This is a genomic window from Candidatus Eremiobacteraceae bacterium (assembly GCA_035710745.1).
Classification (GTDB): domain Bacteria; phylum Vulcanimicrobiota; class Vulcanimicrobiia; order Eremiobacterales; family Eremiobacteraceae; genus JANWLL01.
Window position 1 is genome coordinate 1 of record DASTCX010000019.1, and the last position, 57,345, is coordinate 57,345.

At 63.3% G+C, this 57,345-nt stretch carries 55 protein-coding genes, 3 tRNA genes and 1 other RNA gene; 12 read left to right on the forward strand and 47 right to left on the reverse strand.

Annotation, left to right across the window (positions count from 1 at the left end):
• Window positions 1-321: 321 nt before the first annotated feature.
• The 4 genes from VFO25_08530 to VFO25_08545 form a co-directional block, all read right to left on the reverse strand.
• Window positions 322-1,329, reverse strand: a complete 1,008-nt coding sequence (locus tag VFO25_08530) for a hypothetical protein (protein HET9342945.1) — start codon at window positions 1,327-1,329, stop codon at window positions 322-324.
• Between the two features lie 275 nt (window positions 1,330-1,604).
• On the reverse strand, window positions 1,605-2,018 hold the full coding sequence (locus tag VFO25_08535) for a hypothetical protein (GenBank protein ID HET9342946.1): 414 nt from the start codon (window positions 2,016-2,018) through the stop codon (window positions 1,605-1,607).
• Between the two features lie 100 nt (window positions 2,019-2,118).
• Window positions 2,119-2,194, reverse strand: a tRNA-Glu gene (locus VFO25_08540).
• Window positions 2,195-2,215: 21 nt separating this feature from the next.
• A tRNA-Gln gene (locus VFO25_08545) sits at window positions 2,216-2,289 on the reverse strand.
• Window positions 2,290-2,388: 99 nt separating this feature from the next.
• On the opposite strand from VFO25_08545, the gene VFO25_08550 reads away from it, so the two are divergent.
• The 3 genes from VFO25_08550 to VFO25_08560 are packed head-to-tail and all read left to right on the forward strand — an operon-like array spanning window position 2,389 to window position 4,730.
• Complete coding sequence (locus VFO25_08550) at window positions 2,389-3,216, forward strand: 2,3,4,5-tetrahydropyridine-2,6-dicarboxylate N-succinyltransferase (GenBank protein HET9342947.1); 828 nt, start codon at window positions 2,389-2,391, stop codon at window positions 3,214-3,216.
• Entirely contained in the window at window positions 3,217-4,359 is a 1,143-nt protein-coding gene (locus tag VFO25_08555) for a pyridoxal phosphate-dependent aminotransferase (protein ID HET9342948.1), read from the forward strand.
• Window positions 4,356-4,730, forward strand: a complete 375-nt coding sequence (locus VFO25_08560; GenBank protein ID HET9342949.1) for a vitamin K epoxide reductase family protein — start codon at window positions 4,356-4,358, stop codon at window positions 4,728-4,730. Before VFO25_08555 ends, VFO25_08560 begins: the two co-directional genes overlap by 4 nt.
• A gap of 67 nt (window positions 4,731-4,797) precedes the next feature.
• Here VFO25_08560 and VFO25_08565 read toward each other — a convergent pair whose 3' ends face one another.
• Window positions 4,798-5,877: a hypothetical protein gene (locus VFO25_08565; GenBank protein ID HET9342950.1), complete on the reverse strand. Its 1,080-nt coding sequence runs from the start codon at window positions 5,875-5,877 to the stop codon at window positions 4,798-4,800.
• Between the two features lie 220 nt (window positions 5,878-6,097).
• On the opposite strand from VFO25_08565, the gene VFO25_08570 reads away from it, so the two are divergent.
• From VFO25_08570 to VFO25_08580, 3 genes are all read left to right on the forward strand, one after another.
• Window positions 6,098-6,805 carry a response regulator transcription factor gene (locus VFO25_08570; protein ID HET9342951.1) on the forward strand — a complete coding sequence of 236 codons (708 nt, stop codon included), beginning with the start codon at window positions 6,098-6,100 and terminating at the stop codon, window positions 6,803-6,805.
• Entirely contained in the window at window positions 6,802-8,109 is a 1,308-nt protein-coding gene (locus VFO25_08575; GenBank protein HET9342952.1) for a HAMP domain-containing sensor histidine kinase, read from the forward strand. The genes VFO25_08570 and VFO25_08575 overlap by 4 nt, the downstream gene beginning before the upstream one ends.
• Before the next feature lie 71 nt (window positions 8,110-8,180).
• A complete protein-coding gene (locus tag VFO25_08580) occupies window positions 8,181-8,876 on the forward strand; it encodes a TMEM175 family protein (protein HET9342953.1) in 696 nt (231 codons plus the stop codon).
• Here the strand turns inward: VFO25_08580 and VFO25_08585 are convergent.
• The 12 genes from VFO25_08585 to VFO25_08640 form a co-directional block, all read right to left on the reverse strand.
• On the reverse strand, window positions 8,810-9,742 hold the full coding sequence (locus VFO25_08585) for a hypothetical protein (GenBank protein ID HET9342954.1): 933 nt from the start codon (window positions 9,740-9,742) through the stop codon (window positions 8,810-8,812). The genes VFO25_08580 and VFO25_08585 overlap by 67 nt on opposite strands.
• Window positions 9,743-9,852: 110 nt before the next feature.
• Window positions 9,853-10,767, reverse strand: a complete 915-nt coding sequence (locus VFO25_08590) for a divergent polysaccharide deacetylase family protein (protein ID HET9342955.1) — start codon at window positions 10,765-10,767, stop codon at window positions 9,853-9,855.
• Between the two features lie 223 nt (window positions 10,768-10,990).
• Complete coding sequence (locus tag VFO25_08595) at window positions 10,991-11,476, reverse strand: hypothetical protein (GenBank protein HET9342956.1); 486 nt, start codon at window positions 11,474-11,476, stop codon at window positions 10,991-10,993.
• Window positions 11,477-11,494: 18 nt separating this feature from the next.
• On the reverse strand, window positions 11,495-13,144 hold the full coding sequence (locus tag VFO25_08600) for a secretin N-terminal domain-containing protein (GenBank protein HET9342957.1): 1,650 nt from the start codon (window positions 13,142-13,144) through the stop codon (window positions 11,495-11,497).
• A gap of 22 nt (window positions 13,145-13,166) precedes the next feature.
• A complete protein-coding gene (locus VFO25_08605; protein HET9342958.1) occupies window positions 13,167-14,459 on the reverse strand; it encodes an FtsW/RodA/SpoVE family cell cycle protein in 1,293 nt (430 codons plus the stop codon).
• On the reverse strand, window positions 14,435-15,553 hold the full coding sequence (locus VFO25_08610; protein HET9342959.1) for a protein phosphatase 2C domain-containing protein: 1,119 nt from the start codon (window positions 15,551-15,553) through the stop codon (window positions 14,435-14,437). The genes VFO25_08605 and VFO25_08610 overlap by 25 nt, the downstream gene beginning before the upstream one ends.
• A gap of 8 nt (window positions 15,554-15,561) precedes the next feature.
• Window positions 15,562-16,005 (reverse strand): FHA domain-containing protein, encoded by a 444-nt coding sequence (locus tag VFO25_08615; protein ID HET9342960.1) that lies wholly within the window; start codon window positions 16,003-16,005, stop codon window positions 15,562-15,564.
• Window positions 16,006-16,141: 136 nt separating this feature from the next.
• Entirely contained in the window at window positions 16,142-17,575 is a 1,434-nt protein-coding gene (locus VFO25_08620) for a transcription antitermination factor NusB (protein HET9342961.1), read from the reverse strand.
• Entirely contained in the window at window positions 17,572-18,483 is a 912-nt protein-coding gene (gene fmt / locus VFO25_08625; protein ID HET9342962.1) for a methionyl-tRNA formyltransferase, read from the reverse strand. Before fmt ends, VFO25_08620 begins: the two co-directional genes overlap by 4 nt.
• Complete coding sequence (gene def, locus VFO25_08630; protein HET9342963.1) at window positions 18,473-18,994, reverse strand: peptide deformylase; 522 nt, start codon at window positions 18,992-18,994, stop codon at window positions 18,473-18,475. Before def ends, fmt begins: the two co-directional genes overlap by 11 nt.
• 27 nt (window positions 18,995-19,021) lie before the next feature.
• Window positions 19,022-20,443, reverse strand: coding sequence for an ATP-dependent protease ATPase subunit HslU (hslU, locus tag VFO25_08635; GenBank protein ID HET9342964.1), 1,422 nt, complete (start codon window positions 20,441-20,443; stop codon window positions 19,022-19,024).
• Between the two features lie 40 nt (window positions 20,444-20,483).
• Window positions 20,484-21,299, reverse strand: coding sequence for a hypothetical protein (locus tag VFO25_08640; GenBank protein ID HET9342965.1), 816 nt, complete (start codon window positions 21,297-21,299; stop codon window positions 20,484-20,486).
• 205 nt (window positions 21,300-21,504) lie between these two features.
• Between VFO25_08640 and VFO25_08645 the strand changes: the two genes are divergently transcribed.
• The 4 genes from VFO25_08645 to VFO25_08660 all read left to right on the forward strand — a co-directional run bounded on the left by VFO25_08645 (window position 21,505) and on the right by VFO25_08660 (window position 24,921).
• Window positions 21,505-22,638 (forward strand): Re/Si-specific NAD(P)(+) transhydrogenase subunit alpha, encoded by a 1,134-nt coding sequence (locus tag VFO25_08645; GenBank protein HET9342966.1) that lies wholly within the window; start codon window positions 21,505-21,507, stop codon window positions 22,636-22,638.
• Window positions 22,635-22,934 carry an NAD(P) transhydrogenase subunit alpha gene (locus tag VFO25_08650; GenBank protein ID HET9342967.1) on the forward strand — a complete coding sequence of 100 codons (300 nt, stop codon included), beginning with the start codon at window positions 22,635-22,637 and terminating at the stop codon, window positions 22,932-22,934. The genes VFO25_08645 and VFO25_08650 overlap by 4 nt, the downstream gene beginning before the upstream one ends.
• Entirely contained in the window at window positions 22,931-24,331 is a 1,401-nt protein-coding gene (locus tag VFO25_08655) for an NAD(P)(+) transhydrogenase (Re/Si-specific) subunit beta (protein ID HET9342968.1), read from the forward strand. Before VFO25_08650 ends, VFO25_08655 begins: the two co-directional genes overlap by 4 nt.
• Window positions 24,332-24,420: 89 nt before the next feature.
• Window positions 24,421-24,921 (forward strand): hypothetical protein, encoded by a 501-nt coding sequence (locus VFO25_08660; protein ID HET9342969.1) that lies wholly within the window; start codon window positions 24,421-24,423, stop codon window positions 24,919-24,921.
• Here the strand turns inward: VFO25_08660 and VFO25_08665 are convergent.
• The 14 genes from VFO25_08665 to dxs form a co-directional block, all read right to left on the reverse strand.
• Window positions 24,918-25,424, reverse strand: a complete 507-nt coding sequence (locus VFO25_08665) for a GNAT family N-acetyltransferase (protein HET9342970.1) — start codon at window positions 25,422-25,424, stop codon at window positions 24,918-24,920. The two genes, VFO25_08660 and VFO25_08665, sit on opposite strands and share 4 nt — an antisense overlap.
• 19 nt (window positions 25,425-25,443) lie before the next feature.
• Window positions 25,444-25,974: an ATP-dependent protease subunit HslV gene (hslV, locus tag VFO25_08670; protein ID HET9342971.1), complete on the reverse strand. Its 531-nt coding sequence runs from the start codon at window positions 25,972-25,974 to the stop codon at window positions 25,444-25,446.
• Complete coding sequence (gene trmFO, locus VFO25_08675; protein ID HET9342972.1) at window positions 25,971-27,335, reverse strand: methylenetetrahydrofolate--tRNA-(uracil(54)-C(5))-methyltransferase (FADH(2)-oxidizing) TrmFO; 1,365 nt, start codon at window positions 27,333-27,335, stop codon at window positions 25,971-25,973. The genes hslV and trmFO overlap by 4 nt, the downstream gene beginning before the upstream one ends.
• Window positions 27,336-27,511: 176 nt before the next feature.
• Window positions 27,512-29,713, reverse strand: a complete 2,202-nt coding sequence (gene topA / locus VFO25_08680) for a type I DNA topoisomerase (GenBank protein ID HET9342973.1) — start codon at window positions 29,711-29,713, stop codon at window positions 27,512-27,514.
• A 197-nt stretch (window positions 29,714-29,910) separates the two neighbouring features.
• Window positions 29,911-31,140, reverse strand: coding sequence for a hypothetical protein (locus VFO25_08685; protein ID HET9342974.1), 1,230 nt, complete (start codon window positions 31,138-31,140; stop codon window positions 29,911-29,913).
• Window positions 31,141-31,308: 168 nt separating this feature from the next.
• Window positions 31,309-31,725, reverse strand: coding sequence for a hypothetical protein (locus tag VFO25_08690; GenBank protein HET9342975.1), 417 nt, complete (start codon window positions 31,723-31,725; stop codon window positions 31,309-31,311).
• A 21-nt stretch (window positions 31,726-31,746) separates the two neighbouring features.
• Entirely contained in the window at window positions 31,747-32,808 is a 1,062-nt protein-coding gene (locus VFO25_08695) for a dipeptide ABC transporter ATP-binding protein (protein ID HET9342976.1), read from the reverse strand.
• Window positions 32,798-33,871, reverse strand: a complete 1,074-nt coding sequence (locus VFO25_08700) for an ABC transporter ATP-binding protein (GenBank protein ID HET9342977.1) — start codon at window positions 33,869-33,871, stop codon at window positions 32,798-32,800. The genes VFO25_08695 and VFO25_08700 overlap by 11 nt, the downstream gene beginning before the upstream one ends.
• A 72-nt stretch (window positions 33,872-33,943) precedes the next feature.
• Complete coding sequence (gene opp4C, locus VFO25_08705) at window positions 33,944-34,855, reverse strand: oligopeptide ABC transporter permease (protein HET9342978.1); 912 nt, start codon at window positions 34,853-34,855, stop codon at window positions 33,944-33,946.
• Window positions 34,848-35,807, reverse strand: a complete 960-nt coding sequence (locus VFO25_08710; protein ID HET9342979.1) for an ABC transporter permease — start codon at window positions 35,805-35,807, stop codon at window positions 34,848-34,850. Before VFO25_08710 ends, opp4C begins: the two co-directional genes overlap by 8 nt.
• Before the next feature lie 22 nt (window positions 35,808-35,829).
• Window positions 35,830-37,479 (reverse strand): ABC transporter substrate-binding protein, encoded by a 1,650-nt coding sequence (locus VFO25_08715; protein HET9342980.1) that lies wholly within the window; start codon window positions 37,477-37,479, stop codon window positions 35,830-35,832.
• A 23-nt stretch (window positions 37,480-37,502) separates the two neighbouring features.
• Window positions 37,503-37,730 carry a preprotein translocase subunit SecG gene (secG, locus tag VFO25_08720; protein ID HET9342981.1) on the reverse strand — a complete coding sequence of 76 codons (228 nt, stop codon included), beginning with the start codon at window positions 37,728-37,730 and terminating at the stop codon, window positions 37,503-37,505.
• A 212-nt stretch (window positions 37,731-37,942) separates the two neighbouring features.
• Window positions 37,943-38,704 (reverse strand): alpha/beta fold hydrolase, encoded by a 762-nt coding sequence (locus tag VFO25_08725; GenBank protein ID HET9342982.1) that lies wholly within the window; start codon window positions 38,702-38,704, stop codon window positions 37,943-37,945.
• Window positions 38,705-38,750: 46 nt separating this feature from the next.
• The gene (gene dxs, locus VFO25_08730; GenBank protein HET9342983.1) at window positions 38,751-40,691 is read right to left on the reverse strand and encodes a 1-deoxy-D-xylulose-5-phosphate synthase; all 1,941 of its coding nucleotides are present in this window, start codon (window positions 40,689-40,691) and stop codon (window positions 38,751-38,753) included.
• 133 nt (window positions 40,692-40,824) lie between these two features.
• Between dxs and VFO25_08735 the strand changes: the two genes are divergently transcribed.
• On the forward strand, window positions 40,825-41,484 hold the full coding sequence (locus VFO25_08735) for a hypothetical protein (protein HET9342984.1): 660 nt from the start codon (window positions 40,825-40,827) through the stop codon (window positions 41,482-41,484).
• A gap of 194 nt (window positions 41,485-41,678) precedes the next feature.
• Here the strand turns inward: VFO25_08735 and murI are convergent, their stop codons facing one another.
• From murI to VFO25_08765, 6 genes are all read right to left on the reverse strand, one after another.
• Window positions 41,679-42,467, reverse strand: coding sequence for a glutamate racemase (gene murI / locus VFO25_08740; protein HET9342985.1), 789 nt, complete (start codon window positions 42,465-42,467; stop codon window positions 41,679-41,681).
• Between the two features lie 5 nt (window positions 42,468-42,472).
• The gene (locus VFO25_08745) at window positions 42,473-44,599 is read right to left on the reverse strand and encodes an N-acetylmuramoyl-L-alanine amidase (GenBank protein HET9342986.1); all 2,127 of its coding nucleotides are present in this window, start codon (window positions 44,597-44,599) and stop codon (window positions 42,473-42,475) included.
• Window positions 44,596-45,054: a GerMN domain-containing protein gene (locus tag VFO25_08750; protein ID HET9342987.1), complete on the reverse strand. Its 459-nt coding sequence runs from the start codon at window positions 45,052-45,054 to the stop codon at window positions 44,596-44,598. Before VFO25_08750 ends, VFO25_08745 begins: the two co-directional genes overlap by 4 nt.
• Window positions 45,055-45,215: 161 nt before the next feature.
• Entirely contained in the window at window positions 45,216-45,941 is a 726-nt protein-coding gene (locus VFO25_08755; protein HET9342988.1) for a hypothetical protein, read from the reverse strand.
• Window positions 45,942-45,980: 39 nt separating this feature from the next.
• Window positions 45,981-46,553 carry a GNAT family N-acetyltransferase gene (locus VFO25_08760; GenBank protein HET9342989.1) on the reverse strand — a complete coding sequence of 191 codons (573 nt, stop codon included), beginning with the start codon at window positions 46,551-46,553 and terminating at the stop codon, window positions 45,981-45,983.
• 22 nt (window positions 46,554-46,575) lie between these two features.
• Window positions 46,576-46,977 (reverse strand): hypothetical protein, encoded by a 402-nt coding sequence (locus VFO25_08765; protein HET9342990.1) that lies wholly within the window; start codon window positions 46,975-46,977, stop codon window positions 46,576-46,578.
• A gap of 125 nt (window positions 46,978-47,102) precedes the next feature.
• Here VFO25_08765 and VFO25_08770 point away from each other — a divergent pair, with 125 nt between their 5' ends.
• Entirely contained in the window at window positions 47,103-47,687 is a 585-nt protein-coding gene (locus tag VFO25_08770; GenBank protein ID HET9342991.1) for a dihydrofolate reductase family protein, read from the forward strand.
• Window positions 47,688-47,692: 5 nt separating this feature from the next.
• On the opposite strand, the gene ssrA is transcribed toward VFO25_08770, so the two are convergent.
• The 10 genes from ssrA to VFO25_08820 form a co-directional block, all read right to left on the reverse strand.
• Window positions 47,693-48,045, reverse strand: a transfer-messenger RNA (tmRNA) gene (ssrA, locus tag VFO25_08775).
• 89 nt (window positions 48,046-48,134) lie between these two features.
• On the reverse strand, window positions 48,135-49,802 hold the full coding sequence (locus VFO25_08780) for a pepsin/retropepsin-like aspartic protease family protein (protein ID HET9342992.1): 1,668 nt from the start codon (window positions 49,800-49,802) through the stop codon (window positions 48,135-48,137).
• Window positions 49,799-51,478 (reverse strand): retroviral-like aspartic protease family protein, encoded by a 1,680-nt coding sequence (locus VFO25_08785; protein ID HET9342993.1) that lies wholly within the window; start codon window positions 51,476-51,478, stop codon window positions 49,799-49,801. The genes VFO25_08780 and VFO25_08785 overlap by 4 nt, the downstream gene beginning before the upstream one ends.
• Window positions 51,479-51,484: 6 nt before the next feature.
• Window positions 51,485-53,224: a retropepsin-like aspartic protease gene (locus VFO25_08790; protein HET9342994.1), complete on the reverse strand. Its 1,740-nt coding sequence runs from the start codon at window positions 53,222-53,224 to the stop codon at window positions 51,485-51,487.
• A gap of 133 nt (window positions 53,225-53,357) precedes the next feature.
• Window positions 53,358-53,834, reverse strand: coding sequence for a cupin domain-containing protein (locus VFO25_08795; GenBank protein HET9342995.1), 477 nt, complete (start codon window positions 53,832-53,834; stop codon window positions 53,358-53,360).
• Complete coding sequence (locus tag VFO25_08800) at window positions 53,831-54,211, reverse strand: phage holin family protein (GenBank protein HET9342996.1); 381 nt, start codon at window positions 54,209-54,211, stop codon at window positions 53,831-53,833. Before VFO25_08800 ends, VFO25_08795 begins: the two co-directional genes overlap by 4 nt.
• Window positions 54,212-54,222: 11 nt before the next feature.
• Window positions 54,223-56,112: an excinuclease ABC subunit UvrC gene (gene uvrC / locus VFO25_08805; protein HET9342997.1), complete on the reverse strand. Its 1,890-nt coding sequence runs from the start codon at window positions 56,110-56,112 to the stop codon at window positions 54,223-54,225.
• Between the two features lie 9 nt (window positions 56,113-56,121).
• The gene (locus VFO25_08810; GenBank protein HET9342998.1) at window positions 56,122-56,742 is read right to left on the reverse strand and encodes a DedA family protein; all 621 of its coding nucleotides are present in this window, start codon (window positions 56,740-56,742) and stop codon (window positions 56,122-56,124) included.
• Complete coding sequence (locus VFO25_08815) at window positions 56,742-57,167, reverse strand: Clp protease N-terminal domain-containing protein (protein ID HET9342999.1); 426 nt, start codon at window positions 57,165-57,167, stop codon at window positions 56,742-56,744. Before VFO25_08815 ends, VFO25_08810 begins: the two co-directional genes overlap by 1 nt.
• A gap of 75 nt (window positions 57,168-57,242) precedes the next feature.
• Window positions 57,243-57,317, reverse strand: a tRNA-Pro gene (locus VFO25_08820).
• Window positions 57,318-57,345 lie beyond the last annotated feature (28 nt).

The following is a 57,345-nucleotide window of genomic DNA, read 5'->3' on the forward strand; positions in this document are numbered from 1 at the left end:
GCAGCGGCGGCGTGGCTGATCGACTACAACGAAGTCCGGCCGCATAGTTCGCTCGGTGACCGGACGCCCAAGGAGTTCGTGGATACTCTAGCGATCAACCCATCACAGGAACCAGCTGCCTGAAAAACCGCCTCAGGTCACAGTGACGTGTGGTTGCATTTTGAGTATTTCGTCGTGATGGCGCAGGATTGGCGCGAGAAACATCCAGACGGCGTGTATCCACCGAAACTGCGACACATAATCGTCGACGATCCATGGCTTGTAGATGACAGGCGGTATGCAGAATCACGCCGTGTGTGATCGCGTGGCCTGCCGCGCCTCTTAAGGTTCACCCCAAAGGAGTGCGGTCGGAAAGCCCAGGCTGTTGGTCAGCTTCGCGTACGGCGTGAACACTCCGGGTCGGTATGCATACACCGCTGGGGAATCGAGGTTGGCAATAGCTGCCTTGCCGCGCCTGTCGATGCTGATCGCACCCGGGAAAGAATAACCGGTCGTTATGGTCTGGCTTGGAACGACTGAACCCGGTGGGTACACATTGATTTTGTCGCCCTCGCCATCGGTCACCCACAAGTTCCCCAGGTTGTCGAACGCAACCCCGATCGGCTCATACAGGCCTTGCAAGTTGAGCGGCACTACCGTCATCGTGTGTCTCTTGATCTCAAAGACCTGGTCGGAACTGGGATCCGCGATGTATAGGTCTTGAGTCGCCTTGTTGATTGCGAGGCCGGTTGGTTCGGTCATACCCTGACCTCTAATCGTTTTCGACGGCGACGTCGCCCCGAGCGGGTATTCGGTGATCGCTGCGGGATAGTTGCAGACGTAGAGGGTACCGCGCTTGTCTATCGCGAGGCCACTCGGGATATTGATCCCGTTGGTGATAGTCGCCGAGTGGATCGTCTGACCTTTGGGATACTCGGTCACGGTGTTTTGCGGGTAAGTACTCGCGACATAGAGCGTACCGGTGGAGTCACGAGCCAAGCCTTGCGGGCCCGTCAAGTCATCTGTTATCGTGGCAATCGGTGCGGCGTTGCGCGCAAGTTTCGATGCCTGGTATATTGCGACTTGATTGTTGGTCGAGTCAGACTCGAAAAGAAGCTCGCTTGTCGTCGGATACGTTGCGATGATCGAGTGTCTTGCGGCCGTCGGAGCGGTTGAACGCGCGGCAAATGCTACGCCGGCGTGAACGATGTATCCGGCACCTTGCTCGACTTGAGCGGTCGGTTTCTGGATCGCCCCCATTTGAAGCGTCGATCCGACCCCGCCGCATGCGGCTAGCAATGCACCCAAGCAAACAATCGATACCCGCAGGGCCATCGATAATATCTTCATATACGAACCCCGATTGGATAGCAACCCGACAGCGCTGGCGCGGCCCGCCGCGACCAAGGAAAGCCTAACTCAAAATAGCGCGAAGCGCAAGCCCACTTGAGTGTGGTCGCGAATGTATGGCGAGGTCGCGTTAGACGGCGCCGGGTTCAGTCGGTAAGGCTTACGGTAAAGAGATACCTGAATAGTATCTCAGGTTGAGCGCTGGGATTTGGGAGCGATCGCGCCCTTGTCGTTCTCCCCAGAGGAGTCCGGTCGGAAACCCGATGGCCTACAACCTAGGACGTCTCTGCGCCTCTGGCAATCATCTTGACTGCAAACCAAGTCAATAGCGCCACCGGGAGTTGCAACCCTAGATTTGGTCCGAAATTGATGAACAATCCAATCGCTTCGCCCATATTCCAGCCTGAAAATGCAAGCATTGCGATTGAAAGGAGAACAAGGTATCCGGTGATGACAAGGATAGAGCGGAGCGCACTCAATCGCAGGGCTGTGACAACTATCGTGATCGGCCACAACTCGATGCCCAACCAAAAGCCCCGGAAAGCAAGATCGCCAATTGTCGATGTCATGAGCGGAATGAGTATCCGCCAGCTGGAGACGTACCAGTCTGTGACGACCAGAGCATACGCAATACCGACCACTATAAGAATGGCATAGATCAGGCGTCGGTTAGACCCAGCGTTCTTCATGACGAACCCTCCGGATATCCGACAATCATCGACATAGATCGAAAACATGCACAACGCTGCCAATGCACACTGCAGCGTCGCTATGCCTTATCTAATGAGTTGGTAGCCCCAAGGGAATTCGAATCCCTGTCTCCGCCTTGAGAGGGCGGCGTCCTAGGCCTCTAGACGATGGGGCCGCGTTACGAACATCGGAAGAATGGCTGCCAGGGAAGGATTCGAACCCTCACACGCAGGTTCAGAGCCTGCTGTCCTACCTTTAGACGACCTGGCATCACGTTTTGGGAACGCAGTGGATTATACTATGCCGTCGCGCGCAGTGTCAATGCGCGGGACGCGGGGCACGAACGCGCGAGTCGCGAACGCAACTGACATGGCGACGGAGCCCGTAGACGCGGCGAAAACAATCGCCGCGGCGTTCAAAGACCGCGCGCGTGCGAACACGCCCACAGTTCGCGACGCCGTCGATCGGACGATCGCGGCGCTCGACCGCGGCGAACTGCGCGTCGCAGAAAAACGCGGCGACGAGTGGATCGTCAACGAGTGGATCAAAGAGGCGATCCTCCTCTATTTCACGCTCCACGACAGCGCGCCGTCTAATGCCGGACCGCTCGGTTTCTTCGACAAGCTCCCGATGAAGACGAAGTGGCAAGGTACGGGCGTCCGCGTCGTGCCGCCCGGCGTCGCACGCTACGGCAGCTTCCTCGAACCAAACGTCGTCCTCATGCCGGGTTTCGTCAACATCGGCGCGCGGGTCGGCGAAGGCACGATGATCGACACGTGGGCGACGGTCGGCAGCTGCGCTCAGATCGGCACGCACGTCCACCTTTCCGGCGGCGTCGGCATCGGCGGTGTCCTCGAACCGCCGAGCGCGCGACCGGTCGTCGTCGAAGATGGCGCGTTTATCGGTTCGCGCTGCATCGTCGTCGAAGGCGTCATCGTCCAAAAAGACGCCGTGCTCGGCGCTGGTGTCATCCTCACAGCGTCGACGCCGATCATCGACGTCACCGGTGCAAAGCCGGTAACGACAAAAGGTGTGATCCCAGCTCGTGCCGTCGTCATCCCGGGCACGCAAAATAAGACTTTCCCCGCCGGCGAGTTCGGCACGCCGTGCGCGCTCATCGTGGGCCGGCGCAACGAATCGACCGATCGCAAGACATCGCTCAACGACGCGCTGCGAGAGTACGGAGTTCAAGCGTAGATGTCGAGCGCAAATCCGCGTCTCGTCGCGCTACCTGCGTCGGGTTTGCGCGTCGTTCAACACCGCATGCGGCCGACTTCGCTCGACTTGAGCATTGGTCAACCGAGCCTCATGCCCGACACCGAGCCGTTCGAGACCGCAACGCAATGGATCCGTGAGCACGGCTGCCCGTACCCGCCTTACAACGGTATCCCTGAGCTTCGCGCTGCGATAGCGTCGATCTACGGCGGTCGCAATCACACGAAAGCCGACAACGTCTGCGTAACGAACGGCTCACAAGAAGCGATCTACCTCGCCATCAAAGCGTTGCTCGAACCCGGACGCGACGGAGTGCTCGTCGTCAATCCCGGCTATCCCTCGTATGCGCGGTGTTGCGCGCTTGAAGGCATCGCCTGCCGGACGGTCAACGCGCATGCCCGCGACGGCTTTCGCATTCGCGCTCACGCGCTGCTCGAAGCCTTACGGCCCGAAACGCGCATGATCATCCTCGGCTCGCCTGCGAACCCGAGCGGCGCATTGCTCATGCAGCAAGACGTCGACGAGCTCGCGCGCGAGCTGACGAATCGACCGGGACCGCCGGTCATCGTCGTCGTCGATGAAGTCTATCGCGAGCTGACGTACGGCTCGCAACCTTATCCTTCAATGGCGGATGCCTATCCGAACACGTACGTCGTCCAGAGCATGTCGAAGTCGTGCGCGCTCACCGGTCTGCGCGTCGGCTTCCTCATCGGCCCCGAAGACGGCGTCTCGCTCGCGACGCGCGCCCATATGCTCATGCTCATGTCGGTGAGCGTCTTCTCGCAGCGCGTCGCTTTGGAAATCGTCCGCAAACCCGAGCGCTTGCGCGCGCACGTACCCTGGTACGTCGCGCAGCGCGCCGCGATGCTCGAAGCAGCGGTCGCGGGGGACGTCCAGATCATCGAACCCGACGGCGCCTTCTATACGATGGTGCGCCTGCCCGATCGATGGCGCAGTGACTCGCTCGGTGCGGCGCACGCGCTTTTCGACGAGCAGGACGTCGTCACGGTGCCTGGCTTCCTCTTCGGTTCGCAGGCGGAAGGCTATCTGCGCGTCACGTGGTCGGCGGACCCGGCAAGTGTACGCGAAGGTTTCGCTCGCATCGGACGCTTCGTCCAGGCGTGAGGTTCGTCGTCCTCGGACTCTGCGCCGTCGGACTCTACGTATCCATCTATATGCAGCGCAAGGCGATGGACGCGCGTGACGGTAGATTGACCGACGCGAGCGTCGTGCAGACGCCTCGCGCTCGCGTCGTGGGCGGCGTGCCGAATTCGTTGATCGGGATCTGCTACTACCTGGCGCTTGGGATCCTGTCGTTCGGCCTCACGGAGCCGGCGGTATATCTCCCCGCGCTCATCGCGGTAAGCCTCGCGGCAGCGATGTCGCTCTATCTCGCGTACAGTTTGCTATTCGTCACCAAGATGCCGTGCCTATACTGCTGGACTGGCCACATCGTCAACTGGGCGCTGCTCCTCGTCTTGATCTTCCTCAGGTAAGACCGCGGCGGTCGAGATAAATCTCGACCGCTCCCCGATCTTCTTGTATCGTCGCCCGCGGTCTTGACTAGCCGACGATGTGCCAGTCGATGATGAGCGCCTGGGTACCGTTCGCGAAGGTGATGACGCCGTCACCGTATTGGTCGACGGTGAAGGTCGCGACCTGCTCGCCACCACTGTTCGTCACGACGCCGTTGATCGCGATGCTGCCCGGCGATCCGCTGCTCGTCATCGCGACGTTGTAACCGCTGACGGTCGTCACGTTGACGTTCACCGCAATGAGTTGGCCGGCGGCGTCGAACTCGATCGATCCGCTCGCGTTGCCCGTGCCGATGACCGTGCCGCCTTCGACCTGGAACGGTGGAGCGGACGGCATCGTCAGTCCGTAGAGGGAGCCAGCCGACAGCGATACCGAACGGCCACCGGCGAATGTCACGTCGCCGGATCCGTCGACCGAGGCGGTCACGTTCTGCAACGCCGCCGACACGCCGTAGGACGCGTTCACTCGCGGGTCGACGATGTTCAGGATGTCGGCGTGGTCGCCGGCGATCGTCCAGGTCGTCGAGTTCTGCGGCGCGACGGTCAGTTGGCCGCCGAACTGGTTCGTCGGTTGCGCCGACGTGCCGGCGTAGAACGCGCTCGTGAGCACCGCTGCGAAGTCGCCGGGCGAGCCGGTGATGTTGAAGTTCGCATTGCGATTCGCGAGCTGCGTGCCGGCATTGTTGAACCACGTCGCGGTCCGGACGATCGACTCATCCGACGGATCGGGGATCGTCACGTCGGCGACGACGTCCTTCGCGAGCTGCGCGCATGCCTGATCGTAGAAGAACTTGATCTCGTACTTCGTCTCGTCGGGGCTGATCTGCGTCTTGAAGAACTCGTGACGATTGACGCATTGCTGGCTCAGCGCATGAAACGTTTCGCTGTTGTTGTTGATGACGAGTGGCTGGCCATATGAGCCGCCGAAGAGCCCGCTCGTCATGTCGCCGGTACTGACCGGCGACATCGCCGCTTGTGCTGCTGTGCGAGCATCTTGCGTCGCGTTTTGCGCGGGAGGATGGGTTGAGGAGAGTACGCCGCTGCCTGCGCCCGCACAACCGGCGAGCGTGAACGAGGCTGCGATCGCACAGACGAATGAGGAGCGCATGACTTCGAACCTTTCCGCATATGACGAGTTGATGTGGCGTCGCGGCGCCCGCTGGGAGAAAGTATAAACGCCTCGGCTCACACACGCATGAGCCGGTGGTGAGCCGGTTCTGAGATTTCTCTGTGCTTTCGCGGAGATTTGCATGAGTAGGTCATCTGCTGTGTCGCGGGTTACAGACGTTCTCAGCCATGGCTCAGCAGACGCCGATATACTCTACTATATGAGCGCCAGCAGCTCGACGCGGGCGAAAGTCGCCGTCGTCGACGACGAACGCAGCATACGCGATCTTCTCGAGATCGGTCTCGGCCGTGAGGGTTACGCGGTGCGCACGGCCGCCGATGGACAGCAAGCGATCGCGCTCGTCGCCGAATGGCAACCGGACGTCATCGTGCTCGACGTCATGATGCCGAAGCTCGATGGGTTCTCGCTGCTGCCACTGCTCCGCCGGCGGACGCAGGCGCCGATCATCATGCTCACCGCACGCGGTGACGTCGTCGACCGGGTCACCGGACTGCGCGGGGGCGCGGACGACTATCTCGCCAAGCCGTTCGACCTCGACGAGCTCCTCGCGCGGCTCGAAGCGGCCCTTCGCCGGCCGCATCTCGCGACGCCGAAACAACTTGCCTACGAAGACTTGACCGCCGATCTCGAAACGCGCGACGTCTTCCGAGGCGGCGAGCGCATCGATCTCACTGTCCGCGAATTCGAGCTGCTCGTCGTCCTCATGCGCGAGCCGCGCCGCGTCTTTTCGAAAGACCGCCTGCTCGACATGGTATGGGGAGCGGATTTCGACGGTCCGGTCGGCATCGTCGAGACGTATATCTCGTACTTGCGCGCGAAGGTCGACGCGAGAACGGATAACAAGCTCATCCACACGATCCGCGGCGCCGGCTACACGCTCCGCACCGAGCCCGCGAGGACGCTGTGAAATCGCTCGCGACGCGCTTGAGCCTGCGCTTTGCCGGCGTGTTCGCCGCGTTGCTCGTCCTCGTCGTCGGCTTCACGTCGCTCATCATCGTGTTCGTGGCGAACAAGAGCGCGCAAACGGCGGTCGCCGAAGCGGAGGCCGACGTCCATCAACTGGCAGCGCTGTACGCGATGTCCGGACGCCCGCTGTCGTCTTCGGCGCCGGTCATCGTCGCGACGGCTAGCGGGCGCCACGTGCGTATCGCGATCTTCGATACGACCGGCCGGCTGCTCGCCGGCGACGGATCTGTGACCGCGCCGCCGACACCGCGCTACTTCGATCGCTTCGATATCGCAGGCGGCTCGGTCGCGATCGCGCCCGCGGAAAACGTCGGCGCCGGCGTCTTCGCGTATTGGATCCTCATGTTGTTCGTCGGCGGCCTCGGTCTGCTCGTCGCGTGGCTCGTCGGGCGCTATCTTGCCGTCCAGTCGCTGCGACCCGTCACCGACGTGACCAACGCGCTCGATCGCCTTGCCTGCGGCGATTTCTCGCGTCGCACGTTCGTCATGGAAGAGCGAAGCGAAGTGGGCTCGCTCGCGTCGGCGTTCAATTCGGCGGTCGACAAAGTCGCGTCGGTGTTCGCGGAGCGCGACGCGACCGAAACGCGCATGCGCCAGTTCATCGCCGACGCCGGCCACGAGCTGCGAACGCCGCTCACCGTCATCATGGGCTACGTCGATGTGTTGCGACGCGGCGCGCTCCGCGATGAAGCGCTCGCGACGCGCATCCTCGAGACGATGGGTGATGAAGGCGGCCGCATGCGTTCGCTTGTCGACAAGCTCTTGACGCTCGCGCGGCTTGAGGACGTCGCAGCGCCGCAGGCGTCGCGGGTCGACGTCGCTGCGCTGCTCGGCGATGTCGTCGACTCGATGCGCCGGTCGGCTCCGGCGGCGACGATTTCGCTGCATTCGGAACCCGGCCGCTTTGTCGTCATCGATGAGGCCGAGCTGCGTGGGGCGATCGTCAACCTCATCGACAACGCGCTCAAGTACGCGCCGGGCGTACCGGTCGATGTCGAGTCGCGCGAGGAAGGCGACGAGGTTCTTATCTTAGTTGCCGATGCCGGTCCGGGCATGACCGCGCAAGAGCGTGCGAGCGCCTTCGAGCGCTTCTACCGCGGTGACAATCGCGCCGACGCGACTGGCGCCGGCCTCGGCCTTTCGATCGTCAAACGAACGGTCGAACGTGCAGGCGGAACTGTCGCACTTGAATCGACGCCCGGCATGGGCACACGCGTCACCATCCGCCTTCCTCGGGTGATGTAGGAGGCCGAGCGAAGCTCGGCTGTAGCGGTCGAGCTTTAGCTCGACCGGGGCGGCCTATTCAATGAGCCAGAATGATCGCGCAGGTAGAGCACCGCTTTTCGTTTCAATACGCCGCTATGGCCGGAACTCAGCCGCCGAACGACGTCGTCATTTCTAAAGGCCGCTTCGAAGCCTTCAGCGATGGAGTCTTCGCGATCGCCATCACGCTGCTCGTGCTCGAACTCCATCCGCCCGATCTCGCCAACCCGAGCAACGGCAGCCTCGTGCGCGCGCTCCTCGCGATGTGGCCTGAATTTCTCGTCTACTGGGCGAGCTTCGCGACCATCGGCATCGTCTGGTTCAACCACTATGCGCTTTTCCACAATACTCGCGACGTGACGTATACCGCGCTCATCGCCAATCTAGCGCTGCTCTCGTTCGTCTGTTTCGTTCCGTTCACGACGCTACTCATCGCGCGCGAGGGCATGATCCCGATCGCGACGGCGCTATACGGCATCGTCCTATTACTGCTCTCGGCCTGCTACAACGTGCTGTTGTACGTCGTGATGCTCCCGCCTGGCGAACGGGGCACCTTCATGGGCTTCTTGCGCCAACGCAATGCCTGGAACACCCTCGGTCCGGTGGTGTACGCGGGCGGCACCTTGCTCGCGTTCGTAAGCCCGCTCGCCAGCATCTTGCTCTTCTCGGCGATCGCGGTCTTCTATCTGCTTCCTGGGACGGTGAGGAGCACGCTCGAGTCGACCGGGGGCGCTGATACCTCGACATAGTCCGATCGGCGAAGACCTGATTCGAAAACCTTTTCGATCAGCGCGAACATCTTAGGATCTCGCGCCTTCAAGTCGAAGCGCGTCAGCGGGAGCCACGCGCAATGCGAGTCGTTGATTTCGAGATAAGCTCGTACGCTCTCCGCGAAGTATTCGTCGAGTGCCGACGCGGCGTACTCGTTGACGAAGCCGGCGGTCGTGGCGAAACAACGTCGCAGTTCTTCGCTCTCGTAGGAGAAATACGAGCGCGGTTTTTTGGCGAGCACTGCGTCGAGGGCGTGAGCGAACTCATGGGCGACGGTCATCGTCATCGCCCGATCGCGCAATAGGATCCGCTTTTCCTCGACGACGAACAACCCTGAAGGCGGAGCGCTCCAATCGTCGATTCCGGGCACGAGCCGGGCGACTGCACGTGAGAATTCCGCATATCGCTTGCGTTCGGGCACAATCGAGATGTGCACGTCGCCCGCAACGGCAGCCGCAAGCGCGTTCTCACCGAACGCTGAAAGCGCTTTCACGATCTTTGCGGGCGGGCGTGCATCGAACATCGCCCGCACGGCCCGCGTCGCAACGCGGGTGGATGCCGGCGCTACGATGCTCGGGACCGCGTTGAAAGGTTCGGACACGATGAGCGCGTCGCCGAGCTGGTACGCCGCGATGTGCGGGTTTTGGAGGCGTCGCAGGGATCCCACGATCCGATCGATGTCGCCCGCCGGCGGCGCCCTGCGAAGCAACGACCGGCGCCGCTGCATCAGGCGCGTGCGGGTGGTTTCGACTGCGAACGCCGTCACCTCGTCGTCGCAGACGACGAGCCGTGACGTATCGGGTGGTCTGTCGAGGTTCGCGAGAACCACCCGGCGGCGCGGCATTGCCGCAGTTTACCGCCGCCTTGTGATTGGGATGTTGCGGGGCCGTGAAGGATAGGCCGCGTCGGTCGAGCTGAAGCTCGACCGCTACAAACCGAGCTTGGCTCGGCCTGCTACTTCACGAGCGTCTTGGCGTCGACGAAGGCGAAGCCGGCAGCTTCCATCTGCGGCACCATCGTCTCGAGCGCCTGATACGTGGCCGGGAACGGATGCCCGATCGCGATCGCGGTACCGTTCTTCTTCGCGGTCGCCTCGAGTTGCCGGATCTGGCCTTCGATATACGGCACGTTCACTGAATCATCGAGGAAGACGTCGCGCTCGGCGGTCGGTACGCCGAGCTCGCGCGCGGTCGATGCGCCGACGGTCGTCATCGCCGTCATCGAATCGATGAAGAACATGTCGTTGTGCTTCAATATGTCGATGACGTCGCGCATGACGCGCGGGTCGCTCGACGCTTTCGAGCCCATGTGGTTGTTCGCGCCGGGCAGCGGCGGGAGCGAGGCGATATCCGCATTGAGCTGCGTATCGATCTGCGCATCAGTCATCTCGGTCGATATCTCGCCGGGTCCTGGATGCGCCCCGGACGAGAACGGCTCCATCGGTATGTGGAGCATGACGGCTTTGCCGGCCGCAACGGCGTCTGCCGCGACTTCTTTGCCGTGTGGCGTCATGGGCAGGATCGATAGCGTCAGGGGGATCGGCAACTTCAAGAAGACGAGATCGCGGGGCAGGCTGTAGCCGCAATCGTCGATGATGATCGCGATGCGCGGCGCGCCGCTCGGAGCCGGCGACGGCGAAGGCGCTGGGCTGATCGACTCCAGCGGCGACGGAGTTTCAGAAGTGGTAGGCGTCGGCGACGTGACGGCGACGTGGTGTGCCGGCGTTCGCCCGCCGAAATAACCCGCGAATTGGCGCTCGACGACGAAGATGATGACGACCAACACGAGGACGACCGCGATGATAAGCGGCAGTCCGGCTCGACGGTTTCGGGCTTGTCGGCGAACCGGTCGCCGGCGGCGAGATGCCATGTCGTGCGACAGTTCGCATCAGCGTGGGTTTGGACCTAGCCGAGCTTCGCTCGGCCTACTTCATCTACCACTTGGACTGGCCGCGGCGGTCGAGATGAATCTCGACCGCTCCCTATCTCTCAAGCAAGGCCGCGGCGGTCGAGATGAATCTCGACCGCTCCCTATCTCTCAAGCAAGGCCGCGGCGGTCGAGATGAATCTCGACCGCTCCCTGTGTCTTTATTCTAGGGTGAGGGCGTCGTCGCGGGTTGCACGACGTTCGGGATCGGCGCGCCCTTGAGCGCGTGGACGACGATGTCCAACCGCTCCTGTGAGAGCACATTGCCCGACGGGTCGAGGATCTTCACGAGGATGTACTTCGTGCCCGACAGCGCGACGGCCGCGCCGTTCATCGGAAACGTGTAATCCTTGTCGACGACAAAGCCGAACGGCGACGCCGGCAGGCTCTGATCGACCTGTTCGGTCTGGCTCGCGAGCATCGAGTCCGTGGCATTGAACACCGCGAACTGGACTGAGGTGAGCGGGATGTGCCCGAAGCCCTTCGCCACGACATGCGCGTGGACGGTCTCGGACGTATCGAGAAGGCCGACGATGAGCGGGTTAGGCGTTAACGTTAATGAGAGCGAGTGATCGTTGCAACCAGCGGCCATGCCGGCAGCTGCAATGGAGAGCGCCGCGGCGGCCGCCGCGATCGGCTTTCGGAAGAGCATCGATGTCCTTTCGTCCTGTTACGGAGTCGGAGTCGGCGCGGGCGCGGCGGATTGAGCGGGCGCCGGCGACGAGCCGGGTTCAGGCACGATGTGCGGTGTGATCGTGATGATCAGATTCGTGTCCTGACGGGTCTCCGTGTAGAAACGAAATAGCGCGCCTACAAGTGGCAGGTCGCCGAGAATCGGTATCTTCTGGAGATTTCGGATGTCCCGCTGTTGGAGCAGGCCGCCTATCACCAGCGTCTGCCCCTCCAATAGATTGACGCGCGTCTGCGCCTGACGCGTCGAGATCTGCGGATCGTTGCTTGACGTAAAACCAGTCACCGACGATACGACCGAATAGATATCCGCGTTGACGCCGCCGCCGGTCGTGATGTGCGGCAATATCTGGAGGTTGACGCCGACGTTGATGTACTCGACCTGGCTCGACACAGCCGTCGCGCCGTTGAAGCCGACCGGCGTCGTCACGCGGATCGGCAACGAGTCGCCGGTGAGGATCGAAGCGGGCACGCCGTCTTCGGTCAGGATCTTCGGCGATGCGAGGACGCGTGCGAGCCCCTTGCTGACGAGCAAGAAGATGTTCGACTGTATCGCGAGCGAGCCCGGCACAGCACCGGCCGGAAGCGCGCCCATGATCGCCGCTTGCGTGTTGAAGATGCGGGTGATCGGGTCGGTCGTCGTCTGGTTATAGTCGAGGCCGAGCGCTTTTGCGCCGCTCTCCGTCACCTCGAGCACTTCGGTGTCGAGCAGGACGCTCTGGACGGGGACGTCGAGCAGCTTGATCATCTGCTCGGCTTGCGCGATTTCAGCAGGCGTGCCGGTCAGGATGACCGCGTTGAGCCGGCGGTCGATGGCGATGTTGTCGCTGATGCGCTGACCCATCGCGTTGCCGTTCTCGCCGCCGTAATTGCCGTTGTTGTAGCCGCCGAACGGCTGTTGGAAGCCGCCGCCGTTGAATCCGCCTGCGTTGAAGCCGCCGTTGACGGGGCCTTGGAAACCGCCGCCGTTGAAGCCGCCGCCGTTATCGGACTGCGATCCGAACTGCGACGGCTGCGGATTGAAGACGCTCGTCGGTGCGACCTCGCCATTGCTCGTCAATATGCCGACGACTTCGGACACGTCCGCGTAGTGCAGCCGGATCAACTTCGTGATCTGCGGACCGCCGGGCGTGCTCGGCGCCGGCGCCTGATATTGGTTCTGTTGCGGCTGGAACGGGTTGCGATAACCGTTGTTCGACCCGCCCGACGCCGGCGGCACATCGATGATGTAGACGCCGTTGCCGCCGCCGGGCCCGAAAGTCGGATGGACCGGCCCGCTCAAGGCGAGCGCGATGCTCAGGCCTCCCGGAAACGACGACACGTTGATCGTCGTCAGCGGCCCGAGGTTGATCGGCATGATGTTCTGGATCGTGGACGCAGCCGTCGCGCCCTGTACTTGGAAGATGACGGTCGTCGCGGCGCCGGCGGTCAATTGCCGGATCGAGGCCGGCGCGCTGAACTGGAGCAGCACGCGGACATGCTGATTCGGCAGCACCTGCGTCTGGACCGATTGCAGCACGGTCGTCGCCGAGGACGCCGGCTGCGACCCACCGAGAGCCGTCGCGATGCCGAAAGTAAGCGACAAGAAGATGATTGCGAGCCGTCGATGCAACTGCGAAAGGTCGAACACGAGTCCTCCGTGTCCCGTTCAGCTAGCCCGTTGAAGCGACTTTTGCGCTCGCCGTCGGCTCGCCTTCTCGCCGGCTGAAAAGCCACAAGAGATCGACCATCACGAGGTTTACCACCATGCTCGAACCTCCGTATGAGAAGAACGGCAGTGTGATTCCTGTGAGCGGCAAGAGTCCTAGGACCCCGCCGACGATGACGAAGACTTGGATGCCGATGGTCGCCGCGAAACCGATCGCGAGCAACGAGCTGAATCGATCGGATGCGTAAAACGCGATGCGGATGCCGCGCACGACGAGCGCGAGATACAACGCGAGCAACGCGAGCGCGCCTGAGACGCCGAACTCTTCTCCCCACGCGGCGTAGACGTAATCGGTCGGCGCATCGGGGATGAATCCCGGATGGCCGAGATGATAGCCCGCGCCGAACAATCCGCCATTCGCGAGCGCGAACAGCGCTTGCTCCGCCTGATAGCCACGCCCAAGCGGATCGCTCCACGGATCTTGCCACACGGCGATGCGCGTCTGCACGTAGCCGAAATGCGATGCGACGAACCACGCGCCGACCGCGAACACGACGACGGCGACCGCGATGAGATCGAGCCGCCGCGACGCGACGTAGAGCATGACGAGGAAGATGCCGAGGAACAAGAACGCCTCGCCGACGTCGCGCTGCATGACGAGCGTGACTATCGACACGCCCCAGCCGAGCACGAGTGGGCCGAGCAGCCGGAGATTCGCCCCGAGATCGGTCGGCGCAAGCGCACCGATGGCGGCTCCGTTCTCGGTGAGATACGCGGCCATGAAGAAGACCATGAAGATCTTGACGATCTCCACCGGCTGCACTTCGAACGAGCCGAAGCTGAACCATAACCGCGCGCCGTTCACCTCGGTGCCGAAGAACTGGAGCAGCGCGAAGAGTACGATCGACGCGACGACCCACGTGTACTTGACGTGCACGAGCCGCCGATATTCGCGCAGCAGTCGTTGCCCCGCGACGATGATGCCCAAGCCCACCGCGATCCAGATCGCTTGATGATCGCCGAGCTTCGGGTCGAGCCGCGCGACCGCGAGAACGCCGAGCGTACATGCGGCGGCGACGAGAGGCCAAAGCGCTTCATCGAGCTCCGATGCATCCGGCGTGACGACGCGGATGAGGATGAAGCCGATAGCCGGCAGCGCAAGTAGCCACCATGGGATCGAGGCCGCGATCGGAAGCAGCAAGATGAGCGCCACAGCGGCGCAGCAGAGGACGACGTAAAGCGGAAGAGCGGTGCGCGCGGCGCGCGGAAGCGTCAGTGCCGAGATTGCGCCTGCCACTTGGCGACGACGGCGTTAGCCGCGGTCGGCGTGCTCACCGGATAGCCGCTATCGACTTCGCGTTGCTCGGCGACCGTCAACGACGAGACTTCGAGCGTGTAGGGCGCGCGTTCGATGTGAAGCGGCAAACCCATGAACGTGTCCGGCGAGCCGGCAAACAATCCGACGTCGCCGCTCGAGTCCGCAGCGAGGTAGAGATGACCGTCGCCGAACCAGAAGTTGCGAGCGACGGCGCCGGTGATGAAGAACAGGACGACGGCAGCCGCGAACGCGGTAAGCGCACGCCACGGCGGGATCGTCGACAGCGTGACGGTCTCGACCGGCGGCCCGTGCACGGTCGCGTTGCGCGCGAGAATGACGGTCGCGTTATCCGTGCTGCCCGACGCCCGCGCCGCCGCGACGACTCGCTCGGCCGCGGCGCGCGCACTCTCGCGCGTCATCGCCGCGTTTTGCAGTTCCGCCGAGCCGAGCACGCGCGACGCGCCATCCGTGCACAACATGAGCGCGTCGTGGCTGTGCAGCGTATAGTGCGCGATCTTCGTCTTCAGCGCGCTGGCTTGCTCGACGCCGAGCGCTTGCGGCAGGAGCGCGGGTCCAAAGGACTTTCGGGCGGGCCCCGCCTGTTGCGGCGCGCCGCTGCGGACGTATTCGGGGAACAGCGACTCGTCGCTCGTCAGTTGGACGAGCTCGCCGCGTCGCAGTAAGTACGCGCGCGAGTCGCCGATGTGCGCGATGAAGGCCTGATTGCTGACGACGAGCGCGAGCGTGCACGTCGAGCATGCGGAGACGAGGTCTTCGGTGGCGCCCCCGAGCCGGAGCAGCCGTTCGTTGCCTTCTGCGAATGCTGAGACGAGCAGCTCGCGCATGTCGTTCGCGGTGAGGCTTCGCGGAGGAAACGTGGCGCGACGCAATTCGCGTCGGATGACGTCGCGAATCGCATCGAGCACGATCGCCGCCGACGGAACGTCTTGCGGTCTACCGAAACCGTCGGCCACCGCAAGCAACGTCACATTGCGGTGCAGCTGCTCGTGACACCATGCATCATCGTTGCATCGCTGGCCGCTGCCGACGTCGGTGGTGACCGCAACCTCCATGGTCGCCGCTACCCTTTCGGATTTTTCGAGCCTCGGACCGCAAGGCCGAGAAAAACTATTTTGGCGGCTCCGAGGGCAATCCTGTCGCCGCGTCGCAGCGCGGTCGGTCCGTCAGCTGGGCGACCATTCACATATGTACCGTTTGTCGAGTCGAGGTCCTCGATGGACGGGCCTGCGTCACATCGTATACGAGCGTGATGCTTGCTGACCGTCGATTCGTCGACCACGAGATCGCAGCCGGGAGCTCGGCCGATCGTCGCGCCGTCGTTCAACTCGACCGTTTGGACAGCTCGTCCGCGGACGCTTACCTTGAGGCGAGCGGCGACCGCCTGTCCTGCAGCGGCCGGCTCTTGTCGCACGATGTCGGGGTCGCGCAGCGCCCAGACAGCGAGAACGAACGCTGCCACGATCGTGCCGAGCGATTCCCACTGTATCGCTGCGACCGCATTCATATATTAATCTTCAATTGGGTTGGAGCGGTCGACCTTTATGGTCGACCGCCGCGGCCTCGCCTGGTCAGCCGAGCTTCGCTCGGCCTGCTACATTACTAAAAAGCTAGGCCGCGGCGGTCGAGATAAATCTCGACCGCTACATCTTACTATTATGGAGCAGCGCGTAGAAAAAGCCGTCGGCGCCGTCGATGCCCGGCACTGTCAACGCGTACTTGCCGATCTTTCTGACGCCCGATGACGCGGTCAAAGGCAGGTCGGCGGCGCTCCACTCGGCATTTTCGCCCAAAAACGCATCGACGATCGCTTCATCTTCTTCTGCGGGCGTCGTGCACGTGACGTACTGCAACCGCCCACCGGGTCGTACGCGCTGCGCAGCCGTTCGCAAGATCGCCGCCTGGACTCGCGCGAATCGCGCCGGATCGTGCTCGCGCTTTCGCCAACGCGCGTCTGGCCGGCGTCCGAGAACGCCGAGGCCAGAGCACGGTGCGTCGACGAGCGCCGCATCGACCTGCGTTGGCACTTCAGTCGGGTACGTCTCGCGAGCGTCCGCACGCAGGACGCGCACGTTTTTCCACTCCTTACGCTGCACCGTGTCGCGAAGCGCCGACAGCTTTTGCTCGTCGTCGTCAAGCGCCCATACAGTTCCCTCGCCTGCGAGGCGCGACGCGATCATCGATGTCTTCACGCCTCGCCCGCAGCACGCATCGAGCACGACTTCGCCGGGCTTTGGATCGAGGAGATGGACCGCGAGCTGGCTCTCCTCGCTCTGACGAACCACACGACCACTCGCGATCGCTTCACGAAGCGTCTCGTTCGCGGCGCCGACGACGACAAGACACTCAGGGATCTGGTACCGGTTCTCGTTTAGTCCATCTGGCGACGATCGCGATGTATCATTCGCCTGGCTTGGCCGCGGCGGTCGACCGTGAAGGTCGACCGCTCCAACGACTACTTCCATCAACCGCTCTCGTTCGACTGGAGAGCCGTCGATGCGGAATGCGCGCCGAGGCGCGCCGTTCATCCCATCGGCGGCGCGCAGCGCATCGTCGAAGCCGAAGCGTGCGATGAGTTGCGCGGCGATCCAATCGGGAAGCGAGGCGTAAATGCCAAGCGCTACCGCACCGTCTGCGGGCGTCGGCACTGGAGGCCGCGCCTTGTCGGCCGCGACCTTTCTAAGCACGGCATTTGCGAAGCCGGCGATGCCCGGATGCCCGCCCGCGCGGGCAAGAGTCACCGCCTCGTCGACTGCGCTGTGCGCCGGCACTCGATCCAAATAAAGCAACTGGTACGCGCCGAGCAAGATCACCCATTTAAGCCGCTCGTCGAGGGATTCGAACGGGCGCGAGAGATGCCGGCTGACCGACCAGATCAACGCGCGGCGCATCTTGAGCGTGCCGTATGCGAGCTCGGTCGCGAATCCCCGATCGGTGGGGCCCAGCGAAGCGGCCCGCAATTCGCGATCGAGGTCTTCGGCGGCGAATCCGCCGTGCATGAGCGCGGCGAGCGCGACGCCGCGCGCGGTCAACTTCGCGGGCGCTCGCTTCGCGACGGCCCGTTTCGTCTCGTTCACCGGCGCGCCGTCGTCGAGCGCACGAACTCGGCACCGCTCATCGCGCGTTTGCCTTCGGGCACGACGCGCAGAAAGCGGACGATGCCGTCAGCCGCTGCGACGCCCGGTCCATCGGCAGACACGAGCGGCGACCCGGCCGGTTCGAGCCGAGCGGCGAGCACTTTCAAGCGTTTGCCTTCGTAGACGAGCCACGCTCCCGGCGCCGGACTCGCCGAGCGAACCAGATCGACGATCGTGCGCGCCGGCGAGGACGACACGATGCGCAAGTCATCTTTGTCGATCGGACGCGTATACGTCGCGCGGCTTTCGTCTTGGCGACGGCGCGGCAAGGCTCCGGCGTCGAGCATTCGGGCCGCCTCGGCGAGCAGCGAAGCTCCGACGGTCGCGAGCCTGTCGTGCAGCGCGCCGAGATCTTCATCTGCCCCGATCGCGATCTCGCTCTGAAGCGCGATATCGCCGGCATCCATCTTCGACGACATCCAGATGACGGTGACGCCGGTGATGGTGCGCCCTTCCCGCAGCGCCGCCTGGATCGGCGACGCGCCGCGATACTCGGGCAAGAGACTTGGATGGACGTTGAGCGCAGTCGATCCGCCGATCGACAAGAGCGCTTCGGGCAGGATCTTTCCGTACGAGACACATGCGAGCAATGCCGGCTTCAGCGCCGCGATCGAAGCGGCGAATGCGGCGTCCAATCGCTCGGGCGTCATGACGTCGAGACCGAGTTCGAGCGCGCGGACCTTGACCGCGCTTTGGCGTTCGCGCAAGCCTCGGCCGGCGGGTCGATCGGGCTGCGTGACGACGGCGATGACGTCATGCGCCGATGCGAGCGCATCGAGCGAAGGGACTGCGAAATGCGATGTTCCGAAGAAGACGACCGGCAGCTTCGCGGCAGCCTCAGATCTCAACGGTCGCGTCGTCGCTCACGGCCGCCTCGGCCTCGACGGGGATGGCCTCGCGGATATTGACCGCCTTGTCGGTGATGAGCACGCCGTCGAGATGGTCGACTTCGTGCTGGAAACATCGTGCGAGGAGGCCCTCGGCTTCGAGACGGAACTTGCGGCCGGCGCGATCGACGCCCGTCACGCTGCATTTCTCCGCACGCGTGACATCGCCGACGATACCCGGGATCGAAAGGCAACCCTCGGTCGCGACCACTTCGCCTTCGAAATCGGCGAGCACGGGATTGACGACGACGTACGGCCCGTCATCCTCGCCGACATGGACGACGATGATGCGTTTGCCGATGCCGACTTGCGGAGCGGCGAGGCCGATCCCCGGTGCGTCGTGCATCGTCTCGATCATGTCGTCGATGAGCTGCTGCGTCAACGGCATCTTGAGCTCGAGGTCGCTCACTTTTTTCGCGACCTTGTGCAAGATAGGTTCGGGATCCGAGACGATGTGCCTGACGTACGCCACGTGTGTTTGGCTAGACGACCTCGCCGGTCAAAGGATATAGTGTGACAGGTCTTGGTCTTTCACAATCGCGGCGAGACGGTCCTCTACATACGCTCGATCGACGGTGACCTTGCCCGCCGATTCTGGCGCATCGTAGGATACCGCTTCGAGCACGCGCTCGAGCATCGTGTGGAGACGTCGCGCGCCGATGTTCTCCGTTTGCTCGTTCACTTTCGTCGCGAGATCAGCGATCGCATCGATGCCGCTGTCGGTGAAGTCGAGCTCGACGCCGTCGGCAGCGAGCAATTGGCGGTATTGCTCGATGAGCGCGTTCTTCGGCTGCGTCAGGATCGTCTTGAAATCTTCCTTCGTCAAGCTGTCGAGCTCGACGCGGATCGGAAAGCGGCCCTGAAGCTCGGGGATGAGATCGCTCGGCTTGCTCGTGTGGAAGGCGCCGGCGCCGATGAAGAGCACGTGATCGGTCTTCACGGGGCCGTGCTTCGTCATGACGGTCGATCCTTCGACGATCGGGAGGATGTCGCGTTGGACGCCCTCGCGCGACACGTCCGGACCCATGCGGCCGGCGCCACCGCCGCCGGCGATCTTGTCCATCTCGTCGATGAAGATGATGCCGTTGCTTTCCGCGCGGCGCACCGCTTCGCGCTTGAGGGTTTCGCTGTCGACGAGCTTCGCCGACTCCTCTTGTGCGAAGACATCACGCGCTTCGGCGACGGTCACACGGCGCTTCTTGCGCTGCTTCGGCAGCATGTTGCCGAGCATCTCGCCGAGATTGCCGCCGCCCATCTCCTCGAATTGCGGGCCGCCGAAGGCGCCGATGATCTGCGGCGTTTCCTCGACGTCGATCTCGATCATGCGGACGTCGTAGAAACCGTCACGGATCTCGTTTTTTAGTTTGCGGCGGCGCTCTTCGACATCGTCGGTGCGCGGTGTCGGTGTCGGTTCCGACGATGGCTGCGCTCCGCCGCGGCCGCCGAGCATGGCGGACAGCGTCGAGAACGGCGATTGCTGATGCGCCTGCGAGACGCGCGTCGACGGGTCGATGATATCGGCGAGCCGCTCGATGGCGAGATCTTCAGCGCTGCCGCGCGTCTCGGCGAGCCGCTCTTCGCGCAGCATCCGAATGCTCGCTTCGACGAGGTCGCGGACCATCGACTCGACGTCACGTCCGACGTAGCCGACCTCGGTGTATTTCGTCGCCTCGACTTTGACGAACGGGGCGCCGACGAGCGACGAGAGGCGCCGCGCGATCTCCGTTTTTCCGACGCCGGTCGGGCCGATCATGAGGATGTTCTTCGGGATGACTTCGTCGCGCATGTCGCCTTGGAGGCGCTCGCGGCGGAAGCGGTTGCGCAGCGCGATGGCGACCGCCCGCTTCGCGCTCGCCTGTCCGACGATGTAGCGGTCGAGTTCTGCGACTATACGTTTCGGTGTGAGTTCTTGCGGATTCATGGACACGAAAGGTTCGATGGCCGCGCTGGCGTCGACCTTTTCAATGTCCTACCTTCCATATGTCCGAAGTGTTACGTTCGTAGGGATAGACGTGGACCATCCAGTTGAAGATTACCGGGATGAAAGTGCCTCCTGCCGCGCGGCACGCGTCTTCGGTCGAGATCGAGCCCTCGAGGCCGAATTTCGCGTGCGGGCCGAGGTAGTCGTCGCGCGTCGATCCGGCCGGCCCTTTGCAGAAGTTGACGTGCTCGTGCCAGTGCGCGATCGAAAGCGGTACGCGTGCGTCGAGATCCGCGAGCGTCGCGGCGCGCGGCGCGGTATACATCGCGCCGATAAGTTTGTAACCGTCGGCGGTCTTCTCGTAAAGGAGCGACGTCGGTCTTGTCGGGTCGAAGGCCGTCTGCGCAGCCATCGCGTTGTTGTAGTTCGTGAAGTGATATTGCTTCTGCGGGATGTTCGGTAGAAACGGCACGTAGCCGGCTTGTTCTGCAAGACGATAATCTTGATACTTGCCAATCCAGCCGCGCAACGCATCGACGACCTTCTGCGCGCGGTCGGCGTCGCCGGGATGCGACGGCATCTCGGGCGTCATCCGCATGTGCGGACCCATGCCGGCCGTCATATCGGGCGGCCGACCGTTGCCCGACTGCATCGAGGGCATATCACTGGTCGCCGGCATCGGGCTTGCGTCAACCCCCGACATGCCGGTCATCGACATCCCCTCGCGCGTGACGCACGTCGTCGTGCACGGCGCGCTCGCCGACTTGTCATGCGGCATGGCGGCCTTCGCCGCCCCGAGCGCTGCGGTCGCGATCAGTGTGACGCCTATAACCCCGACGATCGTGGCGCGTTTCATCTCGAATCGACTCCTCTTTCGCATGCCCTTCTCGTACATTTTATCGGTCCCGACCTGGGCGAGCCCTGAGCGGACGGTGAGAAAATAGGAAGAGTCGCGCGGGCGGGGAAGATTAGGTCGCATATCAGGTCGACCCGAAGCGGTCGACCTTGTGACGATTGCTCGCGCATGTGTCTGTCGTGCATCGGCCTATGGAGGGTGATTCTTGAACGTTGCCGTCCCCCGGGAAACGACCCCCGGCGAGCGCCGCGTCGCGCTCAATCCCGACGCGGTGTCGCGACTCGTCAAAGCCGGCAACCCGGTCGCCGTCGAGCGCAGCGCCGGCGCTTCGGCCGGTTTCCTCGACGGCGCGTACGAGACCGCAGGCGCGACGATCGCCGCGACGCCGCAAGACCTCTATGGAAGCGGCGAGTTCGTCCTCAAAGTGCAGCGGCCGCAGGACGCCGAGGTCGGTTTGCTCCGCCAAGGTTGCGCGCTCATCGCATTTCTTTCGCCCCTCACCGCTCCGCAAAGCGCGAAGCTGCTCGCGGCGCGCAACGTCACGTCGTTCGCGATGGAGCTCATCCCGCGCATCTCGCGGGCGCAGAGCATGGACGCGCTGTCATCGCAAGCGACGGTGAGCGGCTATAAGGCGGTGCTGCTCGCTGCCGATGCTTTGCCTAAATTCTTTCCGATGCTCATGACGGCGGCCGGCACGATCGCGCCTTCGAAGGTGCTCGTCCTCGGCGCCGGTGTCGCGGGTCTGCAGGCGATCGCGACCGCACGCCGTCTTGGCGCCGTCGTCTCCGGATTCGATACACGCCCGGTCGTCAAGGAGCAAGTCGAAAGCCTCGGCGCCACGTTCGTGGCGCCGCCGATCACCGGCGAAGGCTCGGGCGGCTACGCGCGCGAGCTCACCGCCGACGAACAAAAGACCAATCGCGACGCGCTCGGCAAGCACGTCGCCGAAGCCGACGTCGTCATCACGACGGCGCTCGTGCCTGGCCGGCGCGCTCCGATCCTCATCACCGAGGATATGTTGAAGGCGATGCGCCCGGGAAGCGTCATCGTCGATCTCGCCGCCGAAGCGGGCGGAAACACGGAGACGATCAAGCCGGGCGAGACGAGCGTCTCGCACGACGTCACGATCATCGCACCGTTCAATGTGCCCAGCTCGATGCCGCTCCATGCGAGCCAACTCTACGCGAAGAACGTGCTCGCGCTGTTCGATTTGCTCGTCAAAGATGGGAAGCTCGCGCTCGACATGGGCGATGAGATCACCAAAGGCGCCTGCGTGACCAACGGCGGCGCGATCGTCAATCCCGCTGTCGCGAAGCTCGTGGAAGGAGGCGCCGCATGAGCCCGCAGCTGCTCACCGAGATCACGGTCTTCATCCTCGCCGTGTTCGTCGGCTTCGAAGTCATATCGAAAGTGCCGTCGATGCTCCACACGCCGCTCATGTCGGCGACGAACGCGATCCACGGCATCGTCGTCGTCGGCGCGATGCTCATCGCCGGCGCTTCGATCGGCGGAACCGTCGGGCAGGCGATCGGCCTCGCCGCGATGGTGCTCGCGACGATCAACGTCGTCGGCGGCTTCGCGGTGACGGGCCGGATGCTCCAGATGTTCAAGGCGAAAGCGGGTCCTAAAGCATGACGCTGACCGACACGCTGCTCGCCTTCGCCTACCTCATCACGGGCGTGCTCTTCATCATCGGCTTGAAGTTCTTGAGCTCGCCGGCGCACGCGCGAACGGGCAACACGCTCGCCGCGATCGGCATGCTCATCGGCGTCGTGGCGACCGGCTTCGATACGCACATCATAACGTGGCCGCTCATCATCATCGGCGCCGTTATCGGAGCGCCGATCGGCTACTTCTCGGCGATGCGCGTCAAGATGACCGCGATGCCGCAGATGGTCGCGCTGTTCAACGGCGCGGGCGGCGGCGCTGCGGCGCTCGTCTCGAGCGGGGAGTTCCTGCGCATCCTCACCGGCGACCAGTCATCCGATGCGTCGACGCTCGTGCCCATCATCTTGAGCACGATCATCGGCTCGATCTCTTTTGCCGGCTCGCTCGTTGCGTTCGCGAAATTGCAGGAGCTGATGACCGGCCGGCCGATCACGTACGCCGGTCAGCAGATCGTCAACGGTCTTATCGCGCTGACGATCGTGGGTCTCTCCGTCGCGCTCGTGCTCGGCTACCTCACGCCGGCGGTTTTCGGCGGATTGGTCGCGGCGGCGCTCGTCCTCGGCGTCTTGGCGGTACTACCGATCGGCGGTGCCGATATGCCGGTCGTCATCTCGCTGCTCAACTCGTTCACCGGCGTCGCGGTGGCGATCACCGGCTTCGTCTTGAACAACACCGTGCTCATCATCAGCGGCACGCTCGTCGGCGCGTCCGGTACGCTGCTGACGATGCTCATGGCCAAAGCGATGAACCGCAGCCTAGGCAACGTGCTCTTCGGGGCATTCGGGGCGGCTCCGGCGTCGGCTGGTGGCGCTGCGAGCGCCAGCAAGCAGACATCGGTGCGCACCGCTTCTATTGAAGACGTCGCGACGATGTGCGCGTACGCGCGCAGCGTCATCATCGCGCCGGGTTACGGCATGGCGGTCGCGCAGGCGCAACACGCGGTGCGCGAACTGTCGGCGAATCTCGAAAAGCGCGGCGTCGACGTGCAATTCGCGATCCACCCGGTGGCGGGCCGGATGCCCGGACACATGAACGTCCTCCTCGCGGAAGCGAACGTGCCGTACTCGCAGCTCCACGAGATGGATGAGATCAACCCGCAATTCGAACACTGCGACGTCGCGCTCGTCATCGGCGCGAACGACGTGACGAATCCCGCGGCTCGCAACGTCCCGTCGAGTCCGATCTTCGGCATGCCGATCCTCGACGTCGATAAGGCGAAGGCGGTTATCGTCTTCAAGCGTTCGATGGCGACCGGATTCGCCGGCATCGACAACCCGCTGTTCGAGAACCCGAAGACGGCGATGCTCTTCGGCGATGCGAAGGACACCGTGACGAAACTCGCCCAAACGGTCAACACGGTCTAGGAATCTTGGGGAGCGGTCGAGATTCATCTCGACCGCCGCGGCCTCGCAGTAAGGAAATGTAATAGGCCGAGCGAAGCTCGGCACCGTCTATGAGCCTCCTCGAATACCTCGATCAGCTCTTCTTCGGCCCGGCACTTCAGTTCGTCGCGCACAGCAAGTACTCGCTGGATGAATCGGTTGCGCGGCTGCGCGCCGCGCTTCTCCCGAAGTTCTGGCGACTCGTCCTGCCGTTCCGCACCGGGCTTTGCGGTACCGTCGAACCGGATCGCGTGCACGTGAAAGCGCACCAGGGTTGGCGTCGCTCGGGTGTCGCGTGGTTCGACGGTGCGTTCTCGACCGACCGATCGGGCGTTACATTGAGCGGCCAGATCGCGGTGCCGCTGTTCTACAAGTTGCTCTTTCTGGTTCCGATTCCGATCATCGTCGTCGAGATCGCATGGGCAGCTCACCGCGGAGCACGCATCCCTGCGTGGTGGATCACCATCGCAACGGCGGTCTTCGTTCAGGTGATCGTCGTTGTCGCCTCACGTCTCCAGCGCGGCTGCGACGAGAGACTCATCGCAGACCTGCTCGACAACGCGTTGGCCTAAGCATCTCGCTTCGCGTCGACAGCGAAGCGCAGGTCCTTGCCCGCTCCCGAAACCTGTTGCATCCCGAGCGAGTTCGCGAGCGCGATCGACGCCGAGTTCCGCGGGTCGACCGTCGCCACGATCGATGTCACGAGATACGAGCGCACGAGGTGCGCCATGACGGCGGTCGTGGCTTCCTTCGCATATCCGCAGCGTTGATGATCGACGAACGTGACATAGGCGATCTCGGCCGTCCGATCGGCGCGCACGGTGGCCTGGAACCAGCCGACGTACACTTCCGTGCCGCGCAAGCGCGCTGCCCAGTTGAGCCATCGCTCGGAACGATCTGGCGATAGACCCGTCGACCACCCGCGATAGCGCATCTCGAGCGCTTGCTCCGACGCCGGCGGGTCTTGATCGACGTACGTGAAAAGGCGGACGTGGCTCACGAGCGGGAAAAGCGTCCGCGCGTGCGACGGCCCGATCGGTTCGAGGACGAGCCGCTCCGTTTCGAGCTGTTCCACGCTCAATGCGGTGGAGCGGTCACAAGACCTCGACCGCGATATCCTCGTTCGTATAGATGCAGATCTTCGCCGCGATCGCGAGCGCTTCGCGGACGATCTGATCGGCCGACATCGTGCTGTTGCGCAGGAGCGCGACCGCCGCCGCTTGTGCGTACGGGCCGCCGCTGCCGATCGCGGCGACGTCATCATCCGGTTCGACCACGTCGCCGGTTCCGGACAACACGAAGAGATGCTCGGTATCGCCGACGATGAGCAGCGCTTCGAGCCGACGCAGGTAGCGGTCGGTGCGCCAATCCTTCGCGAGTTCGACCGCGGCGCGCGTGAGGTTGCCTCGATACTCGGAGAGCTTGGCCTCGAACTTATCGAGCAGCGTTATGCCGTCTGCCGCCGAGCCGGCGAAGCCTGCGAGCACTTTGCCGTCGCCGATCCGACGGATCTTGCGCGCCTTATGCTTCATGACGGTCTTGTCGAACGTCACCTGTCCGTCGCCGGCGATCGCGAGTTTGCCGTCGCGGCGCACGGCGAGGATAGTCGTCGAACGTGATTTCATTTTGGATTTCCCGCCGCAGCGAGCGGTCGTCGGTCTAGTTGCGCGGCGATCTCATCGATCGCGGTCAGCGCACGTTCGGCGAGCGCGCGGCGCCGCGCCTTCTTGTCGCGTATGGCGGTTTCGAGCGGCGCGAAGTAGGCGAACGTCACGTTTTGCGGCTGGAAATCGGCAGACGTGTCGTCGCGCAAGTACGCGCAGAGCGCGCCGAGCGCGGTCGTCGCGGGCGGCACGAACGCTATCTTTTCGCCGCGCAACCGACGGCACGCGTTGATCGAAGCGACGATACCGCTCGCTGCGGCTTCGACGTAGCCCTCGCTGCCGGTGACTTGGCCCGCGAGAAAGACGTTCGGCGCGTTTTTCAATGAGAGATCCGCGTTCAGCACGCGCGGCGAATCGACGAACGTGTTGCGATGCATGACGCCGAGACGCAGCCACTCTGCATCTTGGAGTCCCGGCAGTTTCGAGAACACCGCTTTTTGCGCCGGCCACGAGAGTCGCGTTTGAAATCCGACGAGGTTATACGCGGTGCCCTCCCGGTTCTCGCGCCGCAGCTGGATGACCGCATACGGCCGCTTGCCGGTGGACGGGTCTTCCAAACCGACGGGCTTGAGGGGACCGAAGCGCAGCGTCTCCTCGCCTCGCTCCGCCATCACTTCGACCGGCAGGCACGCTTCGAAGTACGGCACCTTACCGCCGGCCGCATCTTCTTCGAATCCGTGCGGTTCGTGCTTTTCGCTCTCGACGAGATCGCGCACGAGCTGACGGTATTGTTCGCGGTCGAGCGGGATGTTGAGATAGTCCGCGCCGTCGCCCTTACCGTAGCGCGACGCTTCGAATAGCTGCGAGCGATCGATCGACTCGGTCGCGACGATCGGCGACGCCGCGTCGAAGTAGTGGAGATGCTTTGTGCCGCACAGTTTGGATAACGACGCCGCGAGGCTCTCGCTCGCAAGCGGACCGCACGCGACGACGCTCACCGTGCGCGGGTCGATCTCCCGGACTTCCTCGCGCCGCAGTTCGATCAACGGATGCGCGCCGATGCGGTCCGCTATAGACGCGGCGAAACGCTCGCGATCGACCGCGAGCGCGCCACCGGCCGGCACCGAAGACTCGCGCGCGCAGGCGACGACGATCGAGTCGAGCCGCGCCATCTCTTCCTTGATGAGGCCGACAGCGTTCTCGGTCGACGCCGCGCGAAGGCTGTTACTGCAGACGAGTTCGGCGAGGTTGCCGGTCTTGTGGGCAGCGGTCATGCGCGTTGGCCGCATCTCAAACAGCGTCACCGGCACGCCGCTCTGCGCGGCCTGCCATGCGGCTTCCGTTCCGGCAAGGCCGCCGCCGACGATGATCAATCGGTTCACAAAATCCTCATTGGATGAGTCGACGATTCGCGCCTATGGAAAGGCCGCGGCGGTCGAGATAAATCTCGACCGCTCCCCGTTCGGCCGCGGCGGTCGAGATAAATCTCGACCGCTCCCCGTTCGGCCGCGGCGGTCGAGATAAATCTCGACCGCTCCCAAATCGCGCGTATTCGATGTTACGCCGCGTGTTCGTCGGCGGCGCTTGGTGACGGCTCTGCCTCGTGATGCCCATGCTCGTGGAGCGGATCGACGCTGCAGACGATCTTGTCGCCCTTGCGGCCCGACTTGCGGATCAAGAATGCACCGCAGGTCCGGCACTTCGAGCCGACGACCGGCGGATACCACGCGACGAAGTTGCACTGCGGCCAGTTATTGCAGCCGTAGAAGACCTTGCCGCGCTTGCGTCCGCGCTTCTCGACGATCATGCCGCCGTCGACCGGGCACACGACGCCCGCATCGATGATGATGTTCTTCGTCGTCTTGCACGCCGGATAGCCGGAGCACGCGATGAACTTGCCGTTGCGCCCGTTCTTGAAGATGAGCGGCTTGCCGCAGTTCGGACACGACTCACCGGTCGGCACGTCCTCGAATTCCATCTTCGGGATCGTCTTCTCGGCGTTTTCGAGCTGCGCGACGAACGGCGTCCAGAACTCGCGCAGAGGCACGACCCAATCGTCGTGGGCATCCTCGACGCGGTCGAGCCGGCGCTCCATATCGGACGTGAAGCTGTCGTTGACGATCTCCGGGAAGTACTCGGCGAGCAGATCCGTCACCGTGTAGCCGTCCTCGACCGGCTTGAATCGGCGCTGCTCGAGCACGACGTACCCGCGCGCCTGGATCGTGCCGACGATCGATGCATACGTGCTCGGCCTACCGATGCCGCGTTCCTCGAGCGCTTTGACGAGCGTCGCTTCAGTATAACGCGGCGGAGGCTGCGTCTCGTGCGCGTCGGCGCCGACGTGACGAGGATCGAGGCGCTGTCCTTGCTCGACCGGCGGCAGACCGCGACGCGCATCGTCATCTTCTTCCGACGCGTCCTCATCGCGGCTCTCTTCGTATACTTTTCGATAGCCGAGGAACGTGACGACGCTGCCGGTCGCGCGCAACGTGCAGCCATCCGCCTCGATCTCGACCGTCGTCTGCTCGAGCTCCGCCGGCGACATCTGGCTCGCGACGAAGCGCTCCCAGATGAGGCGGTACAGCTTCAGCTGCGCAGCCTCGAGGAATGGCTTCATCTTATCGGGCGTGCGGTTGACGTCGGTCGGACGAATCGCTTCGTGCGCGTCTTGCGCGTCGTCCGAGACTTTGTACTGCTTGCCGCCCCAGAACGACTTGCCGTTCTCATCGGGGAAACGTTCGCGGACGTACTGCTCGGCCATCGCGAGCGCGGTCGACGACAAACGCGTCGAGTCCGTACGCATGTAGGTGATGAGGCCGACCGTGCCCTCGTCGCCGACGTCGACGCCCTCATACAAGCCTTGCGCGATCTGCATCGTCTTGCTCACGCGCATCTTGAGCTTCTTCGACGCTTCCTGTTGCAGCGTGCTCGTCGTGAACGGTCCGCGCGGATTATCTTTGCGCGGCTCCTGCTTCACCGATGTGACGGCGAACTTCGAGCGCTTCAGGCGCCCGACGAGTAGGTTCGCGTCGGCCTCGGTCGTCACGTACGACGTCTTCTGACCGACGATCGCGGCATCGGCCTCGGACAAGCCGGTGCGCCGGCCGTCGACCGAATAGAGGTTCGCGATCAGCGTGTGCTCTTGGTCGTGATGGCCGTGCGGCCACAGCCGCGCGTGAACCGTCCAGTACGAACGCTTCTTGTTTTTGAGGAAGTCCTCGATCTCGCGCTCGCGGTCGACGATCAGCTTTACCGCGACCGACTGGACGCGCCCGGCCGACAGACCACCGCGCACCTTGCGCCACAATAAAGGAGAGATCTTGAAGCCGACGAGCCGGTCGAGGATGCGCCGCGCTTGCTGCGCGTTGACGCGGTCCATGTTGATGTCGCTCGGGTGCTTGAGCGCTTCCTGAGCGGCCTGCTTGGTGATCTCGTGGAGCTCGATCCGCTTCGCGTCCGGGATCTTCAATAGCTCGCGCAAATGCCAGGCGATCGCCTCGCCTTCGCGGTCCGGATCGGGGGCCAGATAGACGTGGGCGGCCTTTTTGACCGCCGCACGAAGCTCTTTGATGACGTCACCCTTGCCCTTGATGGTGACGTAGGTCGGGGCGAAGTCGTTATCGACGTCGACGCCGAGACGGCTCTTGGGCAGATCCCGGACGTGCCCGACCGACGGGAGCACCTGGTAGCGTGAGCCGAGGTATTTCTTGAGCGTCCGTGCCTTGGCTGGAGACTCGACGATGATGAGCGATTTCGACAAATAGGCCTTTCGTGGCCGTACCGCTATTCGGACTTGCGGGTCCAGCCTTCAAACGTCCCCTACTATACACCACCGAGTCAAGCCGTGTCAAAAGCGGGACATCGCTCTGACGTTCGATTCTAGTTCACCCACCCCCTAGAAAGTGGAGCGGTCGACCTTCATGGTCGACCGCCGCGGCTTGCCATTTCGACGACTTTTTAGGGGTTGATGGGTCGCCCGTTTACGCGGCGGATCACCTCGCCCTTGGCATTCAACAGCGGCAATCGGTGCGTCGATATCGTCGCCTTGAAAGTACGTGCGGTAGACAACGCGGGGATCATGCCGACCTTCACTCGACCGATCTGATTCGTTCCGATCGTGACGTTCGGGTCGAAACCGCCGTCTGTGAACCACACATTCCCGTCCGGCCCCGCCGTTAAGTAGACGGCCGTCGTGCCGCTTCCCGGTATGCCGTATTCGGTGACGACGCCGCTGGGAGTCACACGTCCGATCGCGCCGCTGTCGGCCTCACCGAACCAGATGTTCCCACCCGCGCTGGTGATACCGAGGCAGACATCGCCATCCGGCGCCGGCTGCGGCTGGAATTCCATCAAGTACTCCGTGATCGATGGACTCGCACCCGTGGTTATGCGCCCGATCTGACATCCGGTAAGCGATCCGATGCCCAATTCCGTGAACCACAACGCGCCGTCCGGCCCAAGCGTGATGTACGCGGGATCCGATGGGTTCGTCGGGATTCCATAGTCCACAAACGTTGGGGCCCCTCCCGGGAACGTCAGATGACCCACCGAGTTACGGCCGGAGTCGAGATACCAGACACTGTTGTCGCCAGCGATTGCCACGGCCAACGGTGTGCTCCCCGAGAGACCGGTAGCATATTCGGTGAACGATCCGCCGATCGTCATCCTGGCGATTTTCGCGACGTTCGATTCGGCGAACCAAAGAACTCCGCTTTGATCGGACGTCAAGCCGGACGGTCCTGAGTTTGAAGTCGGGATAGTGAACTCGTTGTACGTACAAGTACCTGGATCGACGTTCGCGATCTTGTTGTTCGCAAATTCGTCGAACCACACTTTCGGGTTGCCGGTGACTGATGTGATGTCAACGGGCCCTGATCCGGCTGTTGGCAGAGGCCCGCATTCAACCATTGAGCCGGCGCCCGGGAATGTGCCCGGAATGACGTGGCCGATCTTGTTGCCGTTGAGTTCGGTGAACCACACATTTCCGTCGGGTCCGCTCGTTATCCCCAACGGCGTCGCATTCGATGTCGGTATTGGCTTCTCACTCACAACGCCTGGTTGGAGCGTCGGCGGTCCTCCTGGACCGGGAAGCGGGCTGCCTAGGCTCGAGTACTTGCAACCGGCGAGTGTGAGCGCGAGAGCGGCCGCGAGCGCGGCGAACGACGTCAAGATGATGGAAGGACGCATGCCGGAGCTACCCCCAAATCAGCTAGGCGCAAGAGCCGAGCTTCGCTCGGCATACCACATTTTCAGAGTACCACATGCTCAGGGCATCAGATAGTCAGGTTCAGTCAGGCAAACGTATAACGCAGCCGTGGCGGTTCCCCGCCCGGGCTGATGAACGAAGCGTGAAATCTAACGGAGTTCGAGGGCGACGTCGACGAGGAGCGGCTCGCTGACGATATCGCGGCTCGAAAGCGTCACGATGACGTCGGGCCGGTACCACGTGAGGTCGCTTATCGCGCGATAGCCCGCGCGCTCAGTGTAGAGCGCGGGGTAGCCGTCGAGGTTGAAAAGCTCCGCCTGCGGGTCCGGCGATGAAAGACGAGCTCCTGCGACACGCTCGTCGACGCGGATGAGCGAACCCTCGATGGAATACTCGAGCCGGACTTCCGAGCCGTCTTTGGAGGCGTCGGCGCGGATCAATTGCGTGCTCGACGGCAGCAGCAAGACATGGAAGGCGGCGGTGCGCTGCACAGCTGCCAGCTGCGCGGCGGGCGAGGGGCCTGAAGTGTGGATGAGGGCTGCCGCGATGAGCGCTGCTGCGAACATGGCCTTTGCTCTAAAAAGACGTCAGGGCGATTTCGAACCGATCGGCGCGGCGCCCACTTTGATCGATGGCTGCGCTCCGCCCAGCTCTTGCACTTTGTGGCATGCCACGAAGTGGTCCCCGTAGTTCAAGAGCTCCGGCACCTCGACCTTGCATCGTTCGTACGCTATCGGGCATCGCGTATGGAATCGGCAGCCGCTCGGGGGTCGCACCGGCGACGGGATGTCGCCTTCCAGGATGATGCGCTCGCGCCGAGCTTCCGCGCGCGGGTCGGGGATCGGAATCGCCGACAGCAGCGATTGCGTGTACGGATGAAGCGGCCGCTCGTACAGCGCATCGCGGTCCGCCAGCTCCATGATCTTGCCGACGTACATGACGGCGACGCGATCGGATATGTGGCGGACGACCGACAGATCGTGTGCGATGAAAAGATATGTCAAACCGAATTGCTGCTGCAGGTCTTGTAGAAGATTGACGACCTGTGCTTGGATCGAGACGTCGAGCGCCGAGACCGGCTCGTCCGCGACGATGAACTTCGGGCTCACCGCGAGCGCGCGGGCGACGCCGATGCGCTGGCGCTGCCCGCCTGAAAATTCGTGCGGATAGCGGTTCGCATGGTACGGTGAGAGGCCGACCGTGCGCAGCAGGTCGTTCACTTTCGCGTCGACTTCGGGGCCCTTGGCGAGCTTGTGGATCTGCAGCGGCTCGGCGATGATGTCGCCGACCGTCATGCGCGGGTTGAGCGACGCGTACGGGTCTTGGAAGATGACCTGCATCTCTCTGCGCTTCGCGCGCATCGCTTTCCGGTCGATCTTCGTGATGTCTTCGCCGTCGAAGCGGATTGCGCCGGTCGTCGGCTCGAGCAATCGCAAGATGCAGCGTCCGATCGTCGTCTTGCCGGAACCGGACTCGCCGACGAGCCCGAGCGTCTCGCCGGTCTTGATGCTGAACGAGACACCGTCGACCGCCTTGACGTCGGCGACGTGCCGCGAGAACACGCCGGCCGTGATTGGGAAATACTTGGTGACGCCCTCGACCTCGACGAGCGCTTGCGAGTCCGAGGCCGGCTTCATCTCAGCTGCCATCGGCCTTACCCTTGCCTTCGGCGATGAAGGCCTCGGCGGCCGCGACTTCCGTGACCGCGGCTTGCTCCCGCAATTGGCGGACGTCGACCGACTTGTCGGTCTCGTACAGCCAACAACGCGCGACGTGCGTGCCGCCGAAATCGATGAGCGGCGGCTCGATCTCGAAATGCTTCGGCTGCGCGTAGCGGCAGCGCGCTGCGAAAGAACAGCCGGTCGGCAGTTTGAGCAGGTTCGGCGGCTGCCCCTCGATCGGCACGAGCCGACGGCGCCCCTTTTCATCGAGCCGCGGCAGCGAATCGAGCAGGCCCCACGTGTACGGATGCTTCGGCGAATTGAAGATCTGATCGGCGGTGCCGTACTCGATCATGTTGCCGCCGTACATGACGAGCACGTTCTCGCACACCTCGGCGACGACGCCAAGATCGTGCGTGATCATGATGATCGCGGAGTTGAGCCGCTTCTGCAGGTCGCGCATGAGGTCGAGGATCTGCGCCTGGATCGTAACGTCGAGCGCGGTCGTCGGTTCGTCGGCGATGAGCAGCTCGGGATCGCACGAAAGCGCCATCGCGATCATGACACGCTGGCGCATGCCGCCCGAGAACTGATGCGGATAATCGCCGAGACGTTTTGCAGCGTCGGGGATGCGGACGAGGTCGAGCATCTCGACCGCGCGTTTGCGCGCTTCGGCCTTCGTCTTGTGCTGGTGGAGGACGATCGTCTCGGTGATCTGGTCGCCGATCGTGAGCACCGGATTGAGGCTCGTCATCGGGTCTTGGAAGATCATCGAGATCTTGTTGCCGCGGATCCGCCGCATCTGCTGCTCGTCGATCGTCAGCAGGTCCGTGTCTTTGAAGATGACCTTCCCGTTCTCGATGCGGCCGGGGGGCGATGCGATGAGCCGCATGATCGACAGCGCCGTGACGCTCTTACCGGATCCCGATTCGCCGACGATGCCGAGCGTTTCGCCCGGCGCGAGATCGAACGAGAGCCCGTTGACCGCGCGGACGATGCCGTCGTCGGTCGCGAACGTCACACGCAGGTCCTTGACAGCAAGCAGAGACATGGAGGTTACAGTATACCCCGGATCGGTCGCGCGGGCGTGGCCGCTAGATTACCGTGCTTTTTCATCGGTTTCCTATGCGCGCCCGCCTGACGAGCGCGGGTCGAGCGCATCGCGCAAGCCCTCGCCGACGAGGTTGAACGCCATGACGGTGATGACGATCAACATCCCGGGTATGAATGTCAGCCACGGCGCGCCGAGGACGTCCGGATCGAGCGCCTTCTGAAGGCTGTTGCCCCAACTCGCGGTCGGCGGCTGGACGCCGAGACCGAGATACGACAGGGCCGATTCGGTTAGGATGTTGTTGCCGATCGCGAGCGTCGCTGCGACGATGACCGGCGCGAGCGCATTCGGCAGCAAATGCCGCCACATGATGCGGCCGTCCGGTGCGCCGACCGCTTTCGCCGCTGATATGAAGTCGCGCTCGCGCAAGCTCAGGATTTGCCCACGGACGAGGCGCGCGACGCTCATCCACGACAGCAAGCCGATGACGAGCATGATGACGATGATGCTGAAGTTGTTCGTCAGCGCTTCGATCGCTAGGATGAGAAAGAACGTCGGGAACGAGAGCATCATGTCGACGAAGCGCATGAGGATAGCGTCGACGATGCCGCCGAAGTACCCTGAGATGGCGCCGTAGAACGTCCCGAACGTGATGGCGACGAGCATCGCCGAGATGCCGACCTCGAGCGAGATGCGCGCGCCGAACAGCATCCGGGCGAAGTAGTCGCGGCCGTCATCATCCGTGCCGAAGAGATGTACGAATGACGGCGTTTGCGGAGTGCCCATGATCGACGTGTCGATCGCGTTGGGATCGTAGTGCGAGAGGAGCGGCGCGAAAAGAGCGGAGAGGACGAGCAATAGGACGATGGCGAGTCCGACCAGGGCCAGCCGGTTGCGCCTGAAGCGCCGCCAGACGTCCGCGGTCATCGAGACGTGCGGGGTGAGGTCGTCCGTGACGACCGCTTTCGCCGGCACGCTAGTCATACCGGATCCTCGGGTCCGCGGCGGCGTAGCCGATGTCCGCCAATAGATTGCCGATGACGACGAGCACTGCGGAGATGACCGTCGTCCCCATGACCGTCGGATAGTCGCGCTCGAAGATCGCGTTGAGCCCAAGATAGCCCATCCCGGGAATCGTGAAGACGATCTCGACGAAGTACGCGCCGGTGAGCAGTGCCGGGAGATAGAGGCCGAGGAGCGTGATGAGGGGCAGGAGCGCGTTGCGGAAGGCGTGCTTGAAGACGACGACGTTTCCGGAAAGCCCTTTCGCGGCGGCCGTCCGTATGTAGTCCTCGCCGAGCACCTCTAACATTGAAGATCGCTGGAACCGGATCCAGCTCGCGAGGCTGACGAACGTCAGCGTCGCTACGGGCAAGATGAGGTGCCTGGTCACGTCGCCGAGGTTGAAGCCTGTCGAGTCGATGCTCGTCAAACCGGAATCGGGCAGCAAGTTCCACTTGACGCTGAACAGCTGGATGAGCTCGATGCCGAGCCAGAACGTCGGCGCGCCGTAGCCGATGAACGCGATCGCGGTCGCGATGTAGTCGAAAAGCGAGTCCTTATGCACCGCCGAGTAGATCGCGGTCGGGATGGCGATCATGATGGTGAAGAAAAAGGAGACGCCGATCAGAAGGGCGGTCACCGGCACCTTCTCGAGGATCTTCGTGAGCACGGGGCGCCCGTCGGTGAACGAGTAGCCGAAGTTCCCATGCAATATGTTGCCGAGCCACAAGAAGTATTGCACGTACCACGGCTTATCGAGACCGAGGTTGTGACGAATGTTCTCGATCTCGACCGGTGACATCGGATGCGAGCTTGCAAGGAATACGGACGTCGGACCGCCTGGCGCCATGAACATCATGCCGAAGGACACCAGTGATATGCCGATGAGCAGCGGCACCAGCCCGATGACGCGCCGGATGAGGTAGTTGGTCACGCGACGTCAGCGTCGATGACTGCTATTGCGCGATCCACCACTCCGGTTCGTAGTACATCGTCTGTGTGAAGAACGAGCCGGTCTTCGCCGGATCGACTCCCTCGACGCGCTTGTTGATGACGTTGCGGTAGTACGGCGCGACGTCAAACAAGTACGGTACGTCCTGGATGCACAGCTCTTGGATCTGATAATAGTACTTCGCGCGGATGGCCGGGTCGGTCGCTTCGCGAGCTTGCTCGATGAGCGCATCCATCTTCGGACTGCTGTAGTGCGAGTAGTTGAGCCCGTTCGGGGGCAGCGATTTCGACGAGAGGAACTGGTAGACGTCCGGATCGCCGCCGCCGCCGAAGCCGCCGCCGTCGAGCTCGAATTGCCCCTTCGCCTCTTGGTCGAAGTAGACGTTGAACTCGATTTGGTGCGCGTCGAGCTTGATGCCGATCTTCTGCATGTCCGCCTGGAGCAGCTCGAAGTCTTTGTCGCCGACCGAATTGCCGGCGATGAGATTCGTCTGGATCTCGAGGCGCTTGCCGTTCTTGTAGCGCCAGCCGTCTTGCCCCATCGTCCAGCCGTCGGCGTCGAGGATCTGGCCTGCCTTTTGCGGATCGAATGGATACGCCGTGAGCGTCACGGGGTCGAACGCCCACTTTTGCGCGAGCGGTATCGGTGAGAACGCGGGGATGTCTTCCCCGTGGAAGAGCTTTTGCGCTTCGGTGACGCGGTCGTAACCGTACATCATCGCCTGGCGCACGTGAAGATCGCCGAGGATCGGCGTCGTCAAGTTCGGCACCCACCAATCCCAGTTGTCCGACGGGTTGTGGATGAGCGTGAATTTCGGGTCGTTCTTGAGCGCGAGCCATTCGGGCGTACCGAGCTGGAACTCGGTGTCGACGTCACCCTTCTGGAGCGCGACCTGCGTCGCGGTGTCGTTGAGATATTCTTTGAAGTAGATGCGATCGATGTATGGCCGCCCGTGCCACCACGTCTTGTTGCTCAGCATGATGAGGTGGTCGTCGGGTTTCCATTCGCCGAACGTGTACGGACCGGACGTCACGAGGTGCTTCGTCAGGTCGAGATGCTGCATTTGCGACGGCGGCACGTTGCCGTAGACATGGACCGGCAGGGGCCCGTGCGGCAGCGACCCGATCGTCGAGAGAAACGGCGCGTTCGGTTGGTACAGGTGATAGACGAGCGTCCATTTGTCGGGCGCCGTCATGCTCTGGACGATCGCCCAGTCGGAGGCGTACGGCGCGTTCGACGCGGGGTTCGTCTCGAGCGCATGCTCGAACATGAAGTCGGCGCTCGTCAGCGGCACCCCGTCCGACCATTTCGCGTCGTGGCGGAGATGGAACACGTATGTCCGGCCATCGGGCGAAATCGTCCACGACTGCGCGAGCCACGGAACGACCTTGAAGTTCTCGTCCTGGTTCGTGAGGCCGTCGTACATGAAGCCGAGCATGTCGGCCGCGCCTTGCGTGTCGGCGTACATCGACAGCATCGTCTTGATGTTCGCGGCGCCGGAACCGATGCGCAGCTCACCGCCGTAATGCGGCTTGCTCACGACGAGGCCGCCGCCTTGCGGGCCCGTACTCGACGACGTATTGCCGCCGCCCGAGCATGACGACGCGATGATCGCTGCGAGTGCGAGCGCTGCAGCCGACGGAGCGTGACGCATGGAACGTTCTCCTCTGTTGGACCCTAGCGTGTGATCACGAAGTTCAGGATCGCGAGGAACATGAACGAGACCGCGAAGACCGTCGTGAGCCTCGTGAGCTGTTGCTCGATGCCGAGCCGGCCCTTGTACGCGGATTCCATCCGGCCGCCGATGCTGCCGGAAAGACCTTCGGTCTTCGTCGTCTGGATCGACATGAGCGCGATGAGGCCGATGACGCTGATGATGAAGAGGATCTGTATAAGGTAGAGCACGGCGATGTGCTCGCTACCCCATGACGGCCCGGTCGGGACCGCACTTGGAGGAACTGTGACTGCGCCGACCGGCGCCGCCGTAGCGACGGGAGCGGCGGCTGCGAGGATTGCTAAGAACAAGTGCAACGACTCCGCGGAGTGAGGGGCAAACGTTGCTACGGTCGCGCTTTCGCGGCCGTCGCCTCGGACGCTCGTGGTTCGGAACGGCCCGCTTATCTACCTTCGGGACAGGGGTTGCTTTCGAGCCGTTTCAGGAAATCGACGATTAACGCATCGATGAGCCGCAGATTAGGTTCGATTGTCATGAGATGCGAGCCCGCATCGATGAGTTCTAGCCGTTTATCTTCGCTTGAGGCGCGATCGTATATCTCGCGAGCGCTATCGACCGGCACTGTGAGATCGCGCACCGAGTGCATGACGAGCAACGGCGCCTTCACCGCGCCGAGCTCTTTGCGGACGCGCGCGAGCACCTCGAGCACGATGTTGACGGCGCCGATCGTCGTCGACTTGTAGCCGACGACGTTGCCTTGCCACGCCGCGAAGTTCGCCGGCGCGCGCAGGCCGGGAAGCCACTGCTCGATGAGCGGCAACGTCGCGCGCATCATAGGATAAAGGAAGACGGGCGCTGAGATCGTGACGAGTCCGGCGACCCGCTTGTTCGCTGCGAGGTGCAAGCCGAGCGTGCCGCCGATCGATAGACCGACGATGTAGACGCGCTCGAATCGCCGGCACGCTTCGTCGAAGGCGCGCTCTGCCTGGAGCAGATAGTCGTCGGCGGTCGCCTTCTCAAGTTCGGCGACGTCGGTCGCATGACCGGCGAGCGCTGCGCCGTACACGCCGAAGCCGCTCGCATGAAGCAACTCGCCGAGCGCACGGACTTCGAACGGACTCCCGGTGAAACCGTGAAACGCTAGGATGCCGGCGCCGCCCTCGCCGAGCACGAACGGCTCACCCCCCTCGATGTACTTCGTCAATCTCGAGTCACGATATGGGGTGGAGCGGTCTCGCCACGCGCAGCACTCATGTGGTACGCCGAGCGAAGCTCGGCTCTCGTTGACCGACGATCGCTCGCACAGCCTTGACGATGCCGGCTTCGTCGAGCCCGCACTCCTTACGCTGCGCGGCCTGCGTCGCATGGCTTATGAATTCTTCCGGAATCCCGAGCCGCACGACGCGCGAAGTGATCCCGCGGTCCGAGAGCGCCTCGAGCACCGCCGAACCGAAGCCGCCCGCGAGGCTGTGCTCTTCTACCGTGACGATAGCCTTGTGCGTGCGTGCAAGCTTCTCGATCAGCTCGATATCGAGCGGCCGGATGAAGCGCGCGTTGACGACCGTCGTGTCGATGCCATCCCCAGCGAGAACGTTTGTCGCCCCGAGCGCAGCCTCGACGCAGATGCCGGTTGCGACGATCGCGACTCCTTCGCGCTCGCCGTGTCGCAGCACGTGCGCCTTGCCGAATTCAAGCGCAACCGGATCCGGACGATCGTCGCGCTTAGCGCTCGAACCGCGCGGATAGCGGATCGCGACCGGACCTGTGTGCTTCGCTCCATCAGCGGTCGTGCCGTCGTGCAGCGCGTGACCGTAACGCAGCATCATCCGCAGCTCGTCTTCGGTCGACGGCGCCATGATGACGACGTTCGGCAACGTCCGCAGGTACGCGATATCGTAGGCGCCTTGATGCGTCTTCCCATCGTCGCCGACGAGTCCCGCACGATCGATGCAGAACGTCACCGGCAGCGATTGCACGCTGACATCGTGGACGATCTGATCGTATGCGCGTTGGAGGAAGGTCGAGTAGATCGCGACGAGCGGCCGCAAACCCGCGGCCGACGCGCCCGCTGCGAAACACGTCGCGTGTGCCTCGGCGATGCCGACGTCGAAGAAACGCGCCGGATAGGCCTTGGCGAACTCTTTCAGGCCGGTACCATCTGGCATCGCCGCTGTGATGGCTATGATGCGCGGATCGTGCGCCGCCATCTGTGCGGCTTCGTTCGCGAACGTCGACGCGAACGTCGTGCCGGATTTCTTGGCGAACTCGCCCGTCACGGGATCGAACGCTGCGACGCCGTGGAAGGTCCTCGCATCACCTTGCGCCGGCTCGAAACCCATGCCCTTGACCGTGAGAATGTGGAGGAGCACCGGACCTTCGACTTTCGTGCACGCGCGCAACGCGTCGATGAGGAAGTTGACGTCGTGGCCGTTGCACGGTCCGATATACGTGAAGCCCATCTCTTCGAACACGACCGACGCTTTGGGCAGCGGCGACACGGTTTTCCGGCCCGCTGTTTCGGCGGAGCGGATCGCCTTCGTCGCGACTTGGCCGAAGGGCAACCGGCTAAGAACGCGCTTCGTGAGGTCGGCGGTGTGGACGACGAGCGGATGCGCGCGCAGCATACTGAGATAGGTCGACATCGCGCCGACGTTCGGAGCGATGCTGAATTCGTTGTCGTTCAGGACGACGATGAAGTTCGTCTTCAGCTGGCCGGCGTTGTTGATCGCTTCGTAGGCGAGACCGCCCGTGAGCGCTCCGTCGCCGACGACCGCGACGACCCGCTCGTCACGGCCGGCGAGGTCGCGCGCGGTCGCCATGCCGAGCGCCGCCGAGATCGCGGTCGACGCGTGCGCGGTGCCGAAGTGGTCGTGCGGGCTCTCGCCTCGCTCGGGAAATCCGGCGATGCCGCCTTGTTGTCTCAGCGAATCGAAGCGGCCGTTGCGCCCGGTGAGCATTTTGTGCGCGTACGTCTGGTGGCCGACGTCCCACACGATTTTATCGTCGGGCGATGAGAAGACGTAGTGGAGCGCGAGTGTCAGCTCGACGACACCGAGGTTCGGCGCCACGTGCCCACCATTCCGCGCGCAGACTTCGACGATGCGCGCGCGCAGTTCATGCGCGAGTTGCGGCAGTTCGGCACGCGTCAGTTTCTTGAGATCGTCGGGTCCGTCGATGCGTTCGAGTTGCATAGCCTTATACGGTTCAACGGCGTCGTCGTAGCCCACCCGCTGTATTTAATGTACTTTGTATCACAAAGTTAATCATATTGTCAATCGAAAAGCGACTTTACACGGTTTTGCGAGCGGGCTATAATGGGGAAGTATGCGCGATCCGCAGGCGCCGCAGACCGAGCGACCAGGGACCGGCGGCGTTTACGTCATCCGAGAGCGGCGTGCCGCGACCGAATTCGCGCGCGCGCTCTCGACGATCTTCAACCCGTTCCTCACCGCGACGGGTCTCTTCATCATCGTCGCGCACGCGTTCGCGCATCACTCGACGCCTGAGTTCTGGATCTACTCGACCATCGGCGTCGTCTGCTTCACCGTCGCCCCTTTGACGTTCATCCTCTACCTCTATCTCACCGGACGCATCTCCGACTTCGATATCTCGGAGCGGCCCGAGCGCGAACGCGTCTTCGCCGGTTTCGTCGTGATCTATCTCATCGCCGCGGTCGGGCTTTCGCTCGCGCACGCGCCGGTGCAGCTCCAGGCGATCACGTGGGGTTCGTGGGGCACCGCGCTCGAGACGATGGTCATCACGCGCTCGTGGAAGATCAGCACCCACGCGCTCGGAATCGCAGGCCCATTCGCTGCGATGTTCGTCTTCTTCCAATTCCAGCCGCTGCCGTACGTCGCGCTCGTTCCGCTCGTCGGCTGGGCTCGGGTCCATCTGCGCAGCCACACGCTTGCGCAAGTGCTCGGCGGCGTCGCGCTCGCGATCGCAAACACGGCGATCTTCTTCCGCCTCTTCCATCTACTTTAACGGCTGCGATAAGGAATGGGAGCGGTCGAGATTCATCTCGACCGCCGCGGTCTGACATCTCGCCATGTAGCGGTCGAGCTTTAGCTCGACCGTAGACGGCCTTTCCCTTGCAAGACCGCGGCGGTCGACCGTAAAGGTCGACCGCTCCATTCTTCCCTATGCAAGACCGCGGCGGTCGAGCTAAAGCTCGACCGCTACAGTCCCACGTGGTGTGCCGTCGCGACGGGCGCACCCATCAAGAGCGACGCGCTTGTTGCGAAGGCCGTCGGATCGCCGCTGACTTCGAAGTCGATTGAGCCCCTTTGCGGCTCGAACTCGGATAAGATCTGCGCGGCATCGCGGCCGACCGCTTCGCCCGGATCGACGATGCGCACGCCCGGACCGAGGGCCTCGCGAAACCATTTCGTCAAGTGTGGGAAGTGCGTGCAGCCAAGCACGACGGTGTCGCATTTCGCTCGCAGAAACGACTCGCAGCATGCGGCGACTGCGGCTCGCGCTTCTTCCGTCGCCCAGTCGCCGCGCTCGACGATCGGCACGAGGGCTGGAGCGCCGATGCTCGTCACAACGGCATCCGCGCGCATGGAACGGATCCCCCGATCGAAGACGCCGCTCTTCGCGGTCGCGTTCGTCGCGACGACGCCGATCGCGCCCGAGCGCGACGCCTCGACCGCAGACCGCGCGCCAGGCCCGACCAGCCCCAAAAGCGGCACGCCGATATCGGGCCAGCCGAGCTTGTCGAACGCCGAGCACGTCGTGCCGCACGCGATCGCGATCATCGCCGGCTCACGCTCCATGAGATGCGCGATGATGCGTCGCGCAAAACCTGAAACTTCTTCGAGCGTTCGATCGCCGTACGGCACGTGTGCCGTATCCGCGAAATAGACGACGTCCGTCGCGTCGATGGACGAGCGGACGGCGTTGAGCACGGTCAGTCCGCCGAGGCCGGAATCGAACATGCCTAGGCGTCGTGGTCGTCGAGCCATGGATCCTACGGCTTCGGAGCGCCGGGCGGCTGCTGCGGCCGCGCTTGCCCCACGGGCGTTGGCGGGCCACCGGTGAAATCGGCGATGCCGCGCGCGATGCCTGCTGCGATCTGATCGAGGAACGATTGGCGTGCGAGCAGCGTCGCATCGTGCGGGTTGCTCAGGTACGCCGCTTCGACGAGGATCGACGGCATCATCGTGTGGTGGATGACGTAGAAGTTATTGCGGATGACGCCGTCGTCGGTGATGCCGCTCGCTGTGATCATGTCGTTCTCCACCGTCTGCGCGAGCGCTCGATCGGTCGGGTGCCAAAAGTAGGTCGTTCCGCCGTTTGGCGCGGACGAGACCGACGAATTGATATGGATGCTGACGAACAGCCGCGCGCCGGCCGCGTTCGCGACGTCGCAACGCGCTTGAAGCTCTTGCGCGTCGGTGCCGTCCGGAGGGCCGACTTCGTAGTCACCGTCGCGCGTCATGACGACGTGCCACCCCTGACGCTTCAGATCGGCTTCGAGACGCTGCGCGATGTTGAGCGTGATGTGGCTTTCCGTCAGGCCATACCCGGTGTTGAGCGATCCGGGATCATTGCCGCCGTGGCCGGGATCGATGACGATGAGCGTCGGGTCGGTCCGCGCCGGTAACGCGGGCTGCGCCGACGGCGGCGACGACGCCTGTGCCGTCGCGAAGGTGTTGCCGATGCCGGCAAGAGCCGCATCGGGAGCCGGTGGCTGGTTCTCGATCTCGATGCCGAGCTGGTTCGGCGAGCCCGCGATCGTTCCGACGCGGACGTCGATCGCTTGCGTCGGCGTGATCGAGACGCGCACGACCTGATCCGGATCGAGCGCGTGCTGACTCACCTTGATCTCTTTGATGAAGGCGAGCTTCGATAGAAGCGTCTGCGCCGGGCCTACCAAGACCGCACGATCGATGTCGAGCCAGTAGCGATCGTCCGGATCGCCGAGCCGATGCCATTCGAACGCGACCGGTCCGGTCAACGTCAACGTGATTCGCGTGCCGGTCGGCGCCTCGGCGACGCTCACGTCCGTGATCTTCTGCGTCGTCAGCGGCGGCATCGAAGCGCTAGGCGTTCCGGGCGAGCCGGAAGGCGACGGCACTGATGGCGATTCGCCTGCGCCGAGCGGCTCCGCCGTCGCGATACCGCTCGGTGCACCAGGTGATGAGGACGTCGCCACCGTTGGTTCGACGGTCGGCGATGGACTAGGCGGAACGGGCGTCGGAGGCGCCGGCGTGTTCTTCGGCAGCGGTGGGGGCGTCTGCAGCGGCGTCACCGCGACGTGGACCGACGATGGCGTCGAAGCCGGTGTCGCGGCGCGCAGCTGCGCGGCGTCGCGCGCGATGACGACATCGACCGCGGCTCCCGAGCCAACTCGACGCGACGCGAACGTCGCCGCGTGCTTCAACGAGATAGAGACGGCGGTCGTCGGGTAGCCGGGTGGCCCGGACTCGCTGACGTCGGCCCCAGTCGCCAACCCAGCGGCGATCGGCTGCGATCCGGCGGCGTCAGTGCCGAAGCCTGGAAACGAAACGGTGAGCGTATGCGCGCGAGCGCTGTTCGCGTACGACGAATGCCATGTAAGCGGCGCCGAGCCTTCGATGCGCACGATCGTCACGGCCCCTTCGCGACGCGGCGTCACCGACACGATCTGCGGAACGAAGACGTAGCCGCCGCGAAAGCCGCGCACGCCGAGATCGAGCGCTTTCGCGAGCGGCACGAGCGGCAGATAGAGCTCGGAGCCGGAGTTGAACGGTGCGAACGGCATCGATACCGGCACGCCGTCGACGCTCACGGCGTCGCTTCCGAGCGTGAAGGTGATGAGCTTGCCGTCGCCTCGCGTGATCGCGACGAAGCGCGTGCCCGGCTGCCACGACGAGCGTGCGCCGACCGCCGCGAGCATCGCATGCAATCCTGAGTCGTCGACCTGCGTCACCGGGTCGCCGTACGTGATGCCGAGATGCGCGAACGCGATCTGGCGCCCGAGCACCCACACTTGCGCTTTTGTCGGCGTCACTGCGGGTCCGAGCGCGAGCGCAGGCGTCAGCGGTACGAGCGCGCACGCGAGAGCGCATAAGAGCGCGAGTGATACGCGCCCTTTTCTGACGACTGCCGTCACTGCGCGAACGTCTCCCGCGTCAGCGGCTCATCTATCTCGAACTCGCCGCCGGGAAGCGTCGGCACTTTGCGGCCCGCGACCGTCACTTGAACGCGCGCGATGCCGCTGACCGACGTGACCGTATACGTCAAGGATTTGAAGAGGCCGATCTCGTCACTCGCTCCGCCGCGATAGCCCTTTGCGATTGCGCCATTCAGGTCGACGGTCGCGAGATCACCCGCGAGGTCGACGGTCGCCGTCGTCCCCGGCGGGAACTGGACGACCGTGCTCGTCGGCACTGCCGGACCGGCAAGCAGCTGCGCGACGAGCGCGTTTTCGAGACGTGAACCCACAAGCGATTTATCGACGGAAAACGGGGTCGGCACGAGCGCGTCGCTGCCGACTTTGCAGAAATAGACGTTGACCTGAGGCGTAACGGTCGCCGGCGGTTTAGGCGTGCATCCGGCAGCGATCAAGGTAGCGAGAAGCAGAACGAACGGTATCCGTGGGCCCGAGATGATAGTCTCCCCCTCCCTGGCGAGCGTGTACAAATCGGCAAGCGCCTACGGATTTCTAACGTTCACGGCGCTCGGGTCGTTCTCCCGCGACCAACAAGGTCGGGCGAGCGGCCCTCCGGTTAAAGTCGAATGCGCGCGGCGGCGAAGAGACCGGCGCCGACGTTTCGGTCGGCTTCGCGACCACTGGCGAACTTCGCGGCGAAATTGATCGCTCGCCCGCCGACGAGATAATCGAATCGGCCGCGCGTGATGCCGTAGGCCAATGAAAGATCCGTCATCCCCGCCGTCTCCGCGGCGCTTTTGCTGAACTGTTCGAATACGGGCGAGGTTCTCGTCACGTAGAGCAACCCGCTCAAGTGCGGCATCACAGCGAGGTCCGTTTCGAAGAACCGGTCCGCGCGCGCACCTACGGGGACGTCGCCGACCAGCTCGTAACGGCTGCCTGCGAGCCTCGACGCGTTGACCGTCGAGACATCGGTCTGCGGCGTGCGCTGCGCGAGGACTTGCGTGCCAGCTCCTATCCAGAATCGGCCGGCGCGATCGATACGGAACCGGGCGGACGCGGTGAACCAACCGAGGGTCGCCTGCGACGGCCCCATCCTCGTGTTCACGGTCGCCGTGCCGACCGATGGGATCCCTTCCAAATGGATCTGAAAAGGTTTCCAGCGCTGATCGAGCTGGATGAATCCCGCGAAGCCCGAAGTCGATACGTTCTCTTTCGGCTCGAAGTGCGTACCGGAAAGGGCTATAGCCTCGATGCCGAGTCGCGTATCGGCGCGCGCCTGCATGGTGATAAAGCAGCACGCAAATATCGCGAAAAGCGAAGCAAGAACGGACTTCGGCATGATGCTGCATTGGGGTCGTCTGATGACGACTCCTCTACGTCAAGAACGCCACGCCGGATTCGTCAGCGATGTGAGTACGTGTTCGCGCCATGCGCCGTTGATGCGCAAGTAGTCGTTCGCGTGGCCTTCGACCGTGAATCCGAGCCTTTCGAGGACGGCGCGACTCCGCTCGTTCGAAGGAACGAAGTTGGCCATGATGCGGTGTAGGTTCAGTTCCGCGAATGCGAAGCGGAGCAAGAGCGCCAGCGCTTCGTGCATCAATCCCTTGCCTTGCGCTTTTTCCGCAAGCGCATAGCCGAGATAGGCGGCTTGAAAAGGACCGCGCACGATTGCCGAGAGGTTCGCCGTGCCGGCGATGCCACCGTCGTCTCGGAGAAAGATGAACGTTTTACACGATTCGTCGTGGAAGAACTCGATGCGGCGCCGCTCGATCTGATCGGACCAATGCTGGCGCGTCAAATGTTCGCGCGAGCACGCCGCTCCGTACGGCGTTAGGTGCGCCTCGTTCGCGGCGAAGAACGCGATGATGGCGTCGACGTCGTCGGGCTCGGCAAGCCGCACGTCGACGCGATTCCCCTCGAGGAGGAACGGACGTGTTCCGCGATCGCGCATCCCCGTTGTGTTCACCGGTGCCTCACGCACCCGGTACAGCCGGCAGCCAACATCGGTGAACGTCGATCGCGACATTTGCATTGAGCGCGATCCAGTCCGAAATCGTCCCCGGCTTTTCCGGCTCGGCGACGAAAATGTAGATCGCCTTGTCGCGTGGATCGCGAATCCAACGGACAAGGGACCTCTGATCGGGCGAGACCCGGTTCGCCCACATCTCGATCTCGTGACGTTCGCTCGGTGTAACTTTCTTCTCATCGAGCCAAAGTTCTGTCATAGGGTACATACGGTCAAGTATCCAGCATCGCGTGGGTGAGGAAGCTGGGGTCGGCAGCGGCGTAGCGGGTAACGTGGTCGGGTGCGTGCTTCTGGCACAACCGAGCAGCACCGAACGAATGACACCAAGAATGGCAGCACGACCAGTCATTTCTTATCGAGCCCACCTTTTTGGTCGGTGTTGGACATTTCACTGGCGTGCCAACAATTTCCCATCATTCGTTCGAACACAATGCGCACGAAGACAACTGATTAGACTCGTGATAGAATCCGGTTATGAGAAAGCTGATTTTGTTCATGCATATGTCCCTCGACGGATACGTGGCGGACAAAGGACGGGCGTGGATTACGATGGCGCCGGGCATTTTCGGCAGCGCAGTTCCGGCGTTGATCAAAAGGTCGGACACGCTCTTGCTCGGGCGCATGATCGCCGACGATTTTTTAGACTATTGGCTCAACGCGGAAGCTAAAGAGAGCGGGTTAAGCAAGGGCGAGATCGCCTACGCGAGGTGGGCGACTAGGGCGCACAAAGTCATCATGTCGAAGGTCGATGAAAACCTCAAATGGGAGAACATCGAGCTTCGGGTCGTCAAGAGCGACAAAGACATGGTCCGTGTCGTATCCAGTCTGAAGAAAAGGCGCGGCAAGAACATGATCGTCCACGGCGGCGTGCGGACCGCCCGGAATTTGATCAGGCTAGGCTTGGTCGACGAATACCAGATGGTCGTGCACCCGGTGCTCTTGGGCAAAGGCTACGCGTCGATATTCGAAAGCCTTACCAACCGGCGCGCCCTGAAGCTCGCAAGAGTCGAGGACCTCAAGGCTGGAGTGGTCCTGCTGGTGTACAAGATGGGAAGATGAGGAGATGGTGGAGGCGACCGGAGTTGAACCGGTGTCCGAGAAGACCCCCACGAAGGCATCTACAAGCTTAGCTCAGGCTTTGATCTCGCGGCCGCGTACTCTCCCGAGCAAGATTACCGCGGTCGCATGCCCCGATCAATTTCCCACCTGCGTCGAGGTACCCGCAAACGGTAGCCGTCTTGTTTGACATCCGCGGGCCCGTGCCGGCGCCGTTGCCCCGCGGAAGTAGTAGCCTAAGTTAGGCTGCTAGTGCGTATTCGCTATTCGCGTTTATACGTTGTCCGATCGTTTAAGGAGGGCTCGGAACTCCGCTTGCTTCCTTCGCCTGGGCACAGCCCGTCGAGACCGTGACGCCCCCGCGACATACGTTTCTAGATGAAACGACCGGCTATCGACGCCGGCCAATCTAGTATACCTGATTTCCGGCGCGCCTGCAAGACGCGCCCATCACATGCTTTGCTTGTATTGAGCCAGACGCGGATTGGGCTGCAGCAGCACGAGCGAGTCGTTGTAGTCGAAGTAGACGTCGAAATAGCGCAGGAACTGATAGCCGATCAGACCGTTTTGATCTTCGCCTTGGAAATCGGCGACCGAATCGACGATGTCGTAGACGCGAAAGTCGTCGAGGCTCGCACCAGCCACGAAATGCTTCACGGTCGCCGGCTGCAGCTCGAAAAGCCCTCCGACACCCTCCGCCGTCACGAGCGGATAGTACGTCTTGTTCGCGATGGTATAGCTCAGCGCCGGCAGCTCGGCGGCGTGCTTTTGCGCGAAACCCTGGAAGAGCACGACGAGCGTCGACCCCGTATCGATGATGAAATCGTTCCCACCCGTCTCGCCCAACGACGCGCTCACGACCGGTACCGCATCATCGAGCTTCAGCGGCAACGGATACACCGTGCCCGACGGCGGCACGAACGATTTCGGATCGTACGCATCGACGGTGCCGTCGTAGTAGTCGACCTTTATGACTGCACCCGCGAGAAAATCGTAACCGAGCAGGCCGACGACTTTCGTGTCGCGGTCCTGCTGGTAGTTGAATGGGATCGCGGAGATGCTCACGTCATCGAGCGCGAGATCGCCGATGCGCATCTCGGGCACGATCGTGTTGGCGGCCTCGAACGTTCCGGCGACGGTATGCGTGCTCTCTCCGAAGCGCTTGAGGCCAAGCTGATCCGCGACACCGGCATCGAGCGCGATGCCCGACGTTCCGGAATCGAGCTTGAAGTCGAGACCGCGGCCGTTGACGCTCAGGCGGACGATGATCGAACCGTTCTCGATCCGAGCGGGCAGGCGGACGTGCGTGACGCCGGCCGGGAAATGAAGCGGCGACCGTGTCGGCGGTATCGCAAGTTCGGACGGCGCGACGGGACCGCCGTAAGAAAGCTGCGACGTGCGCCAATCGACGTCGTTCCCGGCGAAGCCGTCGAAGAGATGTTGATGCCATGGGGTCGTCAGGCCGTCGGTGGTGCGGAAATCGTCGTACGTCCAGACGATCCGGTGGCCGAGACGGCTCTCTTCTCTTCGGAAGAGCCTGCCGGTCGCTGTCTCGATGAACAGCCACTCGTGACGGCCCGCGCTCGGGTTCACCTCGACGACGTACGCGTGCTCGGGAGTAGCGACTTCACCGAGCAGGCGAACCGAGCCGAGGTTCTCGCCCTTGATCGCCCGGCTCAACGCCTGATCGCTTCGCGCTTCTTCTCCATGCACGCCGCTGACCGACCGCGTGTAACCGTTTTCGTTTTGACGCCATTGCTGCCCATGATACGTACCGCTCGCCGTCGTCGTCGGACCAAGCCGAGTCGTTTCGATGAAATCGTCGCCAGAGTCGAGCTCGGTATACGTCCCCGATTCGCCGTACGCGGTGATCGCATCGACTTCACGCGATGTCGTAGTCCCCTTCGGAAGCGAGCCAGAGCTCGCGTCGTACAAGGCAAGCACCTGCGTCAGCGTCGCTTTTGTGGGAACGATGCCGGCGGGTGGCTGCGCGCTGGGATCCGCGGTGGCGGCCGGAGCCGGCGGTGCGTCCGCGAATGCCCTCACCGGTCCGGACGCGAACGCGATCGAAACGCAGGTTGCGATCGCGAGACGTCCGAGCGCGCTCCAACCGTTCATTGCTTCATCTCGTTGAGCAGAATCGAATTCGGTTGTAGGAAGATCGTCGAATCAGCGTAGTCGAAATAGACGTCGAAGAACTGCAGTATCGGATAACCCACGAGACCATCGATGTCCTCGCCGACGAAGTTCGCGGCTTGCGTAAGCCGTACGTCCTGGAAGCCCTCTTCACCGATGAAAAAATCCCGCGCCTGGATGGGCTGAAGGAAAAAAAATCCGCCAACTCCTTGCGCAACCTCCTTCGGATAGTACACCTTCCTGCCGTCCGCGTAACCAATTTGCGCGATATCGTTGCTGTGCTGCTTGGCGAAATCGTCGAAAATGATGAACGATTGCGCGCCGGTGTCGATGACGAAGTTGCCGGGGTCTCCACTTCCGAGCTGAGCATCGATCATCGGGATTTGATCGTCTAGCTTGATCGGTAGTTTTTCGATCGGTCCGGCCGGCGCCTTGAACGATGCCGCGTCGAACGCGTCGACCGTGTCGTTGACGTAGTCTACCTTCACGACCGCGCCGGCAAAGAAATCATAGCCGAGCAGCCCGACGACCTTGTGCTCCGAGTCGGGATTGTAAAAGAACGGGAGACATTGAACGACGACGTTGTGCATCGACAGCGGCCCGATCTGGATCTCGGACACGATGGCGCTCGACACTTCATGCGATGTCGACTGCTCGTCGCTTTGAGTATCGAATTTCTCCAGCCCGAGCTGGCTCGCGACATCGGCGTCGATGACGACGCCGCTCGCGCCGGAATCGAGCTGGAGATCGAGGCCCCGACCGCCGATCGTCACGTGCACGATGATCGCGCCGTCTTCAAACATCGCCGGAAGTCGGATGTCGCCTGCGGCGGCCGGGAACGTGAGCGGCCCTCGGCTCGGCGGGATCGCGAGTTCGCCCGGCGTGAGCCGCGCTGCGTCGTCGAGACTCGTGGTCTTCCAATCGAAAGCATCTTCAGGCGACCCGTCCGCGTAGGTCTCGTGCCAAGGTTCGACAACGCCGTCCGTCGTGCGGAAGTCGTCGTACGTGTACGTCTCGCGCGTGCCGTCACCTGAGTCTTCCTTGCGTACGAGCCTACCGCTCGCCCTGTCGATGAACAGCCACTCGAGCAAGCCGCCCTGCGGGTGGACTTCCATCACGTACGCTTCGACCGGCTTCGCGACTTCACCGAGGAGGCGCACCGAATCCGCGGGGGTGCCCTTTAACGCGTCGGCAAGGGCTCTGGCGCTCAACATCGATTCGTCGTGGATGCCGCTTACGATACGAGTGTAGCCGTTCTCGTTGTGGCTCCAGCGGACGCCGTGGAACGACCCGAATGAAGCCGAGGTCCGCCCCAACCGGAACGTCGTGACGAAGTCGTTGCCAGAGCGCACGATCGTCTCGGTGCCGCTATCGCTTTGTCCAGATACCGCATCGACTTCGCGCGACACAGCGATCGGCTTGACGACGTTCCCGGCACTTGCTCGATAAAGCGCGAGCACCTCAGCAACAGTCTTTGTCGTAGGAACGAGTCCGGCGGGCGGCAGCGTGCTTGGATCGGGCGTCGCCGTGGATGTGGTCGAGGGTGCATCTGCCAGCAATGATCCGACGGTGCCGCCTGCGAGAGCCGGCGCCGAATAGACCGCCCCCGCTACGAGCGCTGCGCTAGACCAAGAAGCAATCGTATTTCTGATCGTCACTGCTTGTCACTGAGAAGAGAGCACGCGCAAGACGAGCAGTTTGTTCGGCTGGAGGATCAGCATCGAGTCACGGTAATCGAAGTAGACGTCGAAATACTTGAGCAACGTATGGCCGATCAGGCCATCTAAGTCCTCATCTTTGAAATCCGATTGCGCGCGGACGGCGTCGAGGACGGTGAAATCGTTGAAACCGACCGTCGCGAATCTGAACGTCGATGCCTGAAGGGGCATGAGCGAGACTTCGCCGCCGACGCCTTGCGAGGTGACGATCGGATAGAAGGTACGGCTGCCCTCCGAGTATCCGAAATCGAGCAGATTGTTCGAATTCTCGGAGACGAACGACGGGAAGACGAGCACGGCGAACGACCCGGTATCGACGATGAACTGCCCCATCGCGCCGCCGCCGACTTGCGCCGATGCGACGGGGACGTCGTCGTCGAGCCTGATCGGGACTTGGAACGTCTGACCTGGCGGCACGTGGAACGCCGAATAGTCGTACGCGTCGACGGTTTGATTGAGGTAATCCACTTTGACGACCGCGCCTGCGAGGAAGTCGTAGCCGAGCAGCCCGACGATCTTCGTGTGCTCGTCCCAATTCGATGCGAACGGCAGGCAGTGCACGCTGACGTTCGACATCGTGAGCTGTCCGATCTGGATCTGCGGAACGATCGCATCGGATGCCTGGAAATCGCCCGCGACCGCTTGCGTCCGCTGGCCGAACGTCTGAAGTCCGAGCTGGCGCGCGACGTCCGCGTCGATGACGATGTTGCTCGCGCCCGAGTCGAGCTGGAAGTCGAGACCGCGCCCGTTGATCGTCAGCCTGACGATGATGACGCCGTACTCGATGCGCGCGGGCAGCCGGACTTCGGTGACGCCCGCCGGGAAATGGAGCGGCGAGCGTGACTGCGGTATCGCGACGTCCGCCGGTGACACGGCGGCACCTAACTGGAGGCTCGTCGTCGTCGTATCGACATCGTTGCCGACGAAGCCGTCGGAGAAGTGCTCGTGCCACGACTCGGTCGTACCGTCAGTCGTACGGAAATCGTCGTACGTCCAAATGAGCCGATGCCCGGTGCGCGACGCTTCGCGCCGCACGAGGCGCCCCGACGTCGTGTCGAAGAACAGCCACTCGTGCCGGCCGCCTTTCGGATCGACCTCGACGACGTACGCGGTCACCGGCGTCGTCACCGTGCCGAGCAGCCGAACGGTGTCGACGTTCTCGCCGTGCTCGGCCTTCGAAAGCGCGCCCGAACTGAGCTCCTCTTCGGGATGCATATCGGTCAGCGCATTCGTGTAGCCGTTTTCGTTCTGCTCCCAGCGTTTGCCGTGGTTGCTGCCGCTCGACGTCGTCGATGGCCCGAGCTGCGTCGTCTCGACGTAGTCGTCGCCGGAGCGCGCGTACGACTCGGTTCCGCTTTCTCCATACGCGGAAATCGCGTCGACCTCGCGCATCGTCGAAACCGGTTTAGCCGGTTTCCCTTCGCTCGACCTATACGCGCGCAACACTTGCGCGAGCGACACTTTCGTCGGCGTGATCCCTGATGGCGGCTGATCGCTCGGGTCCGGCGTCGATGAGCTCGCCGCGGCGATCGCCGCATCCGCGCCCGACGTCGAAGCGGGTGTCGCGGTCGGCGACACGGCCGGGGCGGGAGACGGCGTTGTCGACGCCTCGCGTGCGCTCGCCGCAGTGCCGAGCACGAGCGCGAGCGCGGAAACCAAAACTACCACGCACGTAGTGCGAGCCATGCCCGGTGATTCGGCGAGCTGCGGAGCCCATCCTCACGAACGCCGCCTGGCCCAAGATTAAAAAGAGCGGCCGGCCATGCTCGGGCCGACCGCTCTACGCGCCGGGCTATTGCCCGGCGTCTCCACCCGCTGCCTACATCGAGTCCTTGACCATCACCATCGCGAACGGCTTCGAACCCGAGAGCTGAACGACGCAGTCGGTTTTCGCCATAGCGAAGTGCTTGATACCCGCCGGTATGACGACGAACGATCCTGCCGGCAGATCCATGAGTTTGCTCTCATCGAATTTGTCGCCGATGGCTGCGGCGAACGTGCCCGAGATCACCGTCACCATCTCGGTGTCGTTATGGTAGTGGACCGGGAACTTGGCGCCGGCGGGCGCCTTGAGGCGCACCGTCCACGGCCCATCCTTCGTCGGATCGCCCGACATCCACGCGACGGTCAAGCCCTTGAACTCGCCGGTCCCGGCTTCCCACTTGACGGTCGACGGGGTGAATATCACCGGTTTCATGCCGCTCGACATCATCGAGTCGTCGGCACGCGCGCCGGCGGCGATCGTCGCCAGCGATGCCGCTAACGCGGCGAACGCGATTGCGTATGTCCTCCTCACGATTGTCCTCCCTGCGGCCGCGCCGCGTCCTTGCGATCCTCTCCAAGGATGAGCGAGAGTATCCACGAGATGATCGTCATAACTATCGAGGCCAAGAACGCGGACCAGAAGCTGGGGATCACCCAGCCGGGCACGAGCTTCAGCCCGAAATAGAATATGAGCGCGTTGATCACGAGGGTGAAAAGACCGAGCGTGAGCACTTCCAGCGGGCAGCTGACGACGATCAGGATCGGCTTGATGATCGCGTTGACGATACCGAGCACGACCGCGCCGATGAGCAACGACTGGACGTCGCCCGCGTGGACGCCGGCGATATGCAGATACGAGATCACTGCAAGCGCAACGGCATTGATCAGAAGGCGGATTATGAACTTCATGGCGCGGACGTTCAGCCCCGTGCTGAGCGCTCCTCCTCACCGGCGAGCGCAGCGGCAATCGAACGCGCGAGCGATTCCGTGATGCCGGGGACCGCCTGCAGCTCCTCGACCGATGCGCGGCGCACGGCCGCCGCCGAACCGAAGCGCTCGATGAGCGCCTTCTTGCGAGCCGGTCCGACGCCCGCGAGCCCATCGAGCGCCGACGTCACCTGACGTTTGCCGCGGACGCGCCGATGGTACGTGACCGCGAAGCGGTGCGCTTCGTCGCGTATCCGCTGGACGAGATGGAGCGCGGGAGAGTTGCGCGGCAAGAGCACGGGGACAGGCTCGTCGGGCAGATAGATCTCCTCGAACTGCTTCGCGAGCGCCGCGACCGGCATCGCGACGAGGTCGAGTTCCCTGAGCACCTCGAGGGCCGCTGAGAGTTGGCCGCGTCCGCCATCGATGAGCAACAGGTGCGGACGACGTGCGAACTTCTTGTCCTTGCCGAGCGTCGTGTCGTCGTCGACACCGGGCCGCAGATAGCGCAGGCGACGGCGGAGCATCTGCCCCATGTTCGCGAAATCGTCGTTCTTCTCGCTGCCCTGGATCTTGAAACGACGGTATTCCGACTTGCGCGGTTTGCCGTCCTCGAACACGACCATCGAGCCGACGACATCTTTGCCTTGGATATGCGAGATGTCGTAGCACTCGATGCGTTGCGGCAAGCCGGGGAGGTCGAGCGCGCCGGCCAACTCGTCGAGCGCGGCGGTCGCGCGTTCGGCGGCGACGGCCGTCGTCGCGAGGTGGTTCGCGAGATGCTGCTCCGCGTTTCGCCGCACTTTCTTCATGTAGTCGGCGCGGCGCCCACGCTCGGGGCAGAGTATACGGACGCGATTGCCGCGGATCGCCGAAAGCGCGCGCTCGACCTCCTCGCGATCTTCGATGCGGACGTCGATCATGATCTCTTTGGCGACCATCGGCGCGCGCGCGTAGAACTGCTTGACGAATTCCGAGGCGATCTCGTCGGGGCGACGGCCTTCGGTCCCCTCGACGATGAAGTCGTCTTGGCCGACGAGCTTGCCGTCGCGGACGTTGAAGACTTCGAGGCACGACAACCCCTGGCCGTGCGCACCTGAGATGAGATCCATGTCGATCTTGCTGCCCCAGACGACCTCTTGCTTCTCGAGGACGCGCCGCAGATCGGCGATGCGGTCGCGCAGCCGGCCAGCCTGTTCGAATGCGAAGTGCTCGGCCGCGTCCACCATCTCGCGCTCGAGCCGGTCGACGAGCACGCCCTGTTTGCCCGAGAGGAAGAGGACGACGTCGGCGACGATCGCGTCGTAGTCTTCTTTCGTCTGGAAGAACGCGCACGGCGCGAGGCAGCGCTTGATGTGGTACTGCAGACACGGGCGATGGTACTTCTCGCCGATGTCGGTATACTTGCACGTCCGAAGCGGAAAGACGCGGCGGATGACGTCGATCATATCGCGCAGCCGCGCCGCATTCGTGTATGGGCCGAAGTAGCGGCCGCCGTCCTCGATGATCTTACGCGTGAATATGACGCGCGGAAACGGCTCGTTGAACGTCACCTTGAGGAACGGGTACTTCTTGTCGTCCTTGAGGCGGATGTTGTAGTACGGCTGGTGCTGCTTGATGAGATTGCATTCGAGAAGCAGCGCCTCGGCTTCGTTGCGGACGATGATCGTGCGCACGTCCGCGACACGCTCGACCATCGCATCGGTGAACGCCTGCGACACCCGGCCGGCTTGGAAATACGAGCGGACGCGCGAGCGTAGGTCGATCGCCTTGCCGACGTACAGCACGTGGCCGCCCGCATCGAGCATCTGATAGATGCCGGGTTCCGTCGGGAGATGATCGAGCGTCTCTTTGAGGCGCGACTTGGCAGGCTCGCCGTCCATCGGAGATCCTTACGCTTTTGCGGCCTGCTTCTCCGCGCGGAAGTGCGACCAGATCCAGATGCCGATCGCGATGATGACGAGGATGACGAGCAGCACGGAGAATCGGCGGATGAACGGATCGAGTTCCGCCCAGTTCTTGCCGAGCACGAAGCCGAGCGAGGCGAACGCGGTGCACCAAATGAGCGATCCGGCTGCGGTGAATCCGGCGAAGACCGCGACGTGCATGCGCGTGACGCCCGCCGGCAATGACGCGAACGCACGGATGCCCGGCAACAGACGACAGATGAGCACCGCCCGCGAGCCGAACTTGTTGGACCAGCGTTCGATGCGTTCGAGGTCGGAGGGGCGGACGAAGACGAGCTTGCCGAAGCGCTCGAGGAGCGGCCGCCCGCCGTAGTAGCCGATCGCATAGGCGACGAGCGCGCCGGCGATGTCGCCCAACGTGCCGGCGGCGATGACCGCCCAGAGCTCGAGCTTTTGCCCTTGCGCGAGATAACCGCCGAACGACATCATGACCTCGCTCGGCAGCGGCACGAAACCCGTCGCCTGCAAACCCATGCCGCCGAAGATGCCAGCGTAACCGAGCTTGGCGATGAGATCGACGACCCAAGTAGTGACTTCGTGGAGCATCAAGACGCCGCTGGGGCCCGCTCCGCTTCTGCGGGCGAGGCGATAGACGACAGCGATGCGAGCACGCGAGCGCCGACGCCGCCGCCATCTTCTATGATCGCGTCGAGCAGATCGATCGGCGTGACGAACCCGTCAGCTTTCTTCGCCGCCGCAAGTTCGAAGACGCGTTTCACACGCGGCGTGACGATAACGCCTTCCCACGGATGATCGGAGGCGGGCTCCATGCTCGCGCGGCACGCCCACTTCACTTGCCACGGTTCGACGCCGTCGCGTCGGAAGCGTTCGCCGACATCGGGCGGCGTCATGATCGCCATGGACAGCAGCAGATGCTCGGTGCCGAGGTAGTAGTGGCTCGCGTTGCGGCACTCTTGTTCGGCGAGCGTGACGACCGCTCGGGCCGCCGGATCGAAGCGCGAGAACATCATCTGCCTTGCATCGTCGAAACGGCGGCCACCGGTCGAGATGAATCTCGACCGCTCCCAGCCGCCATAATCGGAATCTCGGGGCGACAGGACTTGAACCTGCGAACCTCTCGGTCCCGAACCGAGCGCTCTACCAAGCTGAGCTACGCCCCGATCAAGAACATCGAACTGACTGACCGAT

What these genes read in the sequence shown, in the direction of transcription:
- VFO25_08530 (HET9342945.1), bottom strand. Translation starts at nt 1,329, where the DNA reads ATGAAGATATTATCGATGGCCCTGCGGGTATCGATTGTTTGCTTGGGT.
- VFO25_08535 (HET9342946.1), bottom strand. Translation starts at nt 2,018, where the DNA reads ATGAAGAACGCTGGGTCTAACCGACGCCTGATCTATGCCATTCTTATA.
- VFO25_08550 (HET9342947.1), top strand. Translation starts at nt 2,389, where the DNA reads ATGGCGACGGAGCCCGTAGACGCGGCGAAAACAATCGCCGCGGCGTTC.
- VFO25_08555 (HET9342948.1), top strand. Translation starts at nt 3,217, where the DNA reads ATGTCGAGCGCAAATCCGCGTCTCGTCGCGCTACCTGCGTCGGGTTTG.
- VFO25_08565 (HET9342950.1), bottom strand. Translation starts at nt 5,877, where the DNA reads ATGCGCTCCTCATTCGTCTGTGCGATCGCAGCCTCGTTCACGCTCGCC.
- VFO25_08570 (HET9342951.1), top strand. Translation starts at nt 6,098, where the DNA reads ATGAGCGCCAGCAGCTCGACGCGGGCGAAAGTCGCCGTCGTCGACGAC.
- VFO25_08580 (HET9342953.1), top strand. Translation starts at nt 8,181, where the DNA reads ATGATCGCGCAGGTAGAGCACCGCTTTTCGTTTCAATACGCCGCTATG.
- VFO25_08585 (HET9342954.1), bottom strand. Translation starts at nt 9,742, where the DNA reads ATGCCGCGCCGCCGGGTGGTTCTCGCGAACCTCGACAGACCACCCGAT.
- VFO25_08590 (HET9342955.1), bottom strand. Translation starts at nt 10,767, where the DNA reads ATGGCATCTCGCCGCCGGCGACCGGTTCGCCGACAAGCCCGAAACCGT.
- VFO25_08595 (HET9342956.1), bottom strand. Translation starts at nt 11,476, where the DNA reads ATGCTCTTCCGAAAGCCGATCGCGGCGGCCGCCGCGGCGCTCTCCATT.
- VFO25_08610 (HET9342959.1), bottom strand. Translation starts at nt 15,553, where the DNA reads ATGGAGGTTGCGGTCACCACCGACGTCGGCAGCGGCCAGCGATGCAAC.
- VFO25_08615 (HET9342960.1), bottom strand. Translation starts at nt 16,005, where the DNA reads ATGAATGCGGTCGCAGCGATACAGTGGGAATCGCTCGGCACGATCGTG.
- hslU (HET9342964.1), bottom strand. Translation starts at nt 20,443, where the DNA reads ATGAATCCGCAAGAACTCACACCGAAACGTATAGTCGCAGAACTCGAC.
- VFO25_08640 (HET9342965.1), bottom strand. Translation starts at nt 21,299, where the DNA reads ATGAAACGCGCCACGATCGTCGGGGTTATAGGCGTCACACTGATCGCG.
- VFO25_08650 (HET9342967.1), top strand. Translation starts at nt 22,635, where the DNA reads ATGAGCCCGCAGCTGCTCACCGAGATCACGGTCTTCATCCTCGCCGTG.
- VFO25_08655 (HET9342968.1), top strand. Translation starts at nt 22,931, where the DNA reads ATGACGCTGACCGACACGCTGCTCGCCTTCGCCTACCTCATCACGGGC.
- VFO25_08660 (HET9342969.1), top strand. Translation starts at nt 24,421, where the DNA reads ATGAGCCTCCTCGAATACCTCGATCAGCTCTTCTTCGGCCCGGCACTT.
- hslV (HET9342971.1), bottom strand. Translation starts at nt 25,974, where the DNA reads ATGAAATCACGTTCGACGACTATCCTCGCCGTGCGCCGCGACGGCAAA.
- VFO25_08685 (HET9342974.1), bottom strand. Translation starts at nt 31,140, where the DNA reads ATGCGTCCTTCCATCATCTTGACGTCGTTCGCCGCGCTCGCGGCCGCT.
- VFO25_08690 (HET9342975.1), bottom strand. Translation starts at nt 31,725, where the DNA reads ATGTTCGCAGCAGCGCTCATCGCGGCAGCCCTCATCCACACTTCAGGC.
- VFO25_08695 (HET9342976.1), bottom strand. Translation starts at nt 32,808, where the DNA reads ATGGCAGCTGAGATGAAGCCGGCCTCGGACTCGCAAGCGCTCGTCGAG.
- VFO25_08700 (HET9342977.1), bottom strand. Translation starts at nt 33,871, where the DNA reads ATGTCTCTGCTTGCTGTCAAGGACCTGCGTGTGACGTTCGCGACCGAC.
- opp4C (HET9342978.1), bottom strand. Translation starts at nt 34,855, where the DNA reads ATGACTAGCGTGCCGGCGAAAGCGGTCGTCACGGACGACCTCACCCCG.
- VFO25_08715 (HET9342980.1), bottom strand. Translation starts at nt 37,479, where the DNA reads ATGCGTCACGCTCCGTCGGCTGCAGCGCTCGCACTCGCAGCGATCATC.
- dxs (HET9342983.1), bottom strand. Translation starts at nt 40,691, where the DNA reads ATGCAACTCGAACGCATCGACGGACCCGACGATCTCAAGAAACTGACG.
- VFO25_08735 (HET9342984.1), top strand. Translation starts at nt 40,825, where the DNA reads ATGCGCGATCCGCAGGCGCCGCAGACCGAGCGACCAGGGACCGGCGGC.
- murI (HET9342985.1), bottom strand. Translation starts at nt 42,467, where the DNA reads ATGGCTCGACGACCACGACGCCTAGGCATGTTCGATTCCGGCCTCGGC.
- VFO25_08755 (HET9342988.1), bottom strand. Translation starts at nt 45,941, where the DNA reads ATGCCGAAGTCCGTTCTTGCTTCGCTTTTCGCGATATTTGCGTGCTGC.
- VFO25_08760 (HET9342989.1), bottom strand. Translation starts at nt 46,553, where the DNA reads ATGCGCGATCGCGGAACACGTCCGTTCCTCCTCGAGGGGAATCGCGTC.
- VFO25_08765 (HET9342990.1), bottom strand. Translation starts at nt 46,977, where the DNA reads ATGACTGGTCGTGCTGCCATTCTTGGTGTCATTCGTTCGGTGCTGCTC.
- VFO25_08770 (HET9342991.1), top strand. Translation starts at nt 47,103, where the DNA reads ATGAGAAAGCTGATTTTGTTCATGCATATGTCCCTCGACGGATACGTG.
- VFO25_08780 (HET9342992.1), bottom strand. Translation starts at nt 49,802, where the DNA reads ATGAACGGTTGGAGCGCGCTCGGACGTCTCGCGATCGCAACCTGCGTT.
- VFO25_08790 (HET9342994.1), bottom strand. Translation starts at nt 53,224, where the DNA reads ATGGCTCGCACTACGTGCGTGGTAGTTTTGGTTTCCGCGCTCGCGCTC.
- VFO25_08800 (HET9342996.1), bottom strand. Translation starts at nt 54,211, where the DNA reads ATGAAGTTCATAATCCGCCTTCTGATCAATGCCGTTGCGCTTGCAGTG.
- uvrC (HET9342997.1), bottom strand. Translation starts at nt 56,112, where the DNA reads ATGGACGGCGAGCCTGCCAAGTCGCGCCTCAAAGAGACGCTCGATCAT.
- VFO25_08810 (HET9342998.1), bottom strand. Translation starts at nt 56,742, where the DNA reads ATGCTCCACGAAGTCACTACTTGGGTCGTCGATCTCATCGCCAAGCTC.
- VFO25_08815 (HET9342999.1), bottom strand. Translation starts at nt 57,167, where the DNA reads ATGATGTTCTCGCGCTTCGATCCGGCGGCCCGAGCGGTCGTCACGCTC.